The following is a 57,671-nucleotide window of genomic DNA, read 5'->3' as shown; positions in this document are numbered from 1 at the left end:
CGTGAAATATTCAGCCAGCGTTGAGAAATGACACTTTGCTGTTTTAACCAGCGGGTAAGCTCTTTTTGACGGGTTTTATTCATTGCACGCTTAGCAGGTGAGTTATTGGAATTTTTGGGCAGGACAATGTTACAACGGGGCAAAAATAAAGGCGACTTATAGTCGCCTTTTTTACTTTTGTTACTGATTTGTAAAAACTATTTGCAGGCGTCCGCCAGACCGTCGAGATAACGTTCAGCGTCAAGGGCGGCCATACAACCTGTGCCAGCTGAGGTAATCGCCTGACGATAAATATGGTCCATCACGTCACCGGCAGCGAACACACCAGGAATGCTGGTTTGTGTCGCATTGCCGTGAATACCGGACTGAACTTTGATATAGCCGTTTTCCAGTTCAAGTTGACCATCGAAAATAGCCGTGTTCGGGCTGTGGCCGATGGCGACAAACAATCCGGCGACGTCGAGAGATTCAACGTTGTCAGTATTTTGCGTATCGCGCAGACGCAATCCGGTTACACCCATTTGATCGCCAGTCACTTCTTCCAGTGTGCGATGCGTGTGCAGCACGATGTTGCCGTTTTCAACTTTATCCATCAAACGTTTGATGAGGATTTTCTCAGCACGGAAACTGTCGCGGCGGTGAATCAAGTGAACTTCGGAGGCGATATTCGCCAGGTACAACGCTTCTTCCACAGCGGTGTTGCCGCCGCCGATCACCGCAACTTTTTGGTTACGATAGAAGAAACCGTCGCAGGTTGCGCAGGCGGAGACGCCGCGGCCTTTAAAGGCTTCTTCTGAAGGTAAGCCCAGATAGCGTGCTGAAGCACCAGTGGCGATGATCAGTGCGTCACAGGTGTACTCGCCACTGTCTCCGGTGAGACGGAAAGGGCGGTTTTGCAGATCTACCTTGCTGATGTGATCGAAGATGATCTCCGTTTCAAATTTCGTTGCGTGCTCGTGCATGCGCTCCATCAGCAGCGGGCCAGTGAGATCGTTTGGATCGCCAGGCCAGTTCTCCACTTCTGTTGTCGTGGTCAACTGACCACCTTTTTCCATACCGGTAATCAGCACCGGCTGCAGGTTTGCACGCGCAGCGTAGACGGCGGCGGTATAGCCCGCAGGGCCTGAACCCAGAATAAGAAGTTTACTGTGTTTGGTCGTGCCCATGAGATCCCCATAGTTGTTGGTAGGCAATGGGCAGGATTGTAGGGAATTTGCAGTCGTAAAAAAAGAGTATGGCGATTTTGTTAACAATATGTGTAATAGCGGAAACCGATGATGGGCAAAATTGAGGGTAATGCGCCTCTCTAATTTATTCGAGTTGGGGGCCCGCGTGAAGCCAACGCACAGGCGACGTGAACTATGACGGAGATATAATGATTTCTACTTAAAATCGGTCAGTTATAAGGTGATAAAATGACGATTTTCCATCACTCCCAATGAATAACTGGCATGTTGTACTAAAAATCGATGTTTTGCTTTGACAATCACCTGCTGTTTTGCGAAAACATTCAAGGAAGAAAAAACTGTGTCATGTATATGCTGCATAATCATGCATGTAGATACCATGTTTACCGGGTTAGTGAAATCTACGCATGGTGTGGACAGATGCAATTCGTGATGTCGATAGCCGCCGACAGGCAACGGTCTTCTCACCATAAACCCAGGCATTGCGCACCGTAAATCCCTCTGGGTTGCGGTTTATTGTGATGGGTAGCGACTCTGAACAGTGATGTTAATAGAGTCAGGCAGGAGTAGGGAAGGAATACAGAGAGACAATAATAATGGTAGATAGTAAGAAGCGCCCTGGCAAAGATCTCGACCGTATCGATCGTAACATTCTTAATGAGCTGCAAAAGGATGGGCGTATTTCTAACGTCGAGCTTTCAAAACGAGTGGGACTTTCTCCAACGCCCTGCCTTGAGCGTGTGCGTCGGTTGGAAAGACAGGGTTTTATTCAGGGCTATACAGCGCTGTTAAACCCGCATTATCTGGATGCATCACTTCTGGTTTTTGTTGAGATTACTCTGAATCGTGGCGCCCCGGATGTGTTTGAGCAATTTAACTCTGCAGTACAAAAACTTGAAGAAATTCAAGAGTGTCATTTGGTTTCCGGTGATTTCGACTATCTGCTGAAAACACGCGTACCGGATATGTCGGCATACCGTAAGCTGCTGGGGGAAACCCTGCTGCGTCTGCCTGGCGTGAATGACACACGTACTTACGTGGTAATGGAAGAAGTCAAACAGAGCAATCGTCTGGTAATTAAGACGCGCTAACACGGAACAGGTGCAAAATCGACGCAGTTTGATTACACTCCTGTTAATCCATACAGCAACAGTGCCGGGGTAACCCGGTGCTGTTGTCCGTTTTAGCATCGGGCAGGAAAAGCCTGAAACCTGGAGAGCCGTTTTTGAGCCAGGAATACACTGAAGACAAAGACGTCACATTGACGAAGTTAAGCAGCGGGCGCCGACTTCTGGAAGCGTTGCTGATTCTTATTGCCCTTTTTGCCGTCTGGTTGATGGCAGCATTACTCAGCTTTAACCCTTCGGACCCCAGTTGGTCGCAAACCGCATGGCACGAGCCTATCCATAATCTGGGCGGAATACCCGGAGCATGGCTGGCGGATACGCTGTTCTTCATTTTTGGTGTCATGGCTTACACTATCCCCGTGATAATCGTCGGTGGCTGCTGGTTTGCCTGGCGACATCAGGCCAGCGACGAATACGTCGATTACTTCGCCGTATCGCTGCGTATTATTGGCGTTCTGGCGCTGATCCTCACCTCTTGCGGGCTTGCCGCAATCAATGCCGATGACATCTGGTATTTTGCCTCTGGCGGCGTTATTGGCAGCCTGCTCAGTACTACGCTGCAACCCCTGCTGCACAGCAGTGGCGGTACGCTTGCGCTGTTATGTATCTGGGCCGCGGGTTTAACGCTGTTTACGGGCTGGTCATGGGTGAGCATTGCCGAAAAACTGGGTGGCTGGTTACTGAATATTCTGACATTTGCCAGCAATCGTACTCGTCGCGATGATACCTGGGTTGATGACGAAGAATATGAAGATGATGAAGAGTCGGTCGACGCCGTTGATGGCACCCCACATGAATCTCGACGGGCACGTATTCTGCGCGGAGCGTTAGCGCGCCGTAAACGGCTGGCAGAGAAGTTCACCAATCCACTTGGGCGTCACACTGATGCCGCGCTGTTCTCCGGCAAGCGCATGGATGATGAAGACGAAATTGAATACAGCGCGCGTGGCGTTGTAGCCGATCCTGATGATGTGTTGTTCTCTGGCAATCGTGCCGCATTGCCTGAATACGATGAATTCGACCCGCTATTAAACGGCCATTCAGTGACTGAGCCGGTCACCGCGGCGGCGGCCGCCACTGCCACTGCGACAACTCAGGCCTGGAGTGCGCCAGTCGACCCGCTGTTGCAACCTGCGTCAGTACCGGGAACCGTTTTAGAGCAACCCACTCCTGCTGTGGCATGGCAATCCGCACCGGCTCCGCAAACCGGTGAAGCGGTTATCGCGCCAGCGCCGGAAGGTTACCCACAGCCCGTTCAGTACGCGCAGCCGCCGGTTCAGCCTTATGAACCCTGGCAGCAACCTGCCCCGGTTGAACCGCAGATGCCATATTCTGTACCGCCAGTTGCCGAAGCTGGCTATGAACAGCCGACGATGCCGCAACCGGCAATGCCGTGGCAAGCACCTGAGCCAGTGGTGGAGCCCGCCTGGCAACCAGAACCGGTTTACCAGCAGAGTGCGCCGCTTGAACCGCAGCCTGTCTATCATCAAGACACCGTGCAGCAACAACCCGTGGTTCATCAGCAGCCCGTGGTGGAACAGCCGTCGGTCGCCGAGCCTGAGCCTGTCGTTGAAGAGGTGAAGCCAGCACGTCCACCGCTCTACTATTTTGAAGAAGTGGAAGAAAAACGCGCGCGTGAGCGTGAGCAGCTAGCTGCCTGGTATCAGCCGATTCCAGAACCCGTGCAAGAGCCTGAGCGGGTGAAACCCGCTGCACCGTCTATGCCAACAGCATCCATACCTCCCGTTGAGTCTGTTGCTGCCGTTGCGCCTCTGGCCGCAGGTGTAAAAAGTGCCGCTTTGGGAGCGGGAGCCGCTGCCGTAGCGCCTGTCTTTAGCCTTGCGGGTGGCGGTGCGCCGCGTCCGCAGGTGAAAGAGGGAATTGGCCCTCAACTGCCGCGCCCTAATCGTGTGCGTGTCCCGACACGCCGTGAGTTGGCTTCATATGGCATTAAGTTGCCGTCACAACGTATGGCGGAAGAGAAAGCGCGCGAAGAGCAGCTTGATTCGGACGCGCAATACAGTGACGATGAAATTGATGCAATGCAGCAGGATGAGCTGGCGCGTCAGTTTGCCCAGTCGCAGCAGCACCGCTATGGCGAAGAGTATCAGGATGATACCAATCACACTGATGACGAAGATTCAGCCGCAGAAGCGAAACTGGCGCGTCAGTTCGCTTCTTCCCAACAGCAACGTTATTCCGGCGCACAGCCTGCCGGGGCGAATCCATTCTCGCTTGATGATTTTGAATTCTCACCAATGAAAGCGTTAGTGGATGAGGGGCCGCATGAGCCGCTGTTTACCCCCAGCGTGATGCCGGAACCTGCGCCACAGTATCAACAGCCTGTCGCACCGCAGCAGCATTACCAGCAGCCGCCGCAGCCTGTTGCACCGCAGCAGTATTATCAGCAGCCGCCGCAGCCTGTTGCACCGCAGCAGCATTATCAGCAGCCACCGCAGCCTGTCGCACCGCAGCAGCACTATCAGCAGCCGCCGCAGCCTGTCACACCGCCGCCGCAGGAAAGCCTGATCCATCCGTTATTGATGCGTAATGGCGACAGCCGCCCTGTACAGCGTCCGACGACACTGCTGCCATCGCTGGATCTGCTCACCCCACCACCGGCGGAAGTTGAGCCAATAGATACATTCGCGCTGGAGCAAATGGCGCGTCTGGTGGAAGCGCGTCTGGCTGATTTCCGTATTAAAGCCGATGTGGTGAACTACTCGCCCGGACCGGTGATTACCCGTTTTGAGCTAAATCTGGCACCGGGTGTTAAAGCTGCGCGTATTTCTAACCTTTCCCGAGATCTGGCGCGCTCGCTATCAACCGCAGCAGTTCGTGTAGTGGAGGTTATTCCAGGTAAACCGTATGTCGGACTGGAGTTACCGAACAAAAAACGCCAGACCGTCTATCTGCGTGAAGTACTGGATAACGCGAAATTCCGTGATAATCCGTCACCGCTTACTGTCGTTCTCGGCAAGGACATTGCTGGTGAACCTGTGACTGCCGATTTGGCCAAGATGCCGCATCTGTTGGTGGCAGGTACCACGGGGTCGGGTAAATCTGTTGGGGTCAACGCCATGATCCTCAGCATGCTCTACAAGGCGCAGCCGGAAGATGTTCGCTTTATCATGATCGACCCGAAAATGCTCGAGCTGTCGGTTTATGAAGGTATCCCGCATCTGCTGACTGAAGTCGTTACGGATATGAAAGACGCAGCCAATGCCTTGCGCTGGAGCGTTAATGAAATGGAACGCCGCTATAAGCTGATGTCAGCGCTGGGAGTGCGTAACCTTGCGGGCTACAACGAGAAGATTGCGGAAGCAGATCGTATGGGACGTCCAATCCCGGATCCGTACTGGAAACCAGGCGATAGCATGGATGTCACCCATCCGGTGCTGAAAAAAGAGCCGTATATTGTGGTTCTGGTCGATGAATTTGCTGACCTGATGATGACTGTCGGTAAAAAAGTGGAAGAACTGATTGCCCGTCTGGCGCAAAAAGCGCGTGCGGCAGGTATCCACCTGGTGCTGGCAACCCAGCGTCCGTCGGTTGACGTTATCACTGGGCTTATCAAAGCAAATATCCCGACGCGTATAGCGTTTACTGTGTCGAGTAAGATTGACTCTCGTACCATTCTTGATCAGGGGGGGGCTGAATCCCTGCTAGGCATGGGTGATATGCTCTATTCTGCGCCAAACTCAACGATTCCAGTGCGTGTACATGGTGCTTTTGTGCGCGATGAGGAAGTTCACGCGGTCGTGCAGGACTGGAAAGCGCGTGGTCGTCCACAGTACGTGGAAGGCATCACCTCAGACACCGAGAGTGAAGGTGGTGGTGGTGGTTTTGACGGTGGGGAAGAGCTGGATCCGCTGTTCGATCAGGCGGTGAATTTTGTTACCCAGAAGCGCAAAGCCTCCATCTCAGGCGTCCAGCGCCAGTTCCGCATTGGCTATAACCGTGCGGCGCGCATCATTGAACAGATGGAAGCGCAGGGAATTGTCAGTGAGCAGGGACATAATGGCAATCGTGAAGTGCTGGCTCCACCGCCCTTTGATTGATTGCAAAGTTAAGTAATTCAGTATTTTCTACTTTCCTCATGCTGATTTTTGGCCTGAAATGGATAGCAGAAGGAGCTCCCCGTTGGGAGTGACGTATTTTGAGGAATAACGATGAAAAGAATCGCAATCACCTGTGCATTACTGTCGAGCTTTGTGGTGAGCAGCGTTTGGGCTGACGCCGCCAGCGACCTGAAAAGCCGTCTGGATAAAGTCAGCAGCTTCCACGCCAGTTTTACCCAGAAGGTAACGGATGGTAGCGGCGCAGCGGTGCAGGAAGGCCAGGGTGATTTATGGGTTAAACGTCCGAATCTGTTTAACTGGCATATGACACAGCCTGACGAAAGCATCCTGGTTTCCGATGGGAAAACGCTGTGGTTCTTTAACCCGTTTGTTGAACAGGCGACGGCGACCTGGCTGAAAGACGCCACGGGCAATACGCCGTTCATGCTGATCGCGCGTAACCAGGCCAGCGACTGGCAGCAGTACAACATTAAGCAAAACGGCGATGATTTCGTGCTGACACCTAAAACCAGCAGCGGTAACCTGAAGCAGTTTACGATCAATGTTGGGCGTGACGGGACGATCCACCAGTTTAGCGCCATTGAACAAGACGATCAGCGCAGCAGGTATCAGCTGAAATCTCAGCAGAATGGTGCGATCGAACCTTCCAAATTCACCTTTACCCCGCCGCAAGGTGTAACGGTTGACGATCAACGTAAGTAGAGGCGTGTGAGTGAGCAATCTGTCGCTCGACTTTTCTGATAATACTTTTCAGCCACTGGCCGCGCGTATGCGGCCAGAAAATTTAGCGCAGTATATCGGCCAGCAGCATCTGCTGGCTGCGGGCAAACCTTTGCCACGTGCTATTGAGGCCGGGCACCTGCACTCCATGATTTTATGGGGGCCGCCGGGGACGGGCAAAACCACGCTTGCCGAAGTGATTGCCCGTTACGCCAACGCCGATGTTGAACGTATTTCGGCGGTTACGTCTGGTGTAAAAGAAATTCGTGAAGCGATTGAGCGTGCGCGTCAGAACCGTAACGCTGGCCGGCGTACGATCCTGTTTGTGGACGAAGTTCACCGTTTTAATAAAAGCCAACAGGATGCGTTTTTACCGCATATTGAAGACGGTACCATCACGTTTATTGGCGCGACCACTGAAAACCCCTCGTTTGAGCTGAACTCGGCGCTGCTGTCACGCGCACGCGTTTACTTACTGAAATCATTAACCACCGACGATATTGAACAGGTGCTGGACCAGGCGATGTCAGACAAAGCGCGGGGTTACGGCGGCCAGGATATCGTACTGCCGCCGGAGACGCGTCGGGCGATTGCCGAACTGGTTAATGGTGATGCGCGCCGGGCGCTGAATACGCTGGAAATGATGGCCGATATGGCCGAAGTTGATGATTCCGGCAAGCGCGTATTGAAAGCAGAGTTGCTCACTGAAATTGCTGGTGAACGCAGCGCGCGTTTCGATAATAAAGGCGATCGTTTTTACGATCTCATCTCCGCATTACACAAGTCAGTTCGCGGAAGCGCTCCGGATGCGGCGCTTTATTGGTATGCGCGTATCATCACCGCTGGCGGCGATCCGCTGTACGTTGCCCGTCGTTGTCTGGCGATTGCCTCTGAAGATGTAGGCAATGCCGATCCTCGCGCCATGCAGGTGGCGATTTCCGCATGGGATTGCTTTACCCGCGTGGGGCCAGCGGAAGGTGAACGCGCGATTGCTCAGGCGATTGTTTATCTGGCCTGTGCGCCGAAGAGTAATGCGGTTTACACCGCCTTTAAAGCCGCGCTGGCTGATGCCCGGGAACGTCCGGATTACGACGTGCCTGTCCACCTGCGTAATGCGCCGACGAAGCTGATGAAAGAGATGGGCTACGGTCAGGAATATCGTTACGCTCATGATGAGCCAAATGCCTATGCTGCCGGAGAAGAGTACTTCCCGCAGGAAATGGCACAAACGCGCTATTATCACCCGACAAACAGAGGTCTTGAAGGCAAGATTGGCGAAAAGCTCGCCTGGCTCGCCGGACAGGATCAAAATAGCCCTATAAAACGCTACCGTTAGTGTTATTGTTGCGGTAATGTTGTCGATGTATCCCTGTGACCGCAGGCTGTGGTCACTTTCTCCTATTTTAATTCGATAAGCACAGGATAAGCATGCTCGATCCCAATCTGCTGCGTAATGAGCCAGACGCAGTCGCAGAAAAACTGGCAAGCCGGGGCTTTAAGCTGGATGTAGATAAGCTGCGCGCTCTTGAAGAGCGTCGTAAAGTTCTGCAGGTACAAACTGAAAACCTGCAGGCAGAGCGTAACTCTCGATCGAAATCCATCGGCCAGGCAAAAGCGCGCGGGGAAGATATCGAGTCTTTACGTCTGGAAGTGAACAAACTGGGCGAAGAGCTGGATGCCGCGAAAGCTGAACTTGATACCTTACAGGCCGAGATCCGCGATATTGCGCTGACCATTCCTAACCTGCCAGCGGACGAAGTTCCGGTGGGTAAAGATGAAAATGACAACGTTGAAGTCAGCCGCTGGGGTACACCGCGCGAGTTCGATTTCGAAGTGCGCGATCACGTTACCTTGGGTGAAATGCACACGGGTCTTGATTTCGCCGCTGCGGTTAAACTGACCGGCTCTCGTTTTGTTGTCATGAAAGGGCAGATCGCGCGTATGCACCGTGCGCTGTCTCAGTTTATGCTGGATCTGCACACTGAGCAGCATGGTTACAGCGAAAACTACGTCCCGTATCTGGTTAACCATGACACGCTGTACGGCACTGGCCAACTGCCGAAATTTGCTGGTGACTTGTTCCATACGCGTCCGCTGGATGAAGAAGCTGACAGCAGCAACTATGCGCTGATCCCAACGGCGGAAGTGCCGCTGACCAACCTGGTACGCGACGAAATCATCGACGAAGATGCGCTGCCGATCAAAATGACTGCGCATACGCCGTGCTTCCGTTCCGAAGCGGGTTCTTACGGTCGTGACACTCGTGGTCTGATCCGTATGCACCAGTTCGATAAAGTCGAGATGGTGCAGATTGTTCGTCCGGAAGATTCGATGGACGCGCTGGAAGAGATGACCGGCCATGCTGAGAAGGTCCTGCAACTGCTGGGGCTGCCGTATCGCAAGATCATCCTGTGCACAGGCGACATGGGCTTCGGCGCATGCAAAACCTACGATCTGGAAGTGTGGATCCCTGCACAGAATACCTATCGTGAAATTTCCTCCTGCTCCAATGTGTGGGATTTCCAGGCTCGTCGCATGCAGGCGCGTTGTCGTAGCAAATCTGACAAGAAAACACGTTTAGTGCATACACTGAACGGCTCTGGTCTGGCAGTGGGACGTACGCTGGTTGCCGTTATGGAAAACTACCAGCAAGCTGATGGCCGTATTCAGGTACCGGAAGTATTACGTCCGTACATGAATGGCCTGGAATTCATCGGTTAAGTCATTTTTCCTTGCTAAAAAAGCGCCTCAGGGCGCTTTTTTTACGCCCGTTTGATGCCGGACAATAACCCTTACTCCATTAGTGGTAATACTGCCTTCGAATGAAAGTCAGTATTTATCTCTGTCTTTGCATAAATTCGATATATAACGGTCTGTATAACGATAGTATCGATATATAAACGACTATACAACGAACATTCCCTTTTTGTTTATTGTGAGCAGCAGAGTGAGCCACTATGAAAACTAAGATCCCCGATGCCGTACTGGCAGCTGAGGTTAGTCGCCGCGGTCTGGTGAAAACGACGGCGATAGGCGGACTGGCGGTGGCCAGTAGCGCGTTTACCCTGCCATTTACCCGTATCGCAAATGCCGCAGAAGCCCTCAATCCAACACAGATTAATGAGAAAGTGATCTGGAGCGCGTGTACGGTGAACTGTGGTAGCCGCTGTCCGCTGCGTATGCATGTGGTAGACGGTGAAATAAAGTATGTCGAAACCGACAACACCGGTGATGACAACTATGACGGTCTGCACCAGGTACGCGCCTGTCTGCGTGGGCGCTCTATGCGCCGTCGCGTCTATAATCCCGATCGTCTGAAATACCCAATGAAGCGTGTCGGCAAACGCGGCGAAGGTAAATTTGAGCGCATCAGTTGGGATGAAGCCTACGATATCATCGCCAGCAATATGCAGCGTCTGATTAAAGACTACGGTAACGAGTCTATCTATCTGAACTACGGCACCGGCACGCTGGGCGGCACGATGACGCGCTCATGGCCGCCGGGTAAAACGCTGGTGGCACGTTTAATGAACTGTTGCGGCGGTTACCTGAACCACTATGGGGATTATTCTTCTGCGCAAATCGCGGCAGGACTGAACTATACCTATGGCGGATGGGCTGACGGTAACAGCCCGTCTGACATTGAAAACAGTAAGCTCGTTGTCCTGTTTGGTAATAACCCAGGTGAAACTCGTATGAGCGGTGGTGGGGTGACCTACTACCTTGAACAGGCGCGGCAGAAATCCAATGCCCGCATGATCATAATCGATCCCCGCTACACGGATACCGGCGCGGGTCGTGAAGATGAATGGATTCCCATTCGACCGGGTACAGATGCAGCACTGGTTAACGGTATTGCCTATGTACTGATCAGCGAGAATATGGTTGATCAACCGTTCCTCGATAAGTACTGCGTGGGCTATGACGAAAAAACTCTCCCGGCGGGCGCGCCGAAGAACGGTCATTATAAGGCGTATATTCTCGGTCAGGGTAAAGACGGTATCGCGAAGACCCCGGAATGGGCTGCGCAGATAACCGGTATTCCTGCTGATCGAATTGTTAAGTTGGCGCGTGAAATTGGTAGCGCGAAACCCGCCTACATTAGCCAGGGTTGGGGGCCGCAGCGTCACGCCAACGGTGAGATTGCGACCCGTGCCATTTCGATGTTGGCCATTCTGACCGGCAACGTTGGTATTAACGGCGGCAACAGCGGTGCACGTGAGGGATCATACGATTTACCGTTTGAGCGTATGCCAACGTTGGAAAACCCCGTCGAAACCAGTATCTCAATGTTTATGTGGACGGATGCGATTGAGCGTGGTCCGGAAATGACGGCGCTGCGCGACGGTGTTCGTGGTAAGGATAAGCTCGATGTTCCGATTAAGATGATCTGGAACTATGCCGGTAACTGCCTGATTAACCAGCACTCTGATATCAACCGCACGCATGAAATCCTGCAGGATGATAAGAAGTGTGAAATGATCGTCGTTATCGATTGTCATATGACCTCCTCGGCGAAATATGCCGATATTCTGCTGCCGGACTGCACGGCCTCTGAGCAGATGGACTTCGCGCTGGATGCATCTTGCGGGAATATGTCCTACGTGATTTTCACCGATCAGGCGATCAAACCACGCTTTGAATGCAAGACTATCTACCAAATGACCAGCGAGCTGGCGAAACGCCTTGGCGTCGAGCAACAGTTCACGGAAGGCCGTACTCAGGAAGAGTGGATGCGTCATCTGTATGAACAGTCGCGCAAGGCTATACCGGAACTGCCGACATTTGAAGAGTTCCGTAAGCAGGGCATCTTTAAGCAGCGTGATCCTGAAGGACATCACGTGGCGTATAAAGCATTTCGTGAGGACCCCAAAGCCAATCCGCTTACCACGCCGTCAGGTAAGATTGAAATTTATTCTCAAGCGCTGGCAGAAATCGCTGCAACCTGGGAACTGCCGGAAGGCGATGTGATCGATCCATTACCGATTTATACTCCGGGCTTTGAAAGCTTAAACGATCCACTGGTGGAAAAATTCCCTCTGCAATTAACGGGCTTCCATTATAAATCTCGCGTCCACTCGACCTATGGCAACGTTGACGTCCTGTCGCCAGGAAATGTGGATTAACCCGATGGATGCACAACGACGTGGTATTAACAACGGTGACAAGGTACGTATCTTTAACGACCGTGGCGAAGTGCATATTGAGGCTAAAGTTACCCCACGTATGATGCCTGGCGTAGTAGCGCTGGGTGAGGGCGCTTGGTATGACCCGGATGTGAAACGCGTGGATCAGGGCGGTTGTATTAACGTGCTGACGACCCAGCGACCTTCTCCTCTCGCTAAGGGGAACCCATCACATACGAACCTTGTTCAGGTTGAAAAGGTGTAAGGAGTAACCGATGACAACCCAGTATGGATTTTTTATTGATTCCAGCCGTTGCACCGGTTGCAAAACTTGCGAACTGGCCTGCAAAGACTTCAAAAATTTAACGCCGGACGTCAGTTTCCGCCGTATTTACGAATACGCCGGCGGTGACTGGCAGGAAGATAACGGTGTCTGGCACCAGAACGTTTTCGCCTACTACCTCTCCATTGCGTGCAACCACTGTGAAGACCCGGCCTGTACCAAGGTGTGTCCAAGCGGCGCGATGCACAAACGTGAAGATGGTTTTGTGGTCGTGGATGAAGATGTGTGCATTGGCTGTCGCTATTGCCACATGGCCTGCCCGTATGGCGCGCCGCAATACAATGCCGCCAAAGGACACATGACCAAGTGCGATGGCTGTCATGAACGCGTTGCTGAGGGTAAGAAACCCATCTGTGTCGAATCCTGCCCGCTGCGTGCGCTGGACTTCGGCCCGATAGAGGAACTGCGTAAAAAACACGGCACCCTGGCCGCGGTAGCGCCGCTCCCTGGCGCGCACTTTACCAAACCGAGCATCGTCATCAAACCAAATGCCAATAGCCGCCCTACCGGGGATACCACGGGTTATCTGGCTAATCCGAAGGAGGTGTAAGATGGGAAGTGGATGGCATGAATGGCCGCTGATGATCTTCACTGTTTTCGGGCAGTGTGTTGTGGGTGGCTTTATCGTTCTGGCGCTGGCGCTGATGAAAGGGGACTTACGCCCTGATTCACAACAGCGTGTGATTGCCTGCATGTTTGGCCTGTGGGTATTGATGGGCATCGGTTTTATTGCTTCCATGCTTCATCTGGGCTCACCGATGCGGGCGTTTAACTCCCTCAACCGTGTCGGTTCTTCCGCGCTAAGTAACGAAATCGCCAGCGGCTCGATCTTCTTTGCCGTTGGTGGTATTGGCTGGTTACTGGCGGTGTTGAAAAAAATGTCACCAGCATTACGCAATCTGTGGTTAGTTCTCACCATGGTGCTGGGCGTAGTTTTTGTCTGGATGATGGTGCGCGTATATAACACTATTGATACGGTGCCTACCTGGTATAGTGTCTGGACGCCGGTTGGGTTCTTCCTGACGCTGTTCATGGGAGGTCCGCTGCTGGGATATCTGCTATTACGCGTTGCCGGAATTGACGGCTGGGCGATGCGACTGTTGCCTGCTATTTCAGTGCTTGCGCTGGTTGTGAGCGGCATCATGTCCGTGATGCAGGGCGCCGAGCTGGCGACAATCCACAGCTCAATTCAGCAGGCATCTGCGCTGGTGCCCGATTACGGTTCGCTGATGGCATGGCGGATTGTGGCACTGGCTTTAGCGTTGTGCTGCTGGATTGTTCCGCAGGTGAAAGGTTACCAGCCGGCAATACCGCTGCTTTCCGTCGCGTTTATTCTGCTGTTAGTCGGTGAGCTGATTGGCCGCGGCGTGTTCTATGGTCTGCATATGACGGTCGGCATGGCGGTCGCCAGCTAACCTGAAAATGCCGAATGGCATCGCGCTTGTCCGGCCTACACATTACAGTACTGAACGTGTAGGTCGGATAAGGCGTTAATATGGTCATCCCACAAATAAAAGATGCCTATTATCCATGAATTTTTTCGACTGAACGTAGCGGGGCAATTTTGTTTTAGATCAATTAAAACAAATAGATGTAATTTCCCATTTTTTATCAATCCGCATTAAGAATCAGTAATACGAATCGATCCCCCTGAAAGCGCCTCAGGCCCCTGATTGCGCCGATTGACAATGTTTTTTGCAGTGGCATGATGCGCATGAAATTTGAACTTCCTCACGGTTTTTATTCATGTCCACCTATACCCGTCCCGTTATGCTATTGCTGTGCGGGCTGCTTCTGTTGACCCTGGCGATCGCCGTGTTAAACACGCTCGTCCCGCTTTGGCTCGCCCATGAAAATCTGCCAACCTGGCAGGTAGGAGTGGTCAGTTCGTCCTATTTCACCGGAAATCTGGTTGGGACGTTACTGACCGGGTACTTAATTAAACACCTCGGTTTTAACCGCAGCTATTACATCGCCTCGCTTATTTTTGCTGCGGGCTGTGTCGGACTGGGCGTCATGGTAGGTTTTTGGAGCTGGATGACCTGGCGTTTTATTGCGGGTATCGGTTGTGCCATGATCTGGGTGGTGGTGGAAAGTGCGTTGATGTGCAGCGGGACGTCGCGTAACCGTGGACGCTTACTTGCCGCCTATATGATGGTCTATTACGTAGGGACGTTTTTAGGACAATTATTGGTCAGTAAAGTCTCGACAGAATTAATGAATGTTCTGCCGTGGGTGACCGGCACTATCCTTGCCGGAGTATTACCGTTGCTCTTTACCCGCATTGTGAATCAGCAGGGTGATGAACAACAGTCAACCCCCATTGTCTCTATGCTGAAGCTTCGCCAGGCGCGTCTGGGCGTGAATGGCTGCATTATTTCCGGGATTGTGCTGGGGTCGCTGTATGGCCTGATGCCGCTGTACCTCAACCATCAGGGTGTCAGCAATGCCAGCATTGGTTTCTGGATGGCGGTACTGGTCAGTGCAGGTATTCTGGGACAATGGCCAATTGGTCGTCTGGCCGATAAGTTAGGTCGCTTGCTGGTTTTGCGCGTTCAGGTCTTTGTGGTGATCGTCGGGAGTATCGCTATGCTGAATCAGGCGGCAATGGCACCTGCATTGTTTATGCTGGGCGCGGCAGGTTTCACCCTTTATCCGGTTGCGATGGCCTGGGCCTGCGAGAAAGTAGAACATCATCAGTTGGTCGCTATGAACCAGGCATTGTTATTAAGCTATACCGTGGGTAGCCTGCTTGGGCCGTCATTTACCGCCATGCTGATGCAAAATTATTCTGACAGTTTACTGTTTATCATGATTGCCAGCGTATCGTTTATTTATTTACTGATGCTGCTGCGTAAGACAGGGCATACACCGAATTCTGTGGCGCATATCTGATTTGATTTAACAGGATAAAAACAGGTTCCCATACATGTTGTTTATGTATACTTTATGGGAGCCTGTTTTATTTAATCATCGCTATTCTTTCCTGAAAATAAAATGTGCAGAAGATTATAGTTTTACATTCTGCCGTTTCCGCTTGGCCATTTTACCGCGCATAATCCCTCGCTTCATCTATTGATTATCAAAAATAGCGTCTACGAAGGATCGCCAATGGCAAGTGTGCAGGAAAAACAATTGCGGTGGTACAACATCGCATTAATGTCTTTTATTACCGTATGGGGATTCGGCAACGTTGTAAACAACTATGCTAATCAGGGATTGGTGGTTGTTTCTTCATGGATATTTATTTTCGCCCTCTATTTTATCCCTTATGCACTGATTGTCGGACAACTTGGCTCCACGTTTAAAGACGGTAAGGGTGGGGTTAGTACATGGATTAAACACACAATGGGACCGGGACTGGCTTATCTCGCAGCGTGGACCTATTGGGTGGTGCATATCCCTTATCTGGCGCAAAAGCCACAGGCTATTCTGATTGCGCTGGGGTGGGCGCTGAAAGGCGATGGTTCGCTGATTAAAGAGTATACCGTGGTGGCGTTGCAGGGGCTGACGTTAGCGCTGTTTGTCTTTTTCATGTGGGTTGCATCCCGTGGCATGAAATCGCTTAAAATCGTTGGATCGGTTGCGGGGATTGCGATGTTTGTGATGTCCATTCTGTATGTCGTAATGGCCGTCACCGCCCCGGCGATTACTGATGTGCAAATCGCCACAACCAATATCACCTGGGAATCTTTTATCCCGCACATCGATTTTACCTATATTACAACGATCTCGATGCTGGTCTTTGCGGTCGGTGGCGCGGAGAAAATCTCTCCATACGTTAACCAGACGCGTAACCCTGGCAAAGAGTTCCCGAAAGGGATGTTAGTTCTGGCGGTTATGGTGGCGGTGTGCGCGATCCTGGGTTCTCTGGCAATGGGGATGATGTTTGACTCTCAGCATATTCCTGATGACTTAATGACTAATGGCCAGTATTACGCTTTCCAGAAACTCGGGGAGTATTACGGCATGGGTAACACATTGATGGTTATTTATGCAGTTGCCAACACGTTAGGTCAAATTGCGGCTTTGGTGTTTTCTATTGATGCTCCGCTTAAAGTTTTACTGGGCGATGCTGATCGCAAATATATTCCTGAAAGCCTGTGTAAAACCAATGCCTCTGGTACACCGGTGAATGGCTATATTCTGACACTGGTGCTGGTGGCCATTTTGATTATGTTGCCAACGCTGGGTATCGGAGACATGAACAATTTGTATAAATGGCTACTGAATCTGAATTCAGTGGTGATGCCTCTGCGCTATCTGTGGGTGTTTGTGGCATTTATTGCCGTTATTCGTTTGGCGCAGAAATATAAACCGGAATATGTCTTCATTCGTAACCGCTCTCTGGCGATGACGGTGGGAATTTGGTGTTTTGCGTTTACTGCGTTTGCTTGCCTCACGGGGATCTTTCCGAAAATGGAAGCCTTTACTCCAGAGTGGACATTCCAGCTCACGTTGAACATTGTGACGCCGTTTGTGCTGGTTGGGCTGGGATTGATTTTCCCGCTGCTGGCAAGGAGAGGGCGTTAAGGGGAAATGGGGTGGGTAACAGGTTCGTTACCCACCACAAAGCTTAGTACATCACTTTGTGACCATACTGCTCAAGGATACCTTTCACACGCTCCATGGTCTCTTTTTTCGGCGGCTTAACGCCGTCGAGTTTGTACTCTTCACCCATTGCCACCCATTTGTGTTTGCCAAGTTCGTGGTATGGCAGCAGTTCAATTTTTTCGACATTGCCCATATCACGGGTAAATTCACCCAAACGGTGTGCTGAATCATCATCATCGGACCAGCCAGGCACGACAACGTAGCGGATCCACACTTTGATGTCTTTGTTAGACAGATAACGAGCGAACTCCAGCGTACGATGGTTAGATACGCCGACCAGGTTCTGGTGGATTTCATCGTTCATCTGTTTGAGATCGAGCATCACCAGGTCGGTGACTTCCAGCAGTTCATCAATCACTGGATCGTAACGGCGAACAAAACCGTTGGTATCCAGGCAGGTATGAATCCCTTCTTTCTTACAGGCGCGGAACCAGTCACGGACGAATTCAGCCTGGAGAATGGCCTCTCCGCCGGATGCCGTTACGCCACCACCGGATGCGTTCATAAAGTGACGATAGGTCACGACTTCTTTCATTAATTCATCGACGGTGACTTCTTTACCGCCGTGCGTATCCCATGTGTCACGGTTGTGGCAGTACAGGCAGCGCATCAGGCAGCCCTGGAAGAAGGTAATAAAACGGATGCCCGGGCCATCTACAGTGCCACAGGATTCAAAGGAGTGAATGCGACCAATAACTGACATTGCGGTGTTTCTCCAGGTGTGGCCCATCCGGGGCCAGTGTTAGTGCACAGTTATTAACTGTGTCGAGTCTGTTTTGGCTGATATCCATACTTTTCGTCTTTCAAGCTGCATCTTTGTTAGCTTCCTTCGCTCACCCCAGTCACGTACTTCTGTACGTTCCAGGGGATTCACTCCGTTGCTGCCTCAATGCAACTCGAAATCCATCGAGTATATAAGTATAGATAGCTGACAAAGCAGGCTATTAAAAAGGCCCCACTTACGTGGAGCCTTTATTGTACGCTTTTTAAAGTACGATTTCAGTCAAAACCAATTACATGGTCTGAGTGAAGGTACGAGTAATAACGTCCTGCTGCTGTTCTTTAGTCAGGGAGTTAAAACGTACTGCGTAGCCAGAAACACGGATGGTCAGCTGCGGATATTTTTCCGGATGTTCCATCGCGTCCAGCAGCATTTCACGGTTCATGACGTTCACGTTCAGGTGCTGACCACCTTCGATGGACGCTTCGTGATGGAAGTAACCATCCATCAGACCTGCCAGGTTGGTCTTACGAACTTCGTCGTCTTTACCCAGCGCGTTCGGAACGATAGAGAAGGTGTAAGAGATACCATCTTTAGCGTAAGCAAACGGCAGTTTAGCAACGGAGGTCAGAGAGGCAACAGCACCTTTCTGGTCACGACCGTGCATTGGGTTAGCACCCGGTCCGAACGGCGCGCCAGCACGGCGACCATCTGGGGTGTTACCAGTTTTCTTACCATAAACCACGTTAGAGGTGATGGTCAGAACAGACTGAGTCGGGATAGCGTTACGGTAAGTAGTCAGTTTCTGAATTTTCTTCATGAAACGTTCTACCAGGTCAACCGCCATGTCATCAACGCGAGAGTCGTTGTTACCAAACTGCGGGTATTCGCCTTCGATTTCGAAGTCGATAGCCAGACCGTCTTCGTCACGAATCGGTTTAACTTTCGCATATTTGATTGCAGACAGGGAGTCAGCAGCAACGGACAGACCAGCGATACCACACGCCATGGTGCGGATAACGTCACGGTCGTGCAGCGCCATCAGAGAGGCTTCGTAGCTGTACTTGTCGTGCATGTAGTGAATAACGTTCAGTGCAGTGACGTACTGTTTAGCCAGCCAGTCCATGAAGTGATCCATGCGGTCCATAACTTCGTCGAAGTTCAGAACGTCGCCTTTGATCGGTTCAGATTTAGGACCAACCTGCATTTTCAGTTTTTCATCAACGCCACCGTTGATTGCGTACAGCATGGTTTTCGCCAGGTTTGCACGCGCACCGAAGAACTGCATTTGTTTACCAACAACCATCGGGCTTACGCAGCAAGCGATAGCGTAGTCGTCGTTGTTGAAGTCCGGACGCATCAGGTCATCGTTCTCGTACTGCAGAGAAGAGGTGTCGATGGACACTTTAGCGGCGAATTTCTTGAAGTTCAGAGGCAGTTTTTCAGACCACAGAACGGTGATGTTCGGCTCCGGAGAAGGACCCATGGTGTACAGGGTGTTCAGGAAGCGGAAGCTGTTTTTGGTAACCAGAGTACGGCCATCAACGCCCATACCACCGATTGATTCAGTTGCCCAAATCGGGTCACCGGAGAACAGTTCATCATATTCAGGAGTACGCAGGAAGCGAACCATACGCAGTTTCATGACCAGGTGGTCGATCATTTCCTGTGCGTCTTGCTCGGTGATTTTGCCTGCTTTGATATCACGTTCGATGTAAGCATCCAGGAAGGTGGATACGCGACCGAAGGACATTGCTGCGCCGTTCTGAGATTTAACCGCGGCCAGGTAGCCGAAGTAAGTCCACTGGATAGCTTCCTGAGCGTTGGTAGCCGGACCAGAGATATCGCAGCCATATTTAGCAGCCATTTCTTTGATCTGACCCAGAGCGCGGTGCTGTTCAGCAATTTCTTCACGCAGACGGATAGTTGCTTCCAGGTTTACGCCATTTTCCAGATCGGACTGCAGAGAGACGAACTGAGCGTATTTGTCTTTCATCAGGTAGTCGATACCGTACAGCGCAACGCGACGGTAGTCACCGATGATACGGCCACGGCCATACGCATCTGGCAGACCAGTCAGAACACCGGATTTACGGCAGTTCAGAATGTCTTTGGTATAAACATCGAATACACCCTGGTTGTGGGTTTTACGGTATTCGGTGAAGATTTTTTTCAGCATCGGGTCCAGTTCGCGATTGTACGCTTTGCAGGAACCTTCAACCATTTTGATACCGCCAAACGGGATAATCGCACGTTTCAGCGGAGCTTCAGTTTGCAGACCAACAATTTTCTCAAGCGCTTTGTTGATGTAGCCAGCGTCGTGAGAAGTGATGGTAGAAGCAACGGAGGTGTCAAAGTCAACAGGCGCGTGAGTGCGGTTTTCCTGTTTAACGCCTTCCATTACGCTGTCCCACAGTGCAGTGGTCGCTTCAGTTGCGCCAGCCAGGAAGGACTCGTCACCCTCATACGGAGTGTAGTTTTTCTGAATGAAGTCACGGACGTTTACTTCATTCTGCCAATCACCTTTGGTAAAACCTTCCCAGGCTGTGGCTAACTTTTCATTAAGCTCGGACATGTAACACCTACCTTCTTAAGTGGATTTTTTATTTACTGCGTGTAATGAGCATCAACAGATTAATGATGATCGTTACCACGCAGGTAAATGACCCAGTATGTCAACCCGACCAACAAACCGCCGCCGATAATGTTACCGATCGTAACCGGAATCAGGTTATCGGTGATGAAATTCATCACGGTCAGGTGAGAAAAATTCTCCGGAGAAGAACCGACAGCGGTCCAGAATTCCGGGGTGGCGAAATCGCGTATTACGATACCCATAGGGATCATAAACATGTTTGCGATACTGTGCTCAAAACCGCTGGCAACAAACATTGCGACCGGTAATACCATGATAAACGCTTTGTCCATCAGGCTGCGGCCAGAGTAGCTCATCCATACCGCCAGGCACACCATTAGGTTAGCCAGAATACCAAGGCTTACAGCTTCAACAAAAGTATGGTGCACTTTGTGGTCGGCAGTTTGCAGGACGTTGAGTCCCCACGCGCCGTTGGCGGTCATATACTCGCCAGAAAGCCACATGAGTAACACAAAAATCAGCGCACCAATCAGGTTACCGACATAAACGTTAAGCCAGTTCTTCGCTAACTGACCCCAGGTAATACGACCACTGGCTTTAGCGACGACAATCAGTACGGTTGAAGTGAAGAGGTCAGCGCCGCAGACAACGCAAAGGATCAGCCCCAGGGAAAAGCAGATACCACCCACCAGCTTTGCCATGCCGAAAGGCATTGTGCCGGTACCGGTTGTGGCAGTGATATAGAAAACAAAGGCAATTGAAATGAACACACCGGCAGTAATTGCCAGATAGAACGTCTTAAGCGGATGTTTCGTTGCTTTATAGACGCCTGCTTCTTCGGCAACTTTGGCCATAGCAGCAGGAAGTATAAGATCAAAAGGGTTGTCAGCTTTCACACTAACTCTCTCTTTATTAAGTCGGCGACGAGATACTAACAAAGCATTATAGATGAGAATTTGATATAGATCATATCTCGCCTGGCTTATAGGCCCGTAAGACGCATGGTTTTTATGCGATTACGGTGTAACTTGTTGATTATCAATGTAAAAATAAATTTTAAAAATTATAAAGTGAGTTGAAATTTTTCTTTATGCCTCCAGTCGGACGGTTAATTAAAATGGAGTAATTGAGATAAATAGCGATATTAATAAACCAAAAATTTTAATATCAACTACTAATATTTAACCTTGTTTTTACAATTATTTTTGAGTACACAAAAATAAAAAAACAGGGCGCTTAAAGCGCCCCGTAATATAGCCCAGACAATACGTTTAGCCTACTCAACGCGGGCTGTTTGCCACTATTTTGACCAGTGTGCTGCTTTCGCGCGTTGCAGCTTCTCATAGGCTTTCAGCAGAGACTGATGTGCCGGGAAAGCCCGCAGATCGCTATCAACCGTTTGTAATCCGTAGAATGGCGCTTCTCCGCTCATTGCTGCACTTGCTGCTTCAACTGCCTCTGCACCGTACATACGAACAAATGCGTTAAGATACTGCAGCGGCTGACGATCTTCTTCCTGAGAGAGCAGCAGCAGAGTTTGCAGGCAACGGTAATAGTTTGCGCGTTCAGCACTAAAGACGGATGCATTAAATTCCATTGTCCATTCCGTCCAGATCAGTGCCTGCTCAAGGTCACCACCCGCCAGAGCCAGCATTACTTTGAGCTCGCCAATGCGCAGGGTATACCAGCCATTATCCGCACCGGTCGCCAAACCCAGCAGCTCACGTACGCGAGTGAAGTCGTCAAATCCTTCTTCATCCAGCTGTGCGAGCAGGTTGAGGTAGTCTTCTTTTTCCCATTCGCTGCCTGGCAGAGAGAGAATGGTCTCACGCAGGTGCGCTGCCATGCTGTTGTTGGCTAACCACAAATCTTCTGCAGGGTAGATGTCAGACATGCCCGGGACGATAATGCGGCAAGCGTAAACGCTCAGATGCTCGTAGTCGGCGATGTAGACTTCCTTATCTTCCGCTTTGAAGATGGCCATCAGGGTTGCGAACTCTTCTTCCGTTGTGCCGGAGAAATTCCAGTCAACGAACGGGTAATCGGCATCTTGCTTGAACAGATCCCAGGAGATCAGACCGCTGGAATCGATGAAGTGCGTTTCGAGGTTAGTGTGCTCAGCCACTTCTTCATCGTCGAAGGTTGGGGGAGTGAAGACATCAAGATCTTTCAGGCCACGGCCCTGCAACAGTTCAGTGACGGTACGCTCCAGTGCAACACCGAAATCCGGGTGCGCGCCGAAAGAGGCAAAACAGGTACCGTTAGCCGGGTTGAACAGTACAACGCAGATAACCGGGTATTTGCCGCCCAGCGAGCCGTCGTATGCGAAGATTGGGAATCCTTCGGCTTCCAGCTTTGCAATGGATTCAACGACTGCCGGGTAACGCGCCATCACTTCGGCCGGAATTTCCGGCAGGCTGATGCTTTCCGCGATAATGCGGTTTTTCACATAGCGCTCAAAAACTTCAGACAGCCCCTGAACGCGGGCTTCATTCGGTGTGTTACCCGCAGACATACCGTTAGATACGTACAGATTACCGATAATGTTCATCGGAATGTAAACGGTCTGATTATCTGACTGACGGGTAAACGGCAGGCCGCAAACGCCGCGTTCTTCATTGCCGGATTGCAGATCGATAAGCATGCTACCGGTCAGTTCATTGTCTGGATCGTAGAATGCACGCAGACGCGCATCCAGCAAACCTTCAGGTACGTCATCATCTTCTGTCAGTGGGAACCATTTTTCGTTCGGGTAATGTACGAACGGGCCGTTAGCGATGGTGTCGCCCAGCCAGAAATCCGCAAAGAAGTAATTCGTGGACAGACGCTCAAAATATTCGCCCAGTGCGGAGGCCAGCGCCGCTTTTTTCGTCGCACCTTTACCGTTGGTAAAGCACAGCGCGCATTCTTTGTCGCGAATATGCACAGACCAGACGTTAGGAACGGGATTCAACCACGAGGCTTCTTCAATTTGAAAACCGAGGTCGAGTAATTTTTGCTGGAAGCGAGCGATGGAATCTTCCAGTGCGGCATCTTTGCCGGGTATAAATGTTTGCGTCATGAAAATCACTTTTGTCGTACGGAAAGCGCGCAATGATACGGGTTTTCAATGAATGGCGCTATCGCCGCCCGAGCCTGGGCGTAAATAAAGCATTTGATTCACACCGTAGCGTGTTCAGTCGAATGTCTGCGGACTATCTGCTGAAGGGAAGGGGGCTTCTTTCTTTATATATCTCTGCGCTATGCAAAACCAGAATGGTCGAAGGTTGGCTGGGCCAAATGCGCCTCCTGATAGCGAAAATCTCGGTTTTTATCCGTCAATCCGATAGATTCTTTTGTGTGATGCACCGCTCATTTTTGCCCTGGCCAGTTTTACCCATTGCGGCGCGTGTCACTGAATGATAAAACCGATATCCACAGGAATAACTTATACCCAATGTCTGTCACAGGAATTATCGTAAACGACAGGATGTTGATCGGATAACAACACAACGTGGTGAGGGGAAATGGCTCAGGTCTTCAATTTTAGTTCAGGTCCGGCAATGCTACCGGCAGAAGTACTTAAACTGGCTCAACAGGATCTTCGCGACTGGAACGGTCTTGGCACGTCGGTGATGGAAATTAGCCACCGTGGCAAAGAGTTCATCCAGGTCGCAGAGGAAGCGGAGCAGGATTTTCGCGATCTTCTCAGTATCCCCTCCAACTATAAAGTGTTGTTCTGTCATGGCGGTGGCCGTGGGCAGTTTGCGGGTATCCCATTAAATATTCTGGGTGACAAAACCACGGCGGATTACGTCGATGCCGGTTACTGGGCCGCCAGTGCAATTAAAGAAGCGAAAAAGTACTGCACGCCAAATGTTATCGACGCCAAAGTCACCGTTGACGGACTGCGTGCTGTTAAACCGATGAGTGAATGGCAGCTTTCTGACAATGCGGCGTATCTGCACTATTGTCCGAACGAAACCATCGACGGTATCGCGATTGATGAAACGCCGAATTTTGCCAGCAACGTGGTGGTTACGGCGGATCTGTCCTCGACCATTCTTTCCGCACCGCTTGACGTTAGTCGTTATGGCGTAATTTACGCCGGGGCGCAGAAAAACATCGGCCCGGCCGGGCTGACCATTGTCATCGTACGTGAAGATTTGCTGGGTAAGGCCCATGTGTCCTGCCCGTCAATCCTCGACTATACCGTGCTGAATGACAACGACTCCATGTTCAATACGCCACCGACCTTTGCCTGGTATCTGTCTGGCCTGGTTTTTAAATGGCTGAAAGAGCAGGGCGGTGTTAACGCGATGGATAAAATTAACCAGCAAAAAGCGGAACTGTTGTACGGCGTGATTGATAACAGCGACTTCTACCGCAACGATGTGGCGAAATCGAACCGTTCACGCATGAACGTCCCGTTCCAGTTGGCTGACAACGCGCTGGATAAACTTTTCCTGGAAGAGTCGTTTGCTGCCGGTCTGCATGCACTGAAGGGACATCGTGTAGTTGGCGGAATGCGGGCTTCAATCTATAACGCTATGCCGCTGGAAGGCGTAAAAGCACTGACCGATTTCATGGTCGATTTCGAGCGCCGCCGCGGCTAATCTGCTGTACTTTTCATCCCCACAGCCAGCCTGTGGGGTTTTTATGTCTGTTTTTGAGAGTTGAGTTTCATGGAATCCCTGACGTTACAACCCATTGCGCGGGTGGATGGCACCATCAATCTGCCTGGATCCAAAAGTGTTTCTAACCGCGCTTTGCTGCTGGCTGCATTAGCAAATGGCACCACTGTCCTGACCAACCTGCTGGACAGCGATGATGTCCGCCATATGCTTAATGCTCTGAATGCGTTAGGGATTAGCTATACCCTTTCTGCCGATCGCACGCGTTGCGAGATAATCGGTAACGGCGGCGCGCTGCATGCAGAAGGCGCTGTAGAGCTGTTCCTTGGCAATGCCGGAACCGCAATGCGCCCGCTGGCCGCAGCGCTGTGCCTGGGCAGCAATGACATCGTGCTGACGGGCGAACCGCGCATGAAAGAGCGCCCGATTGGTCATCTGGTTGATGCGTTACGCCAGGGCGGAGCCAACATTGAATACCTGGAGCAGGAAAATTATCCGCCTCTACGTCTGCGCGGTGGTTTCACCGGAGGGCAAGTTGAGGTAGACGGCAGCGTATCCAGCCAGTTCCTCACTGCATTGCTGATGACTGCGCCGCTGGCGCCGCAGGACACGACGATCGCCATTAAAGGTGAGCTGGTATCCAAACCTTACATTGATATCACACTGAACCTGATGAAAACGTTTGGTGTTGACATTGAAAACCAGAACTACCAACGTTTTGTCGTGCAGGGCAACCAACAGTACCAGTCTCCGGGCGCCTATCTGGTAGAAGGCGACGCTTCATCGGCCTCGTATTTTCTTGCGGCCGGCGCGATCAAAGGCGGTACGGTGAAGGTTACCGGGATTGGGCGTCATAGCATGCAGGGTGATATTCGCTTTGCTGATGTGCTGGAAAAAATGGGCGCGACCGTGACATGGGGTGATGATTTTATTGCCTGTACTCGCGGTGAGTTGAATGCTGTCGATATGGACATGAACCATATTCCTGATGCGGCAATGACCATTGCGACCGCCGCGTTGTTTGCAAAGGGCACAACGACTTTACGGAACATTTACAACTGGCGCGTCAAAGAGACCGACCGTCTGTTTGCGATGGCAACGGAGTTGCGGAAAGTGGGCGCGGAAGTTGAAGAGGGGCATGATTTTATCCGTATCACTCCGCCGGTTAAGCTGCAGTTTGCGGATATTGCGACCTATAACGATCACCGTATGGCGATGTGTTTCTCGCTGGTGGCGTTGTCTGACACGCCGGTAACCATTCTGGACCCTAAATGCACCGCCAAAACCTTCCCGGATTATTTCGAACAGTTGGCCCGTATTAGTACTCCTGCCTGATCCTCACGAAACGCCGGTCCCTGGGCTGGCGTTTCGGTGTCCGTAACCGCACTGTTTTTACGCTTACAACTAATGCTAATTTGTTGATGATTTAACTTATTTATTTGTTTTTATTATAAATATCATCGGAAGATTAGCATGAAAAATAAATCACTCTTTTTGGCGTTGGCGGTTTCCGCTACGTTGTTGGCAGGTTGTAAAAATGGCGTAAATGGCGACCTTGTTGCCAGTTCCGGTATGGCGGCTTATAAAGCTGCGACGCTTTCCGACGCTGATGTCAAATCTCTCTCTAACAGTTCATGTAAGCAGATGGATAGCGAAAACCAGCTAGCGGGCGCAAAAAGCAAATACACTAAGCGTCTGAATAAAATTGCGAAAGCGTTGGGTAATAACATTGATGGAACGCCGGTCAACTATAAGGTTTATATGACCAGTGATATCAATGCCTGGGCAATGGCGAATGGATGCGTACGTGTTTATTCGGGTTTGATGGACCAGATGACCGACAATGAGATTGAAGGTGTGCTGGGTCATGAGTTGGGCCATGTTTCTTTAGGACACTCACGTAAAGCAATGCAGACTGCGTATGCCACACTCGCTGCGCGCGATGCTATTTCTGCGACCAGCGGCGTCGCTTCTCAGCTTTCCCAGTCTCAGTTGGGCGATCTGGCGGAAGGTGTGATTAACTCAGCGTTCTCCCGTAGCCAGGAATCGGATGCGGATGACTTTTCCTATGATTTGCTGAAAAAACGCGGTATTGACCGTCAAGGGTTAGTGACTGCGTTTGATAAGTTTGCCACGATGGACGCAGGCCATGCAAAATCACTGATGGATTCTCATCCGGCATCTGACGATCGTGCTCAGCATATGCGTGAACGTATCGCTGCAGATAAAAAGTAAAACAGTGTCATCTTCCGGGCTGGTTTCTCGCCAGCCCGCTATAATTGCGCAATTCTTCCTCATATCGTTACAGACTAATCGGGTTTTTACACTCTGTGTTAACGATTATTAGCGTTGGCGCGTATAATGCGCGGCGTTCACGTTAACGTATGCCCGTTTAAGGAGAAAAAGATGACGGCAATTGCCCCGGTTATTACCATTGATGGCCCAAGTGGTGCAGGAAAAGGCACCTTGTGCAAGGCAATGGCGGAAGCATTGCAGTGGCATCTGTTAGATTCAGGCGCGATCTACCGCGTACTGGCGCTCGCAGCGTTACATCACCATGTTGATGTCACTTCTGAAGATGCTCTGGTACCGCTTGCCTCACACCTGGATGTGCGTTTTATCTCAACGGACGGCAACCTGGAAGTCATTCTGGAAGGCGAAGATGTCAGCGGCGAAATCCGCACCCAGGAAGTGGCGAATGCCGCCTCTCAGGTCGCTGCGTTTCCTCGCGTACGCGAAGCGCTGTTACGTCGCCAACGCGCGTTTCGTGAAGCGCCCGGCCTGATTGCCGACGGACGTGATATGGGCACGGTGGTGTTCCCTGATGCGCCAGTAAAAATTTTTCTGGACGCCTCCTCGCAAGAACGTGCGCATCGACGTATGCTACAGTTGCAGGAGAAAGGCTTTAGTGTTAACTTTGAACGCCTTTTGGCCGAGATCGAAGAACGTGATTACCGCGATCGTAACCGTGCTGTAGCGCCGCTGGTTCCCGCTGCTGATGCTTTAGTTTTAGATTCAACCCGATTAAGCATTGAGCAAGTGATTGAAAAAGCGTTACAATACGCGCGCCAAAAACTGGCTCTCGCATAAGTGCGACCGAATTTGCAGTACCCCCGTTGCAATGGATTGACAGCGGGTATGTTAAACAACCCCATCCGGCATGGAGCCAGGTGGACGTTAAATATGAAACCTGAAGATTAAACATGACTGAATCTTTTGCTCAACTGTTTGAAGAATCCTTAAAAGAAATCGAAACCCGCCCGGGTTCCATCGTTCGTGGTGTTGTTGTTGCTATCGACAAAGACGTAGTACTGGTTGACGCCGGTCTGAAATCTGAGTCCGCCATTCCGGCAGAGCAGTTCAAAAACGCCCAGGGCGAGCTGGAAATCCAGGTTGGTGACGAAGTTGACGTTGCTCTGGATGCAGTAGAAGACGGCTTCGGTGAAACCCTGCTGTCCCGTGAAAAAGCTAAACGTCACGAAGCTTGGATCACGCTGGAAAAAGCTTACGAAGAAGCTGCAACCGTTACTGGTGTTATCAATGGCAAAGTCAAGGGTGGCTTCACTGTTGAGCTGAATGGTATTCGCGCGTTCCTGCCGGGTTCCCTGGTAGACGTTCGTCCGGTCCGCGACACGCTGCACCTGGAAGGCAAAGAGCTTGAATTCAAAGTAATCAAGCTGGATCAGAAGCGTAACAACGTTGTTGTTTCCCGTCGTGCCGTTATCGAATCCGAAAACAGCGCAGAACGCGATCAGCTGCTGGAAAACCTGCAGGAAGGCATGGAAGTTAAAGGTATCGTTAAGAACCTCACTGACTACGGTGCATTCGTTGATCTGGGTGGCGTTGACGGCCTGCTGCACATCACCGACATGGCATGGAAACGCGTTAAGCATCCGAGCGAAATCGTAAACGTTGGCGACGAAATCACTGTTAAAGTGTTGAAGTTCGACCGCGAGCGTACTCGTGTATCTCTGGGCCTGAAACAGCTGGGCGAAGATCCATGGGTAGCTATCGCTAAGCGTTATCCGGAAGGTACCAAACTGACTGGTCGCGTGACCAACCTGACCGACTACGGCTGCTTCGTTGAAATCGAAGAAGGCGTTGAAGGCCTGGTTCACGTTTCCGAAATGGATTGGACCAACAAAAACATCCACCCGTCCAAAGTTGTTAACGTTGGCGACGTAGTGGAAGTTATGGTTCTGGATATCGACGAAGAACGTCGTCGTATCTCCCTGGGTCTGAAGCAGTGCAAAAACAACCCATGGCAGCAGTTCGCGGAAACCCACAACAAGGGCGACCGTGTTGAAGGTAAAATCAAGTCTATTACTGACTTCGGTATCTTCATCGGCCTGGACGGCGGCATCGACGGCCTGGTTCACCTGTCTGACATCTCCTGGAACGTTGCAGGCGAAGAAGCAGTTCGTGAATACAAAAAAGGCGACGAAATCGCAGCAGTTGTTCTGCAGGTTGACGCAGAGCGTGAGCGTATCTCTCTGGGCGTTAAACAGCTCGCAGAAGATCCGTTCAACAACTGGGTTGCACTGAACAAGAAAGGCGCAATCGTAAACGGTAAAGTCACTGCAGTTGACGCTAAAGGCGCAACCGTAGAACTGGCTGACGGCGTTGAAGGTTACCTGCGCGCTTCTGAAGCTTCCCGCGACCGCGTTGAAGATGCAACTCTGGTTCTGAGCGTAGGCGACGACGTTGAAGCTAAATTCACCGGCGTTGATCGTAAGAACCGTGCAATCAGCCTGTCTGTTCGTGCTAAAGACGAAGCTGATGAGAAAGATGCAATCGCAACTGTTAACAAACAGGAAGATGCAAACTTCTCTAACAACGCAATGGCTGAAGCTTTCAAAGCAGCTAAAGGCGAGTAATATCGAGTACTCTATACCCGCACATGCAACTTGAAGTATGACGGGTATAAATCCTTTGTGCTGTTAACAGCACAAAGGGTGACGAGTAGCTTGACAGATTACAGGATTCGTCCTGTAATCAATGACAAAGGGCGGCTACGGCCGCCCTTAATCAATGCAGCAGCTAATTTTGCCTTTAAGGAACCGGAGGAATCATGACCAAGTCAGAATTGATTGAAAGACTTGCAACCCAGCAACCTCATATTCCCGCGAAAGCGGTTGAAGATGCAGTAAAAGAGATGCTGGAACATATGGCCTCGACTCTTGCGCAGGGCGAGCGTATTGAAATCCGCGGTTTCGGCAGTTTTTCTTTGCATTACCGCGCACCACGCACCGGACGTAATCCGAAGACTGGCGATAAAGTGGATCTGGAAGGAAAATATGTTCCGCACTTTAAGCCGGGTAAAGAACTGCGCGATCGCGCCAATATTTACGGTTAAGTCCTCAGCAAGACTTAGCCCCGAGAAAAGCACCTGTATGGGTGCTTTTTTCATTTTCACCTCCCTGTGCTGGAATCTCTCTCCCAACATATTTGTATGTTACATCTGCAGTTAAATAACATCGGAACGCACCTCGTTTACCGGTAAATAGTTGCCAGACATCTGCTGAATTGTCCTGCACACTCCCTGTCACAGGGAGGTGTCATATGAAACTAACAACAATCAGTACGTGTGCGTTATGCGGCATTCTCCCGCTGACGGTATTACCCGTATTACCTGACATGCTGTGTGTCAGCTTGGTATTTGGTCTGGCGTGTCTGCTTTGTCTCATTCCTCATCGATATATGCATTACGCTGGATTAGTCCTGCTGTTTTTCCTGTGGGGAATACTGGCTGCGAAAGAGGTTATCTGGGCCGGTAATACGCTGCCTGCGAAAACCCAGCAAGCCATTGTGAGGATAACCGGAACAGACAATATGACAACGCACTACGGCCAAATCACTCACCTTCAGGGGAAACGAATCTTTCCTGCCGTTGGCGTCGTACTGTATGGACAGTACTTACCTGGCGATGTTTGCGCAGGTCAGACATGGGCGATGATGCTGAAAGTTCGCGCTGTGCATGGGCAACTGAATGAAGGTGGATTTGATAGCCAGCGCTATGCATTGGCACAGCATCAGCCGCTAACGGGGCGATTTCTGCAGGCCTCAGTGATTACACCGCAATGCAGTCTGCGTGCACGTTATCTCTCCTCGCTAAAAACCACGCTTGCCGCCTATCCCTGGCAGCAAGTCATACTGGGGCTGGGGATGGGGGAACGTTTGTCTGTATCGCAGGCGGTAAAAAATATAATGCGTGATACCGGAACAGCACATTTGATGGCCATTTCCGGGCTGCATATTGCTTTTGCCGCACTCCTCGCTGGCGGATTGATACGAGGCGGACAATTTTTTATGCCAGCACGCTGGATCTGCTGGCAGGCTCCGCTAGTCGGGGGTGTGCTCTGCGCTGCATTTTATGCCTGGCTGACGGGGCTGCAACCACCGGCATTACGCACGGTCATCGCGCTAATGGTATGGGGGGCACTAAAACTAAGCGGCAGGCAGTGGAGTGGCTGGGCGGTCTGGATTACCTGTCTGGCAGCAATTGTGGTAGTAGATCCGGTCGCGGTGATTTCACAAAGTCTGTGGCTGTCTGCTTTCGCCGTAGCGGCGCTGCTATTCTGGTTTCAGTGGATGCCGATGCCGTGCTGGCCGCTCTCGCGTATCGGACGTGCAGTGCTGGCGCTTGCTCATCTTCAACTGGGAATTACGGTACTGCTTCTGCCTGTCCAAATCGCATTATTTCACGGTGTTAGCCTGAGCTCATTGCTGGCCAATTTATTTGCGGTACCGCTGGTCACATTTGTTTCAGTTCCTCTGATATTAGCGGGTATGGTCGTGCATTTAACCGGTCAGGTGATGATCGAGGCAGGGCTGTGGTATCTCGCTGACCGTTCTCTGGAGCTGTTATTTTGGGGTCTCAATAGCTTACCGGATGGATGGCTCAACATTGATGCGCGTTGGCAATGGCTTGCACTGTCCCCATGGCTGATGCTTATTGCATGGCGATTAAATGCCTGGGAAACGCTACCGGTTGCCTGTTTTACCGGGCTTTTGTTATTGAGTGGACCGTTCTGGAGGACACCCCGCGCTGATTTGTGGCAGGTACATATGCTGGACGTCGGGCAGGGGCTGGCGATGGTGATTGCGCGTAATGGTAAAGCACTGCTTTATGATACTGGTCTGGCATGGCCTGAAGGTGATAGCGCGCAACAGCTGATTATTCCCTGGCTACGTTGGCACAACCTGGAACCGCAAGGGGTAATTCTAAGTCACGAGCATTTGGATCACCGTGGAGGGTTGCAATCGCTACAGCAAGCCTGGCCGTCACTGTGGATCAGAAGTCCGTTGGGCTGGAATGGGCATCTCCCTTGTTTTCGCGGGGAGCATTGGCAATGGCAGGGATTAACATTTAGTGCACATTGGCCAGTCAGTGGAAATAAAGAGCAGGGGAATAACCATTCCTGTGTGGTAAAGGTGGATGACGGACATCAGAGTATTCTCCTGACTGGTGATATTGAATCCCCTGCTGAACAAAAAATGCTAAGTCACTACTGGCAGCATCTGCAGGCTACGTTTGTGCAGGTTCCACACCACGGGAGTAACACGTCATCCTCATTGGCGCTGATTCAACGCGTTGGCGGACAGGCCGCAATAGCCTCAGCATCCCGCTACAATGCCTGGCGTCTACCGTCATGGAAAGTCCGACAGCGTTACCGGCAACAAAATTATCAGTGGCTGGACACACCCCACCAGGGGCAAATCACGCTAGATATTTATCAAAAAAGTTGGCGCATACGCAGCTTACGGGATCAGATTTTACCCCGTTGGTATCATCAGTGGTTTGGCGTGTTGGAGGATAACGGGTAGAATATGCGGCTATTCTAACAAATGCTGGTTTTTTGAATGCATAACGATAAAGATCTCTCTACGTGGCAGACGTTTCGCCGACTATGGCCAACCATAGCGCCTTTTAAATCGGGTCTGATCGTGGCGGGTATAGCGTTAGTCCTTAACGCGGCCAGCGATACCTTCATGTTATCGCTCCTCAAGCCATTACTGGATGATGGTTTTGGTAAAACTGATCGCTCTGTGCTGCTGTGGATGCCTCTGGTGGTCATTGGGCTAATGATAGTTCGCGGTATTACGAGCTACGTCTCCAGCTACTGTATTTCATGGGTGTCAGGCAAAGTGGTCATGACCATGCGCCGCCGCCTGTTTGGTCATATGATGGGCATGCCTGTCGCCTTTTTTGATAAACAGTCTACCGGTACGCTGCTGTCTCGTATTACCTATGATTCAGAGCAGGTAGCGTCATCATCTTCTGGTGCGCTAATCACCGTAGTACGTGAAGGTGCCTCGATTATTGGCCTGTTTATCATGATGTTCTATTACAGTTGGCAGCTGTCATTGATCCTGATTGTGCTGGCGCCAATTGTGTCAGTGGCAATCCGAGTGGTTTCCAAGCGCTTTCGTAGCATCAGTAAAAACATGCAAAACACCATGGGGCAGGTTACGACCAGTGCGGAGCAGATGCTGAAAGGCCACAAAGAAGTTTTGATTTTTGGTGGTCAGGAAGTTGAAACCAAGCGTTTTGACAAAGTCAGCAACAAGATGCGTCTGCAGGGTATGAAGATGGTTTCTGCCTCTTCTATCTCCGATCCTATCATCCAGTTGATCGCTTCTCTGGCTCTGGCCTTCGTGTTATATGCGGCCAGTTTCCCAAGCGTGATGGAAAACCTGACGGCAGGGACAATCACCGTTGTCTTCTCTTCAATGATCGCCCTGATGCGTCCACTGAAGTCACTGACTAACGTCAATGCGCAGTTCCAGCGCGGTATGGCGGCATGCCAGACCTTATTTACGATACTGGATAGCGAACAAGAGAAAGATGAAGGTAAACGCGTCATTGAGCGCGCTTCTGGCGATCTGGAGTTCCGTAATGTGACCTTTACCTACCCGGGCCGTGACATTCCTGCGCTACGTAACATCAACCTGAATATTCCGGCGGGCAAAACCGTTGCCCTGGTTGGTCGTTCGGGTTCTGGTAAATCCACTATCGCCAGCCTGATCACGCGCTTCTACGATATTGATGAAGGGCAGATTCTGATGGATGGGCACGACCTGCGTGAATACACCCTGTCATCGCTGCGCGATCAGGTGGCGCTGGTATCGCAGAACGTTCACCTGTTCAATGATACGGTTGCCAACAACATCGCCTACGCGCGTACCGATATGTACAGCCGCGAGCAGATCGAAAAAGCGGCACAGATGGCCTACGCCATGGATTTCATCAACAAGATGGATGATGGTCTGGATACGGTGATTGGCGAAAACGGCGTGCTGCTTTCAGGTGGTCAGCGCCAGCGTATCGCCATCGCTCGCGCCTTGCTGCGCGACAGTCCGATCCTGATCCTCGATGAAGCTACGTCGGCGCTGGATACCGAATCCGAACGCGCGATTCAGTCTGCGCTGGATGAGCTACAGAAAAACCGTACCTCTCTGGTTATTGCTCACCGCCTTTCTACCATTGAACAGGCAGACGAGATCATCGTGGTGGAGGATGGTCTGATTGTCGAACGCGGAACCCATAGCGAACTGCTTGAGCAGCGTGGGGTTTATGCACAATTACATAAGATGCAATTTGGTCAATGATCGCGCGAATCTGGTCGGGTGAGTCGCCACTATGGCGACTGTTACTTCCACTCTCCTGGCTGTATGGCCTGGTGAGTGGCGGGATCCGCCTATGCTACAAGCTTGGGCTTAAACGTGCATGGCGTGCGCCAGTACCGGTGGTGGTGGTTGGCAATCTTACCGCGGGCGGCAATGGTAAAACGCCGGTAGTGATTTGGCTGGTTGAGCAGCTGCAGCAACGCGGTATTCGTGTGGGCGTAGTGTCTCGTGGTTATGGCGGGAAAGCAGTGACTTATCCGCTATTGCTAACGGCAGACACCACTACCGCAGAAGCGGGTGATGAGCCTGTGCTTATCTTTCAACGTACCGGCGTACCCGTAGCGGTATCTCCGGTAAGATCGGATGCGGTAAAAGCGATCCTTGCTCACCATGACGTGCAGATTATTGTGACAGACGATGGGTTACAGCACTATCGTCTGGCTCGTGATGTGGAAATCGTGGTGATTGACGGTGTGCGTCGGTTTGGTAACGGCTGGTGGCTTCCTGCAGGCCCAATGCGGGAACGCGCTGGTCGCCTTAAATCGGTAGATGCGACTATTGTGAACGGTGGTATTGCGCAGCAAGGAGAAATCCCGATGCGACTCGAACCTGGACTGGCGGTTAATTTACGCTCGGGCGAACGCCGCGATGTGGCGCTCCTGCCCAATATTGTCGCTATGGCGGGCATCGGCCATCCTCCGCGTTTTTTCGCCACACTGGAAGCGTGTGGAGCCAGAGCGCAGAAATGTATCGCCCTGGCAGACCATCAGTCTCTGACCTACAGTGACGTCAGTGCGTTGTTAGCAGAAGGACAAACGCTGGTGATGACGGAAAAAGATGCCGTGAAATGTCGTGCGTTTGCCGATGAAAACTGGTGGTATTTACCCGTTGACGCACATCTGTCAGGCGAACGGCCTGATGCGTTGCTGGATAGCTTAATCTCGCTGACTCGCTGACTCGCTGACTGATTCACGCTGCGGCAGCGAATCATTTATGAGGTCATAAATGTCGTTGCCGCGTCTTACTCTGACGGATGCCCGTCATCTTCACCTTGCTGCCCAAGGGCTACTGAAAAAAACACGCCGCCGGGCAACGCCTGCAGATATTCTTCCCACCATTTCGCGCATGTCGTTACTGCAAATCGATACCATCAATATTGTGGCGCGCAGTCCCTATCTGGTGCTGTTTAGTCGTTTGGGTGACTATTCCCCCCAATGGCTGGATGAGTCCTTACTGCAGGGCGAATTGATGGAGTATTGGGCCCATGAAGCCTGTTTTTTACCGCGCAGCGACTTTACGCTGATACGCCATCGTATGTTGGCTCCGGAAAAAATGGGCTGGAAATACAAAGCGGCGTGGATGAAAGAGCATGCTCATGAAATTGAGCAACTGTTACAGCATATCCAGCATAACGGGCCGGTACGTTCAGCCGATTTCGAGCATCCGCGTAAGGGCGCCAGCGGCTGGTGGGAATGGAAACCACAAAAGCGGCATCTGGAAGGGCTTTTTACATCCGGGAAAGTGATGGTGGTGGAGCGGCGTAATTTTCAGCGAGTGTATGATTTAACGCATCGCGTCATGCCTAATTGGAATGACGAGCGTGACCGGCTGTCGCAGGATGAAGCCGAAATTGTGATGCTGGATAATAGCGCCCGTAGTTTGGGTATTTTCCGTGAGCAGTGGTTGGCGGACTACTATCGCCTGAAGCGTCCGGCGTTAAAAAACTGGTGCGATATGCGAAGGGAACAGCGACATATAATTCCTGTTGATGTAGAAGGGCTGGGCACCTTGTGGTTGCACAGCCACCTTCAGCCGCAACTGGAACTTGCTCTGGCGGGAAAGTTGACTGCCACCCACAACGCTGTTTTATCCCCGTTTGATCCGGTGGTCTGGGATCGTAAACGGGCAGAACAGCTGTTTGATTTTAGCTACCGACTGGAATGCTATACGCCAGCGCCGAAACGTCAGTATGGTTATTTCGTCTTGCCGCTGCTGCATCGCGGGCAGTTAGTTGGGCGCATGGACGCCAAAATGCACCGTAAAACCGGCGTGCTGGAGGTTATTTCGCTGTGGTTGCAGGATGGCATCAAACCAGGGGTTACTCTGCAAAAAGGATTGTTTCAGGCGATTGATGATTTTGCCCGCTGGCAGCAGGCGACGCGAGTGACATTGGGGAATTGCCCGGACGGTTTATTTGCTGAATCTCGGCACGGTTGGGAAATAGACCCAGCCTCTTAATTGATTATGTTAATATTTACGGATTCACAATCCGGTCCATCTGGAGGAACTATGGATCATCGTCTGCTTGAAATCATTGCCTGCCCGGTATGCAATGGCAAACTCTGGTTTAACCAGGAAAAACAGGAACTGATTTGTAAACTGGATAACCTTGCTTTCCCACTGCGCGACGGCATTCCAGTTTTGCTGGAAACCGAAGCCCGTGTTCTGACTGCTGATGAGAGTAAATCATGAGTTTTGTGGTCATTATTCCTGCGCGTTATGCGTCCACACGTTTGCCGGGTAAGCCGCTGCTGGATATCAACGGCAAGCCCATGATTGTGCATGTCCTGGAACGTGCGCGTGAATCTGGCGCTGAGCGTATTATTGTTGCCACCGATCATGAAGATGTCGCTCGTGCGGTAGAAGCGGTGGGTGGCGAAGTGTGCATGACCCGTGCCGATCACCAGTCTGGCACGGAGCGACTGGCGGAAGTTGTCGAGAAATGTGGCTTTAGCGATGATACCGTTATTGTGAACGTCCAGGGTGATGAGCCGATGATCCCGGCGGTCATTATTCGCCAGGTCGCTGAGAATCTGGCGCAGCGCCAGGTTGGTATGGCGACACTTGCAGCCCCGATTCACAGCGCGGAAGAGGCGTTTAATCCGAATGCGGTAAAAGTTGTGCTGGATGCCGAAGGTTATGCTCTCTATTTTTCCCGTGCGACGATCCCATGGGATCGCGACCGTTTTTCCAAAAGCCTCGAAACGGTGGGCGATACCTTCCTGCGTCACCTGGGCATTTACGGTTATCGCGCCGGATTTATTCGCCGTTATGTAAACTGGCAGCCGAGTCCGCTTGAGCATATTGAAATGCTGGAGCAACTGCGTGTGCTGTGGTACGGCGAGAAAATTCACGTTGCCGTCGCAAAAGAAGTCCCAGGAACCGGCGTAGACACTGCCGAAGACCTTGAGCGCGTTCGCGCTGAAATGCGTTAGTTTTTCTCATGACACTCCCCCCGGTGATGCGATTTTTTGGGAGGAGTGTCGTATCGTTACGCTTTCCCTCCACTTTTCTTTTCATCAATTGATCTCATCCGGGTGACATCTGTCTGCACGACGCTCATTATGAAAGCAGTAGCATTAATGAGGGCAATCTGAAATGGAACAGTTGCGTGCCGAACTCAGCCATCTGCTGGGTGAAAAACTCAGTCGTATTGAATGCGTAAATGAAAAAGTGGATACGGCCCTGTGGTCACTGTATGACAGCCAGGGAAATCCGATGCCACTGATGGCGAGAAGTTTCACCACACCGGGGATGGCGCAGCAGTTAGCATGGAAAACCACCATGCTGGCACGTAGCGGGACTGTGCGTATGCCAGTCATTTATGGGGTCTTAACGCACGAAGAGCATCCCGGCCCTGATGTCCTGTTGCTTGAGCGTTTACGCGGTGTGCCGGTAGAAGCGCCAGCCAGAACGCCCGAACGCTGGGAACATTTAAAGGATCAGATTGTAGAAGGTCTGCTTTCATGGCATCGACAGGATAGCCGCGGCTGTGTGGGAATGGTGGATAACACGCAAGAGAATATCTGGCCATCCTGGTATCGTCAGCGAGTTGAGGTGCTGTGGACTACGTTAAGTCAGTTCAACAATACCGGGCTGACGATGCAGGACAAACGGATCCTGTTTCGTACCCGTGAGTGTTTGCCCGCTTTATTTGAAGGATTCAATGATAACTGCGTGCTGATCCACGGTAATTTCAGCTTACGCAGCATGCTTAAAGACGCCCGTAGCGATCAGCTTCTGGCAATGGTGGGGCCGGGGTTGATGCTGTGGGCGCCCAGGGAATATGAACTGTTCCGCTTAATGGATAATGCGCTGGCGGAAAGCCTGCTATGGCAATACCTGCAGCGCGCGCCAGTGGCGGAGTCGTTCATCTGGCGGCGCTGGCTGTATGTGTTATGGGATGAGGTTGCGCAACTGGTCAATACCGGACGTTTTAATCGTTCCAACTTTGACCTGGCAACGAAATCACTGCTGCCGTGGCTCGCCTGAACCTTTTAGCCACTGCCAGATGCGCCCCAACGTTTCGTAACCAACACGATCGCTATGCATCAGCCAGACAGGCGAAGGAATTGCTCGCTCCCACGGATTGAGTGGTGAATCGATGGCCAGTTGATTAGCGGGTGCAGGCAACGGATGCAGTCCGGCCTGCTGGAAGAAAATCATCGCACGCGGTAAGTGCGATGCGGATGTCACCAGCAGGAACGGCGTATCGCCAATGGCCTGTTTTACTGCTATCGCTTCTTCTTCGGTATCTTTAGGTTTGTCCAGCGTAATGATCTCGCTGCGGGGCACGCCCAGCGACTGCGCCACGCGAGCGCCAGCTTCAGCCGTGCTGACATTATTGGTTTTTGCGGCAGCGCCGGTAAAGATAAGCTTCGAGCCCGGGTTTGCGCGCCATAGGCGAATACCTTCATTCAGACGTGGAAGGCTGTTGTTGATCAGGTTTGAACTTGGCGCCCACTGCGGATTCCACGTATATCCGCCACCCAACACCACAATGTACTCCACTTTTTGCGTACCCTGCCAGGTTGGATAACTATCCTCAAGCGGTTTCAGCAGACGATCGGCGACAGGTTGCAGGCTAAGCAGTAAAAGTGCGAGCCAACTCAGGCTGATACACACTTTCCCCGTTTTCTGAAAGCGGCTAAACCAGATTAACCCCAGGCCGATGCCCATCACAAGCAGCATCAACGGAAGCGGCAGCATCATACCGCCAATCACTTTCTTCAGCGTAAAAAGCATCCTTTTTGGTTCCTTTTTTAACCATATAGCAGGGGATCTGCAGCGATATTACACCAGGAAGGTTCATTCTCGGCGTGGGTGTGACAAAATAGCGGTTTTACTTAGTCACCCTAAAGCCAGCCTGTGGAGAGCCCGATGCGGGATCGCAATTTTGATGACATTGCAGAGAAGTTTTCCCGTAACATTTACGGCACCACCAAAGGTCAATTAAGACAGGCTATTCTCTGGCAGGATTTGGATCGCTTACTGCCCACGCTCGGTGAACAGAAATTACATATTCTGGATGCGGGTGGGGGCGAAGGGCAAACGGCCATCAAAATGGCGGAGCGCGGTCACTTCGTGACATTATGTGACCTGTCCGGTGAGATGATCTCCCGTGCGCAACAGGCAGCAGAGGCAAAAGGTGTGAGCGGAAACATGCATTTCATACAATGCGCCGCTCAGGATGTTGCTGCGCATTTGGAAAGCCCGGTTGATCTGATATTGTTTCATGCTGTGCTGGAATGGGTGGCCGAACCGGTTTGCGTGCTGCAAACCCTGTGGTCGGTATTACGTCCCGGCGGCGCGTTATCGTTAATGTTCTACAATGCTAACGGTCTGCTGATGCACAACATGGTCGCAGGGAATTTCGACTATGTGCAGGTTGGGATGCCAAAACGTAAAAAACGTACGCTTTCACCAGACTATCCGCGTGAACCAGGACAGGTTTACCAGTGGCTGGAAGAGATCGGTTGGCAGATAACCGGTAAGACAGGCGTGCGCGTGTTTCATGATTATCTGCGAGATAAGCATCAACAGCGTGACGGTTATGAAATGTTACTTGAGTTAGAAACGCGCTATTGCCGCCAGGAACCGTATATCAGCCTTGGCCGCTATATTCATGTCACCGCGCGCAAACCGCAGATGCAAGGATAACCTATGAGTGAATTTTCCCAGACAGTCCCCGAACTGGTTGCCTGGGCCAGAAAAAATGACTTCTCCATCTCTCTGCCGGTAGACAGACTTTCGTTCCTGCTGGCGGTAGCCACGCTGAACGGTGAGCGACTTGACGGTGAGATGAGCGAAGGCGAGCTGGTGGATGCGTTCCGCCATGTGAGTGATGCGTTTGAGCAAACCAGCGAAACCATCGGTGTTCGCGCCAATAACGCGATTAACGACATGGTACGTCAACGTCTGCTGAACCGCTTTACCAGCGAGCAGGCGGAAGGTAACGCTATTTATCGTTTAACGCCGCTGGGGATTGGCATCACGGATTACTATATTCGTCAGCGCGAATTCTCTACATTGCGTTTGTCGATGCAGTTGTCGATTGTTGCTGGTGAGCTGAAGCGCGCGGCAGATGCCGCCGCAGAAGGTGGTGATGAATTCCACTGGCACCGCAACGTCTATGCACCATTGAAGTATTCGGTAGCGGAAATTTTCGACAGTATCGATCTGACCCAGCGCATCATGGATGAACAGCAGCAGCAGGTAAAAGACGACATCGCACAGTTGCTAAACAAAGACTGGCGGGCGGCAATTTCCAGCTGTGAAATGCTGCTGTCTGAAACGTCTGGTACGCTGCGTGAACTGCAGGATACGCTGGAAGCCGCAGGCGATAAGCTCCAGGCGAACTTGTTACGCATTCAGGACGCGACGATGGCTCATGACGATTTGCATTTCGTCGACCGGCTGGTGTTCGACCTGCAAAGCAAGCTCGACCGTATTATCAGCTGGGGTCAGCAATCCATCGATTTGTGGATCGGCTACGATCGTCACGTGCACAAGTTTATCCGTACCGCTATTGATATGGACAAAAATCGCGTCTTTGCCCAGCGTTTACGTCAGTCTGTCCAGAGCTATTTTGACGATCCGTGGGCGTTGACCTATGCCAATGCCGATCGTCTGCTGGATATGCGTGACGAAGAGATGGTGCTGCGTGATGAAGAGGTCACCGGTGAGCTCCCGGCCGATCTGGAATATGAAGAATTTAACGAGATCCGCGAACAGCTGGCGGCAATTATCGAAGAGCAGTTGGCTATCTATAAATCCAGACAAACGCCACTGGATCTCGGATTGGTCGTGCGCGAGTATCTGGCGCAATATCCACGTGCGCGTCACTTCGACGTTGCGCGTATTGTTATCGATCAGGCGGTACGTCTTGGCGTAGCGCAAGCAGACTTCACCGGACTGCCAGCCAAATGGCAGCCGATTAATGATTACGGAGCCAAGGTACAGGCGCATGTCATTGACAAATATTGAACAAGTGATGCCGGTCAAGCTGGCGCAGGCGCTGGCGAATCCGTTATTTCCGGCGCTGGATAGCGCGTTACGTTCGGGTCGTCATATCGGCCTGGATGAACTGGATAATCATGCCTTCCTGATGGATTTTCAGGAATATTTTGAAGAGTTTTACAGCCGCTATAACGTGGAATTGATCCGTGCGCCGGAAGGGTTCTTCTACCTTCGTCCGCGTTCAACGACGCTCATTCCCCGTTCGGTCCTGTCTGAACTGGACATGATGGTCGGTAAAATTCTTTGCTATCTCTATCTCAGCCCGGAACGTCTGGCGAACGAAGGGATTTTTACTCAGCAAGAGCTGTACGACGAGCTGCTAACGCTGGCGGATGAAGCCAAACTGCTGAAGCTGGTGAACAACCGTTCGACCGGTTCGGACGTTGATCGCCAGAAACTCCAGGAAAAAGTGCGTTCTTCACTTAACCGCCTGCGTCGTTTAGGCATGGTGTGGTTTATGGGTCACGACAGCAGCAAATTCCGTATTACGGAATCAGTCTTCCGCTTTGGCGCGGACGTGCGCAGCGGTGACGATCCGCGCGAAGCGCAGCGTCGCTTAATTCGTGATGGCGAAGCGATGCCGGTCGAGAACCGCCTGCAGCTCAACGATGAGCCCGAAGAGAATCAGCCGGACAGTGGAGAAGAAGAATAATGATTGAACGCGGTAAATTTCGCTCACTTACGCTGATTAACTGGAATGGTTTTTTTGCCCGTACGTTTGACCTTGATGAGCTGGTTACCACGCTGTCGGGCGGGAACGGGGCGGGTAAATCCACCACCATGGCGGCATTCGTTACAGCGCTTATCCCGGACTTAACCTTGCTGCATTTTCGTAATACCACCGAAGCCGGTGCAACCAGCGGCTCACGCGATAAAGGTCTGCACGGAAAGCTGAAAGCAGGTGTCTGTTACTCGATGCTTGACGTGCTCAACTCGCGCCATCAGCGTGTGGTCGTTGGCGTGCGTCTGCAGCAGGTTGCCGGGCGCGATCGTAAAGTGGACATCAAGCCATTTGCGATTCAGGGGTTACCGATGTCGGTGCAGCCAACCCAACTGGTCACGGAAACGTTGGACGAACGGCAGGCTCGCGTGCTGTCTCTTGCTGAGCTAAAAGAGAAGCTTGATGAGATGGAAGGCGTGCAGTTTAAGCAGTTCAACTCGATAACCGATTATCACTCGTTGATGTTCGATTTGGGCATCATTGCCCGTCGTCTGCGCTCTGCCTCCGACCGTAGTAAATTCTATCGCCTGATTGAAGCCTCACTGTACGGCGGTATCTCCAGCGCCATTACTCGCTCACTGCGCGATTACCTGCTGCCAGAAAACAGCGGCGTGCGTAAAGCGTTCCAGGATATGGAAGCGGCGCTGCGTGAAAACCGCATGACGCTGGAAGCGATTCGCGTCACCCAGTCAGATCGTGACCTGTTTAAGCATTTGATCAGCGAAGCGACTAACTATGTGGCGGCAGATTATATGCGCCACGCTAATGAACGTCGTATTCACCTCGACAAAGCGCTGGAATATCGTCGTGAACTGTATACCTCGCGCCAGCAGCTGGCTGCAGAGCAGTATAAGCATGTGGATATGGCGCGTGAACTGGGCGAGCATAACGGCGCGGAAGGCGATCTGGAAGCGGATTATCAGGCTGCGAGCGATCATCTGAATCTGGTGCAAACCGCACTGCGTCAGCAGGAAAAAATTGAACGCTACGAAGCGGATCTCGAAGAGTTGCAGATCCGTCTCGAAGAACAAAATGAAGTCGTGGCAGAAGCTGTCGATCGTCAGGATGAGAATGAAGCCCGTGCGGAAGCCGCCGAGCTGGAAGTGGATGAGCTGAAAAGCCAGCTTGCCGATTACCAGCAGGCGCTGGACGTCCAGCAAACGCGCGCCATCCAGTACACTCAGGCGATTCAGGCACTGAGCCGAGCCAAAGAGCTTTGCCACTTACCGGATCTGACCGCCGATAGCGCCGCTGAATGGCTGGAAACCTTCCAGGCCAAAGAGCAGGAAGCGACCGAGAAGTTGCTGACGCTGGAACAAAAAATGAGCGTGGCGCAAACTGCGCACAGCCAGTTCGAACAGGCTTACCAACTGGTGGCGGCTATCAACGGCCCGCTGGCGCGTGGTGAAGCCTGGAGCGTGGCGCGTGAGCTGCTGCGCGAAGGCGTTGAACAGCGCCACCTGGCGGAACAGGTTCAGCCATTGCGCATGCGTTTGAGCGAGCTGGAACAGCGTCTGCGCGAACAGCAGGAAGCCGAGCGTCTGCTGGCTGAATTCTGCAAGCGTCAGGGTAAACAGTTCGATATCGATGAGCTGGAAGCGCTGCACCAGGAACTGGAAGCGCGTATCGCCGCCTTGTCGGACAGCGTCTCGTCTGCCAGCGAACAGCGTATGACGCTGCGTCAGGAGCAGGAGCAGCTGCAATCGCGTATCCAGCATCTGATGAAACGCGCGCCTGTCTGGCTGGCCGCGCAAAATAGCCTGAACCAGCTTAGCGAACAGTGTGGTGAAGAATTTACCTCCAGCCAGGATGTGACTGAGTATCTGCAACAATTGCTGGAGCGCGAGCGTGAAGCCATTGTTGAGCGTGATGAAGTCGGCGCGCGCAAAAATGCGGTTGATGAAGAGATTGAACGTTTAAGTCAGCCGGGCGGGGCGGAAGATCAGCGCCTCAATGCGCTGGCGGAACGCTTCGGCGGCGTGCTGCTGTCTGAAATCTATGACGATGTTAGCCTTGAAGATGCGCCGTACTTCTCTGCGCTGTACGGTCCTTCGCGCCATGCCATCGTGGTGCCGGATCTGTCACTGATTACTGAGCAACTTGATGGGCTGACGGATTGCCCGGAAGACCTCTATTTCATCGAAGGGGATCCGCAGTCGTTTGATGACAGCGTTTTCAGCGTCGATGAACTTGAAAAAGCGGTGGTGGTGAAAACCGCCGAGCGTCAGTGGCGTTATTCCCGCTTCCCGACGGTGCCGATTTTTGGTCGTGCTGCGCGCGAAAGCCGTATCGAAACCCTGCATGCCGAGCGTGAAGGGCTGTCTGAACGTTTTGCAACGCTCTCCTTTGACGTCCAGAAAACCCAACGTCTGCACCAGGCGTTTAGCCGCTTTATTGGCAGCCATCTGTCGGTGGCATTTGAAGCCGATCCGGAAGCGGAAATTCGCCAACTGAACAGCCGTCGCGTTGAACTCGAACGTGCGCTGACCAATCATGAAAATGATAATCAGCAAAGCCGTATGCAGTTTGAGCAGGCGAAAGAGGGCGTCTCCGCGCTGAACCGCCTGCTGCCGCGCTTGAATCTGCTGGCAGATGACACGCTGGCCGATCGCGTGGACGAAATTCGCGAACGTCTGGATGAAGCTCAGGAAGCCGCGCGTTTTGTACAGCAACATGGCAATCAGTTGGCGAAACTGGAACCTATCGTTTCAGTTCTGCAAAATGACCCTGAGCAGTTTGAACAGCTGAAGGAAGACTATACGTATTCCCAGCAGATGCAGCGCGACGCACGTCAGCAGGCTTTTGCGCTGACTGAAGTCGTACAGCGTCGGGCGCACTTTAGTTATTCCGACTCAGCCGAAATGCTGAGCGGTAATAGCGATCTGAACGAAAAATTACGTGAACGCCTGGAACAGGCGGAAGCCGAACGTACCCGCGCTCGTGAAGCGCTGCGCAGTCATGCTGCACAGTTAAGCCAGTACAACCAGGTCATGGCATCGCTAAAAAGCTCTTATGACACCAAAAAAGAGCTGCTTAACGATTTACAACGTGAACTGCAGGATATTGGCGTTCGTGCGGACAGCGGTGCCGAAGAGCGTGCGCGTATTCGTCGTGATGAACTGCATGCGCAGCTCAGTAATAACCGCGCTCGTCGCAACCAACTGGAAAAAGCGCTAACCTTCTGCGAAGCGGAGATGGAAAACCTGACCCGCAAGCTGCGCAAGCTTGAGCGCGATTACCATGAAATGCGTGAGCAGGTAGTCACCGCCAAAGCCGGCTGGTGTGCGGTGATGCGGATGGTGAAAGATAACGGTGTGGAACGTCGTCTGCACCGTCGCGAGTTGGCCTATCTTTCCGGTGACGAACTGCGTTCGATGTCGGATAAGGCGCTCGGTGCGCTACGTCTGGCGGTTGCGGATAACGAACATCTGCGCGATGTGCTGCGCATGTCTGAAGATCCAAAACGTCCAGAACGTAAAATTCAGTTCTTTGTTGCGGTTTACCAGCATCTGCGTGAACGTATTCGCCAGGATATTATCCGTACCGACGATCCGGTTGAAGCCATCGAGCAGATGGAGATTGAATTGAGCCGTCTGACGGAAGAGTTAACCTCCCGTGAACAGAAGCTGGCGATCAGCTCTCGCAGCGTGGCGAATATTATCCGTAAGACGATTCAGCGCGAACAGAACCGTATTCGTATGTTGAACCAGGGTCTGCAAAGCGTGTCGTTTGGCCAGGTAAACAGCGTTCGTCTGAACGTCAACGTACGCGAGACGCATGCCACCTTGCTGGACGTACTCTCCGAGCAGCATGAGCAGCACCAGGATCTGTTTAACAGCAATCGTCTGACCTTCTCTGAAGCGCTGGCGAAGCTGTATCAGCGTCTGAATCCGCAGATTGACATGGGACAGCGTACGCCGCAAACCATTGGTGAAGAACTGCTCGACTACCGCAACTACCTGGAAATGGAAGTTGAGGTTAACCGTGGTTCTGACGGTTGGCTGCGTGCCGAATCGGGCGCCCTGTCCACAGGGGAAGCGATCGGTACCGGGATGTCAATCCTCGTGATGGTTGTTCAAAGCTGGGAAGATGAAGGGCGTAGACTGCGTGGGAAAGATATCTCGCCATGCCGCCTGTTGTTCCTTGATGAAGCCGCACGACTTGATGCCCGCTCCATCGCAACCCTGTTTGAACTGTGCGAGCGTTTGCAGATGCAACTGATTATTGCTGCGCCGGAAAATATCAGCCCGGAGAAAGGCACAACCTACAAACTGGTGCGTAAAGTCTTCCAGAACACCGAACACGTTCATGTGGTGGGTCTGCGTGGTTTTGCCCCTCAGTTACCTGAGCCCTTACCTGGGATAGAAGATGCCTCTTCGCAGGCAAGCTAAGTAAAAAGGCGGCGCTAAAGCCGCCTTTTTCTTTTCCGATATGCACATGATACCTGGTGTAATTTCTTTAGACTTCTTTACATTAGGTTAGGCAAAAATGATTTGATGTTTATATACTGAAGGTAAGCCTAACGCGTCACCGGGCTTGCTCGTCATACTTCAGAATGTATTGGCGTTTTACAGGCCCGCTCCCTTGAGAGTAATGGGGAATACAGGCGGTCTGGCTACTCAAAGTATGATAAAGAAAACAGGGGGCAAGGGATGTTGCTTAATAAAATGTGTGGTCGTCGGCTGTCGGCAATCAGTTTGTGCCTGGCCGTAACATTCGCTCCACTGTTCAACGCGCAGGCTGATGAGCCTGAAATGATTCCTGGCGACAGCTCTGCGGCCGTCAGCGAACAGCCTACAGCGTTATCGCAACCGCAGGTACAATCTTACGCGACAGGTGTGATGGCGGGAATTCAGTCTCTGCCCAATGGCACATCTGTGGACAAAGCCCGCGCTGAATTGCAATCTCAGCTACCAGCAGGCTATACGCCGGTTTATATGAGCCAGCTGGAATTACTGTATGCCGCACGCGAAATGAAACCGATGTGGGAAAATCGTGATGCGGTAAAAGCCTTTCAACAACAGTTAGCCGAGGTGGCGATTGCCGGGTTTCAGCCGCAGTTTAACGCCTGGGTTGCGTTACTGACTGACCCGGCAGTCACAGGCCTGGCACGTGATACTGTGCTTTCTGATGCGATGATGGGCTATCTGCACTTTATTGCCAATATCCCCGTCAAAGGTAGCCGCTGGCTCTACAGCGATAAGCCTTATGCACTGGCAACGCCACCGCTCTCCGTTGTTAACCAATGGCAGGTAGCGCTGGACAACGGTCAGCTAACTTCATTTATCACCAGCCTTACACCTCAGCATCCACAGTATGCTGCGATGCATGAGTCGTTGCTGAAGCTGGTGGGGGATTCGCGACCCTGGCCACGGTTAACCAGCACCACGACGTTACGTCCCGGTGAATGGAGTAATGATATCCCGGCGCTGCGCGAAATTCTGCGTCGTACCGGAATGCTGAACGCCGGTGTCAGCACTTCTGCCAAAGAAGGGCGTAGCGCCTACGATCGCGAACTTGTTGACGCGGTGAAACGTTTTCAGACATGGCAGGGGCTGGGGGCCGATGGCACGATTGGCCCTGCGACGCGTGACTGGCTGAACGTGACGCCTGCTCAACGCGCGGGCGTACTGGCGTTAAATATTCAGCGTTTGCGCCTGCTGCCGAGCGATCTGTCTACCGGCATCATGGTAAACATCCCAGCCTACTCGCTGGTTTATTATCAGAACGGAAATCAGGTGCTGGCTTCCCGTGTTATTGTCGGACGTCCCGATCGTAAAACGCCGATGATGAGCAGCGCGTTGAATAATGTGGTTGTAAATCCACCGTGGAACGTGCCGCCGACGCTGGCCCGAAAAGATATTCTGCCTAAATTGTGGAACGATCCGGGGTACCTTGAGCGTCACGGGTATACTGTAATGCGCGGCTGGAACAGCAAAGAGACGATAGATCCGTGGCAGGTTGACTGGGCTACAATCACCGCCTCAAATCTGCCGTTCCGCTTCCAGCAGGCACCGGGCGCGCGTAATTCGCTGGGTCGCTATAAATTCAATATGCCGAGTTCGGACGCTATTTATCTGCACGATACGCCAAACCATAATTTGTTCCAGAAGGATACTCGGGCGCTAAGTTCTGGCTGTGTGCGCGTGAATAAGGCCTCGGAACTGGCGAATATGCTGCTGCAGGATGCTGGCTGGAATGATACGCGCATCTCGGATGCCCTGAAGCAAGGGGATACGCGGTATGTAAATATCCGCCAGAATATTCCGGTCAACCTGTACTATCTGACTGCCTTTGTGGGAAACGATGGACGTACGCAGTATCGAACAGATATTTACAATTACGATCAGACAGCGCGATCCAGCGCACAAATCATGTCGAAAGCTGAGCAATTAATCAGATAAATGAAGCAGTTCGAGGAAAATGATTGTCGTAAGTTATGACGAAAACGGGGCAGGATGGCTGCAAGCCCCGTATTTCCTGGGTTTGGGAGCCTTGACGTGGACTACTTAGCCAGATAAGGTTTCCCGCGTGCGCTAGAGCATACATACGATAACATTGACCTGTAGACCTTAATACCATGGACAAATTTGACGCTAATCGCCGCAAACTGCTGGCGCTTGGTGGCATTGCCCTCGGCGCTGCCATCCTGCCTACGCCTGCGTTTGCTACACTCTCCACCCCACGTCCGCGTATATTGACTCTGAATAACCTGCATACCGGTGAGTCAATAAAAGCAGAGTTTTTTGATGGCAGGGGCTATATTCAGGACGAATTAGCAAAACTTAATCACTTTTTCCGTGACTTTCGGGCGAATAAAGTGAAATCCATCGACCCGGGATTGTTTGATCAACTCTTCCGTCTGCAGGGATTGCTGGGTACGCGTAAACCCGTACAACTGATCTCCGGCTATCGTTCCATCGATACTAATAACGAACTCCGTGCACGTAGTCGTGGTGTGGCAAAGAAAAGCTACCACACGAAAGGCCAGGCCATGGATTTCCACATTGAAGGTATCGCATTAAGCAATATTCGCAAAGCTGCGTTATCTATGCGCGCAGGTGGTGTAGGATACTACCCCAGCAGTAACTTTGTGCATATCGACACCGGGCCTGCACGGCACTGGTGATCCGTAAGCTTAATGAAACAGGAGCTGTATGAACTATCGTATTATTCCGGTCACTGCATTCGCCCAGAACTGCTCGCTAATCTGGTGTGAGCAGACGCGTCTGGCCGCACTGGTCGATCCCGGCGGTGATGCCGAGAAAATCAAACAGGAAGTCGATGCCAGCGGTTTGACGCTCATGCAGATCCTGCTTACCCATGGACATCTTGACCATGTAGGGGCAGCGGCTGAACTGGCACAGCATTACGGTGTACCGGTTATTGGGCCGGAAAAAGAAGATGAGTTCTGGCTGCAGGGGCTGCCTGCGCAAAGCCGCATTTTTGGCCTGGGTGACTGTGAGCCGTTGACGCCCGATCGCTGGCTAAACGAAGGCGATCGGATTAGCGTCGGCAACGTAACCTTACAGGTGCTGCATTGCCCGGGTCACACGCCAGGGCATGTTGTCTTCTTTGATGAACAATCAAAGTTACTGATTTCAGGCGACGTGATTTTCAAAGGTGGCGTAGGGCGCAGTGATTTCCCGCGTGGGGATCACAACCAATTGATTGATTCGATTAAACGTAAACTCTTACCATTGGGTGATGACGTGACGTTTATCCCGGGTCACGGCCCACTTTCTACGCTGGGTAACGAACGGCTACATAACCCGTTCCTGCAGGATGAAATGCCAGTCTGGTAACACCGCAGATAAATAAAAAGGCCGCGATTGCGGCCTTTTTATGCGCAATAAATTACAGCACTGCGACAATCGCTTCGCACAGCGGTGCCATGTTATCTGGCGTCATTCCTGCGACGTTTACACGTCCGGAAGCGACGGCATAGACACCAAACTCTTCACGCAGACGCAGAACCTGTTCTTTTGTCAGGCCGCTGAAAGAGAACATACCGTTCTGTTTGATGATAAAGCTGAAGTCGCGGTTTGCACCTTTCTCCTGCAGCGTATTGACAAACAGTAAACGCATGCGCTGAATACGTTGGCGCATGTCAGTCAGTTCCTGTTCCCAGATGGCACGCAGCGCATCGTTGCTCAGAATTGTGGCGACTACGGATGCACCGTGGGCTGGCGGGTTGGAGTAGTTCGCACGAATTACCGATTTCATCTGGCTAAAGGCACGGTCAACGGTTTCAGCATCAGCTGCAACCAGTGTACAGGCACCTACGCGCTCATTGTACAGACCAAAGTTTTTGGAATAGGAGCTGGCGACAATCAGCTCTTTATGCAGCGCGGCGAATGCACGCAGACCCTCTGCATCTTCTTCCAGACCACGCGCAAAGCCCTGGTAGGCGAAGTCGAACAGTGGTAACCAACCTTTTTCGACTGACAGCTGAGCCAGCGTTTGCCACTGCTCCAGCGTCGGATCGATACCGGTCGGATTGTGGCAGCATCCGTGGAATAATACGACGTCGCCAGCTTGTGCTTCAGCCAGGCTTGCCAGCAACGCATCAAAGTCCAGTGAATGGTTTGCAGCATCGTAATAGTTATATTCACGCACTTCCAGACCAGCAGAATTAAATACGCTCTTATGGTTCGGCCAGCTTGGGTTGCTGACCCACACGCGTTTTGCGCTGGTGTTTTTTGCCAGGAAATCAGCGGCCACACGCAGGGCACCCGTACCACCAGGGGTCTGTGCGGTACGCGCGTGTTTTTCATTAATCAGAGCACTTTCTTTACCAAACAGTAATTCCTGAGTGCAGCGACCAAACTCTGGAATACCGTCAATGCCAAGATAGTTTTTGGTGGTTTCATTTTCCAGGATATATTGCTCGGCTTTTTTAACGCTGGTCAGTACCGGCGTTTTGCCTGTCTCATCTTTATATACACCGATTCCGAGGTTGATTTTCCCCGGGCGGTCATCGGCACGAAACAAATCAGCCAGGCCCAAAATGGGGTCGGCAGGAGCGGCGGTAATGTTCTCAAACATGACGAGGTTCCATTGTGGTTACAGAAGGGAAGTCCGCTATCAGGTTAACGGTAGATTTACAAAATGCCAACCGTTAGTGACGAAAAGCAGGGGTGTTTTTTGAAGACGCAAGAATCCGCTGGCGGATATAAAAAAACAGGACCGAAGTCCTGTTTTTTAGGCATTTAGCAAAGAGGTCTGCTATTAGAACTGGTAAACGATACCCACTGCAACGGTGTCGTCAGAGCCTACGCCCAGTTTGTTGTCAGAATCGATCTGGTTGATGATGTAATCAACATAGGTGGACATGTTTTTGTTGAAGTAGTAAGTCGCGCCCACTTCGAAGTAGTTCACCAGATCTACGTCACCGATACCTTCGATATCCTTACCTTTAGATTTGGTATAGGCGAGGGACGGACGCAGGCCGAAGTCGAACTGGTACTGAGCAACTAACAGTACGTCTTCAGTTTTGTTCGCATAACCGTTAGAAATGCGGGTTGCGTTGCGGGTTTCGCTGTAGTTCGCTGCCAGGTAGATGTTGTTAGCATCGTATTTCACGCCGGTAGCCCACTGCTCAGCTTTGTCGCCATGGCCGCGCAGAAGCGGGTTTTGCTGGGCATCGGTACGGTCAGCCGCGCCGTATGCACCGACGATACCGAAGCCTTCGAATTCGTAGCTTACAGAACCGCCAACGCCGTCACCATTAGAGCGACGAACGTCATCACGCTCGTTTTTACCCAGGTACTGAACAGCGAAGTTCAGGCCTTCAACCAGACCGAAGAAGTTGGAGTTACGGTAAGTCGCGAGGCCACCGTTACGCTGAGAGAAGAACTGGTCGGAAGCCGCAGTATCGCCACCGAATTCTGGCAGCATATCGGTGTAACCCAGTGCATCGTATACGACGCCGTAGTTACGACCGTAATCGAAGGAACCTGCGTCACCGAATTTCAGACCAGCAAACGCCAGACGGGTTTTGTTCCCATTCTGAGAGTCGTCACCGCCTTCGGAGTTATTGCCGCTGAACTGGTATTCCCACTGGCCGTAACCGGTCAGCTGGTCGTTAATCTGAGTTTCCCCTTTGAAACCAAGACGGGCGTAAGTTTGATCGCCATTAGGTGCGTAGGCGTTGTCACCGTTGTGCTTGGAAAAATAGTGCAGACCTACAGCTTTACCGTAGATGTCTACTTTATTGCCATCTTTGTTATAAACTTCTGCAGCGTTAGCTGCCCCGGCTACCAGCAGAGCAGGGATAACCACTGCAAGAATATTGCGCTTCATCATTATTTATTACCCTCATCGGTTTTTATATGACACCTGCCACTGCCGCCAATAAATTCCGTCAATAAAAATTTACGGAACTATTGATGAGAGTTTGGTGTCTTTATGTGTCTGCAGGCATCTTTCCATTCAAACTACCGTTTCGCTACTCTCAAAGTGCTACAAATATAAAGATTTAGTTTCAAAAAGAAAAAATGTGTAACAAAATGTTATTTTTATGCAACTTTGTGAACGACTTCAAATTTCAGGTGTCCCTGCGATTGAATTTTGCTCAGTTTTATCTATTTATATGATTTTCTTATACTTAATTTTGCTAACGACATTTTTATCTAGCCCCGCAAAAAAGAACCATTTTTACAAATGCATATTTTGGCCGTCCAGAATGCCGTGCGAATGGGTAATAAATGCTCTATTTGATCATGAAGTGCTAATCCACAATAAAAATAGTGATTATTTTTTGTTCTCAAATGTTGCAGTGAAACATTGCGTAACAGGAAGGGGGAATTTACGGGTTGAGTTTAGTGCGGGATGAGAGTCCATCTAAGGCGACAAATACAGCAATGCGCTGAGCGAAAAAAGGCCAGCAGTGCTGGCCTTTATGATTAAAGCGACAACGTTAGAAGCTGGCGTTACGCGGTGTACGCGGGAACGGAATAACATCGCGGACGTTCTGTACGCCGGTGACATAAGCGATCAGACGCTCAAAGCCCAAACCAAAACCGGAATGCGGAACGGTACCGTAGCGACGCAGATCGCGATACCACCAGTAATCTTCTTTGTTCAGACCCATCTCCAGCATACGGGCATCCAGCACGTCCAGACGCTCTTCACGCTGAGAACCACCGATGATTTCACCGATTCCCGGTGCCAGCACGTCCATTGCCGCCACGGTTTTACCGTCGTCGTTAAGGCGCATATAAAACGCCTTAATATCTTTCGGATAGTTTTTAACAACCACCGGCGCTTTAAAGTGTTCTTCGGCAAGATAGCGTTCATGCTCAGAAGACAGATCAACACCCCAGTAAACCGGGTTTTCAAACTGTTTGCCGCATTTTTCCAGGATGCTTACCGCATCGGTGTAATCCACCTGCGCGAAGTCAGCATCAATAAAACGTTCCAGGCGTGATACCGCGTCTTTGTCGACACGTTCGGCGAAGAACTTCATATCATCCGCACGTTCTTCCAGTACGGCTTTGAACGCGTATTTCAGCATTGCTTCAGCCAGACCTGCAACATCGTTCAGATCGGCAAAAGCGACTTCCGGCTCAAGCATCCAAAACTCTGCGAGGTGACGGCTGGTGTTGGAGTTTTCCGCACGGAAAGTCGGTCCAAAGGTATAAATTTTGGACAGGGCGCAGGCATAGGTTTCGCCGTTCAACTGACCGGAAACGGTCAGGAATGCTTCCTTACCAAAGAAGTCTTTATCGAAATCGACTTTACCCTGATCGTTACGCGGCAGGTTTTCCAGATCCAGCGTAGAAACACGGAACATTTCACCCGCACCTTCCGTATCGGAAGCGGTGATCAGCGGAGTAGATACCCAAAAGAAACCCTGCTCGTGGAAGAAGCGATGCAGCGCTTGCGCCAGCGTATGACGTACGCGCGCTACCGCACCAATCATATTGGTGCGCGGACGCATATGCGCCACTTCACGCAGATACTCAATGCTGTGACGCTTAGCCGCCATTGGGTAGGTATCAGGATCTTCAACCCAGCCCGCGACTTCAACTTCAGTGGCCTGAATTTCAAAGCTCTGTCCTTGTCCAGGTGATGCAACGACTTTACCCGTTACGATAACTGAACAACCCGTCGTCAGGCGCAGTACGTCCTGATTGTAATTGGGCAGAGAATTATTGATGACGGCCTGTACAGGATCAAAGCAGGAACCGTCATAAACGGCGAGGAAGGAGATGCCAGCTTTTGAATCTCGGCGGGTACGCACCCATCCGCGCACGGTGACTTCGCTGTCAACGGCTACGCGGCCCTGGAGTACGTCGGCTACAGGCACAACGCTCATAATATTCTCTCTGTTAATAGTCGGATATATAAACACATGTCCACCCATAATGGGGGGGATACCTATGTTACCTGGCATCTGCAATCAGACAAGCAGAATTCGTAGCTGGAGTGAAAGATTTCGGAAATAAACGTGAAAAGGGAGCCAAAGTGGCTCCCTGGAAGGACTAGCTGGCTTTTTTAATATGCGGGAGATCGAAGGCTTTGCGCAGCGCGCGCACAAACGCTTTATCATGGCAGATGGTTTTACCCGGGCTGTCAGATAACTTCGCCACCGGTTTGCCGTTACATTCGACCAGCTTGATAACGATATTCAGCGGCTTAACCTGGGGGATGTTACACGTCAGGCGTGTCCCGATACCAAAGCTCAACTTCACGCGAGAAGAGAAGTGGCGGTAGAGTTCAATCGCTTTATTCAGATCGAGGTTATCGGAGAACACCAGCGTTTTGCTTTGCGGGTCAATGCCCAGTTTTTCATAATGGGCGATGGCTTTCTCACCCCATTCCACCGGATCGCCAGAGTCGTGGCGCAAACCCTGGTAGCGGGTCGCAAACTCAACGCCAAAGTCGCGCAAAAACGCGTCCATGGTGATGCAATCGGTCAGGGCGATGCCGAGCTGGTCGGGATATTCGTTCAGCCAGGCGGCCAGGGCAACGCGCTGGCTGGTGGCAAGCTCAGGGCTGATTTGCTGGTGTGCCTGGAACCATTCATGCGCCTGGGTTCCCATCGGCGTTAATGACAAACGACGGGCAAGATCGTAGTTGCTGGTGCCAACAAACCACGGCTCTTGCTGCAGGCGTTTAACGATAGCCTGCTGGACTTCACGTGAAAAACGACGACGCGTACCGAAATCCATCAGATGGAAGCGGGACATATCGACATCTTTCGTTAAAGCAGAGAATTCTGCTAATTTGTTTTCCAGCTCAGCCAGTGCCTGCGGGACGCCTGATTCGGGCGAGCGATAACGGTGTACCAGCTCGCTTATCACCGCTAACAGCGGAACTTCCCACATGATCACTTCGCGCCATGGCCCGGTTAAGCGAATGTTCAACTTACCGTTGTCATTGGTGACGCAAACCTGTTCCGGGTTATAGCGGAAATCACGTAACCAGGTGAGGTAATCAGCTTTGAAGAAAGGCAGGCCGGAGAGCCACTGGTACTCGTCCTCCTGCAGTCGCAGGTGCTGCATAGCATTCACCTGTTCGCGAATAGAATCGGCATAAATACCGAGCAGGTCATCGCCACGGCAACGAAATTCAGCCGCTACTTGTACATCATAGTAGTGGTGAAAAACGGCTTGCTGCATATGCAACTTATAAGCGTCTGTATCCAGCAGCGAGTGCAGAACAGGAGAAGCGAATTGTGTCATAGGTGCGCAGTAGCATCCTCTCACGGGAGCGTTTAGTACAATAAACAACTAAGAAAACCGCTGGAGTATACCCTGTTTAGCGATTTATTGAACCCCGATCACACCATAAGCTGTCTTTCTGGTCGAGGGCAATTCGTGCCGCGTGTTATAAAAATGTAGCAAAAAGGGCGTTTGTGCCTGAAAAGATGAACATTCTGCGTAGCGTGATTTACGCAACAGGAATAGACTGAAGCCGAGACTCTACCAAAGATGCTAAAGGTTTTTTTATGACACAACAGCCACAAGCCAAATACCGCCACGACTACCGTGCGCCGGATTACCAGATTACTGATATTGACTTGACCTTTGACCTGGATGCTGAAAAAACCGTGGTCACCGCAGTGAGCCAGGCTGTCCGTCATGGCACGTCCGATGCGCCCCTGCGCCTGAATGGCGAAGATCTGACCCTGATGTCAATCCACGTGAATGACGAACCGTGGACAGCATATAAAGAAGAAGAGGGCGCTCTGGTCATCAATCAACTGCCGGAACGTTTTACGCTGCGTATCGTGAATGAAATTAGCCCAGCGGCGAATACCGCGCTGGAAGGGCTTTACAAGTCAGGTGACGCGCTGTGTACCCAGTGCGAAGCGGAAGGCTTTCGCCATATTACCTGGTATCTCGACAGGCCGGACGTGCTGGCGCGTTTTACGACCAAAATTATTGCCGATAAAACCAGATATCCATTCCTGCTTTCCAACGGTAACCGTGTTGCGCAGGGCGAACTGGAAAACGGTCGCCACTGGGTGCAGTGGCAGGATCCATTCCCGAAACCGTGCTATTTGTTTGCGCTGGTAGCAGGTGATTTCGACGTGCTGCGCGACACCTTTACCACCCGCTCCGGGCGTGAAGTGGCGCTGGAACTGTATGTCGATCGTGGGAACCTGGACCGCGCGCCGTGGGCGATGACCTCGCTGAAAAACTCCATGAAATGGGATGAAGAGCGCTTTGGCCTCGAATATGATCTCGACATCTATATGATTGTCGCCGTGGATTTCTTCAACATGGGCGCGATGGAGAATAAAGGTCTGAACATCTTTAACTCCAAATACGTGCTGGCGCGTACCGATACCGCCACCGACAAAGATTACCTCGATATTGAGCGCGTCATCGGTCACGAATATTTCCATAACTGGACCGGCAACCGCGTAACCTGTCGCGA

41 protein-coding genes and 1 pseudogene (2 of these 42 cut by a window edge) are annotated in these 57,671 nt (G+C 51.6%); 31 read left to right on the top strand and 11 right to left on the bottom strand.

What is annotated here, in order from left to right; all coding sequences use genetic code 11:
- Together cydD and trxB are read right to left on the bottom strand one after the other, a co-directional pair.
- Positions 1–83, bottom strand: partial view of a heme ABC transporter permease/ATP-binding protein CydD gene (gene cydD / locus SK32_RS08630; RefSeq protein WP_048212148.1) — the start only. It extends 1,684 nt beyond the left edge of the window; 83 of the gene's 1,767 nt are visible here — the first part of the coding sequence; it begins with the start codon at positions 81–83; the stop codon falls past the left edge of the window.
- A gap of 114 nt (positions 84–197) precedes the next feature.
- Entirely contained in the window at positions 198–1,166 is a 969-nt protein-coding gene (trxB, locus tag SK32_RS08625) for a thioredoxin-disulfide reductase (protein WP_005123580.1), read from the bottom strand.
- A 617-nt stretch (positions 1,167–1,783) separates the two neighbouring features.
- Here trxB and lrp point away from each other — a divergent pair.
- From lrp to SK32_RS08575, 10 genes and pseudogenes are all read left to right on the top strand, one after another.
- Positions 1,784–2,278 (top strand): leucine-responsive transcriptional regulator Lrp, encoded by a 495-nt coding sequence (gene lrp, locus SK32_RS08620; RefSeq protein ID WP_002439523.1) that lies wholly within the window; start codon positions 1,784–1,786, stop codon positions 2,276–2,278.
- Positions 2,279–2,412: 134 nt separating this feature from the next.
- Positions 2,413–6,375, top strand: coding sequence for a DNA translocase FtsK (gene ftsK, locus SK32_RS08615; RefSeq protein ID WP_048212147.1), 3,963 nt, complete (start codon positions 2,413–2,415; stop codon positions 6,373–6,375).
- Between the two features lie 111 nt (positions 6,376–6,486).
- Positions 6,487–7,098, top strand: coding sequence for an outer membrane lipoprotein periplasmic chaperone LolA (gene lolA, locus SK32_RS08610; protein WP_048212146.1), 612 nt, complete (start codon positions 6,487–6,489; stop codon positions 7,096–7,098).
- 10 nt (positions 7,099–7,108) lie between these two features.
- Positions 7,109–8,452, top strand: coding sequence for a replication-associated recombination protein RarA (gene rarA, locus SK32_RS08605; protein ID WP_048212145.1), 1,344 nt, complete (start codon positions 7,109–7,111; stop codon positions 8,450–8,452).
- A 92-nt stretch (positions 8,453–8,544) separates the two neighbouring features.
- Positions 8,545–9,837: a serine--tRNA ligase gene (gene serS / locus SK32_RS08600; RefSeq protein ID WP_003836908.1), complete on the top strand. Its 1,293-nt coding sequence runs from the start codon at positions 8,545–8,547 to the stop codon at positions 9,835–9,837.
- Between the two features lie 236 nt (positions 9,838–10,073).
- Positions 10,074–12,507: pseudogene (gene dmsA, locus SK32_RS08595) on the top strand (dimethylsulfoxide reductase subunit A).
- A 10-nt stretch (positions 12,508–12,517) separates the two neighbouring features.
- Positions 12,518–13,135 carry a DMSO/selenate family reductase complex B subunit gene (locus SK32_RS08590; RefSeq protein ID WP_005123570.1) on the top strand — a complete coding sequence of 206 codons (618 nt, stop codon included), beginning with the start codon at positions 12,518–12,520 and terminating at the stop codon, positions 13,133–13,135.
- A gap of 1 nt (position 13,136) precedes the next feature.
- Positions 13,137–14,000, top strand: coding sequence for a dimethyl sulfoxide reductase anchor subunit family protein (locus SK32_RS08585; protein ID WP_048212144.1), 864 nt, complete (start codon positions 13,137–13,139; stop codon positions 13,998–14,000).
- A 331-nt stretch (positions 14,001–14,331) separates the two neighbouring features.
- Positions 14,332–15,480, top strand: coding sequence for an MFS transporter (locus SK32_RS08580; RefSeq protein WP_005123568.1), 1,149 nt, complete (start codon positions 14,332–14,334; stop codon positions 15,478–15,480).
- Positions 15,481–15,696: 216 nt separating this feature from the next.
- Entirely contained in the window at positions 15,697–17,118 is a 1,422-nt protein-coding gene (locus tag SK32_RS08575) for an amino acid permease (protein WP_005123567.1), read from the top strand.
- 43 nt (positions 17,119–17,161) lie between these two features.
- Here the strand turns inward: SK32_RS08575 and pflA are convergent, their stop codons facing one another.
- The 4 genes from pflA to ycaO all read right to left on the bottom strand — a co-directional run bounded on the left by pflA (position 17,162) and on the right by ycaO (position 23,577).
- Entirely contained in the window at positions 17,162–17,902 is a 741-nt protein-coding gene (gene pflA, locus SK32_RS08570; protein ID WP_003035751.1) for a pyruvate formate lyase 1-activating protein, read from the bottom strand.
- Positions 17,903–18,212: 310 nt separating this feature from the next.
- Positions 18,213–20,495, bottom strand: coding sequence for a formate C-acetyltransferase (pflB, locus tag SK32_RS08565; protein ID WP_048212143.1), 2,283 nt, complete (start codon positions 20,493–20,495; stop codon positions 18,213–18,215).
- A gap of 59 nt (positions 20,496–20,554) precedes the next feature.
- Positions 20,555–21,412 (bottom strand): formate transporter FocA, encoded by an 858-nt coding sequence (gene focA, locus SK32_RS08560; RefSeq protein WP_003831909.1) that lies wholly within the window; start codon positions 21,410–21,412, stop codon positions 20,555–20,557.
- A 404-nt stretch (positions 21,413–21,816) separates the two neighbouring features.
- Entirely contained in the window at positions 21,817–23,577 is a 1,761-nt protein-coding gene (gene ycaO, locus SK32_RS08555; protein WP_048212607.1) for a 30S ribosomal protein S12 methylthiotransferase accessory factor YcaO, read from the bottom strand.
- A 445-nt stretch (positions 23,578–24,022) separates the two neighbouring features.
- Here ycaO and serC point away from each other — a divergent pair, with 445 nt between their 5' ends.
- From serC to SK32_RS08485, 13 genes are all read left to right on the top strand, one after another.
- Positions 24,023–25,111: a 3-phosphoserine/phosphohydroxythreonine transaminase gene (gene serC / locus SK32_RS08545; RefSeq protein ID WP_048212142.1), complete on the top strand. Its 1,089-nt coding sequence runs from the start codon at positions 24,023–24,025 to the stop codon at positions 25,109–25,111.
- Positions 25,112–25,180: 69 nt separating this feature from the next.
- Positions 25,181–26,464, top strand: a complete 1,284-nt coding sequence (gene aroA / locus SK32_RS08540) for a 3-phosphoshikimate 1-carboxyvinyltransferase (protein ID WP_040231805.1) — start codon at positions 25,181–25,183, stop codon at positions 26,462–26,464.
- A 138-nt stretch (positions 26,465–26,602) separates the two neighbouring features.
- Entirely contained in the window at positions 26,603–27,364 is a 762-nt protein-coding gene (locus SK32_RS08535) for a metalloprotease LoiP (protein WP_048212141.1), read from the top strand.
- Positions 27,365–27,535: 171 nt separating this feature from the next.
- Entirely contained in the window at positions 27,536–28,219 is a 684-nt protein-coding gene (cmk, locus tag SK32_RS08530) for a (d)CMP kinase (RefSeq protein ID WP_005123561.1), read from the top strand.
- 113 nt (positions 28,220–28,332) lie between these two features.
- Entirely contained in the window at positions 28,333–30,006 is a 1,674-nt protein-coding gene (gene rpsA / locus SK32_RS08525) for a 30S ribosomal protein S1 (RefSeq protein WP_003035776.1), read from the top strand.
- Positions 30,007–30,200: 194 nt separating this feature from the next.
- Complete coding sequence (ihfB, locus tag SK32_RS08520) at positions 30,201–30,485, top strand: integration host factor subunit beta (protein ID WP_003035780.1); 285 nt, start codon at positions 30,201–30,203, stop codon at positions 30,483–30,485.
- Between the two features lie 206 nt (positions 30,486–30,691).
- Positions 30,692–32,956: a ComEC family protein gene (locus tag SK32_RS08515; RefSeq protein WP_048212140.1), complete on the top strand. Its 2,265-nt coding sequence runs from the start codon at positions 30,692–30,694 to the stop codon at positions 32,954–32,956.
- Positions 32,957–32,992: 36 nt separating this feature from the next.
- Positions 32,993–34,741, top strand: a complete 1,749-nt coding sequence (msbA, locus tag SK32_RS08510; protein WP_048212139.1) for a lipid A ABC transporter ATP-binding protein/permease MsbA — start codon at positions 32,993–32,995, stop codon at positions 34,739–34,741.
- Positions 34,738–35,715, top strand: coding sequence for a tetraacyldisaccharide 4'-kinase (lpxK, locus tag SK32_RS08505; protein WP_048212138.1), 978 nt, complete (start codon positions 34,738–34,740; stop codon positions 35,713–35,715). Before msbA ends, lpxK begins: the two co-directional genes overlap by 4 nt.
- 49 nt (positions 35,716–35,764) lie before the next feature.
- On the top strand, positions 35,765–36,997 hold the full coding sequence (locus tag SK32_RS08500) for a winged helix-turn-helix domain-containing protein (protein ID WP_048212137.1): 1,233 nt from the start codon (positions 35,765–35,767) through the stop codon (positions 36,995–36,997).
- A 51-nt stretch (positions 36,998–37,048) separates the two neighbouring features.
- Entirely contained in the window at positions 37,049–37,231 is a 183-nt protein-coding gene (ycaR, locus tag SK32_RS08495) for a protein YcaR (RefSeq protein ID WP_003035793.1), read from the top strand.
- Positions 37,228–37,974, top strand: a complete 747-nt coding sequence (kdsB, locus tag SK32_RS08490) for a 3-deoxy-manno-octulosonate cytidylyltransferase (protein ID WP_048212136.1) — start codon at positions 37,228–37,230, stop codon at positions 37,972–37,974. The genes ycaR and kdsB overlap by 4 nt, the downstream gene beginning before the upstream one ends.
- A 163-nt stretch (positions 37,975–38,137) precedes the next feature.
- Positions 38,138–39,031, top strand: a complete 894-nt coding sequence (locus SK32_RS08485) for a YcbJ family phosphotransferase (RefSeq protein WP_005123553.1) — start codon at positions 38,138–38,140, stop codon at positions 39,029–39,031.
- Here SK32_RS08485 and elyC read toward each other — a convergent pair.
- Positions 39,008–39,784: an envelope biogenesis factor ElyC gene (gene elyC, locus SK32_RS08480; RefSeq protein ID WP_048212135.1), complete on the bottom strand. Its 777-nt coding sequence runs from the start codon at positions 39,782–39,784 to the stop codon at positions 39,008–39,010. The genes SK32_RS08485 and elyC overlap by 24 nt on opposite strands.
- A gap of 135 nt (positions 39,785–39,919) precedes the next feature.
- On the opposite strand from elyC, the gene cmoM reads away from it, so the two are divergent.
- The 7 genes from cmoM to SK32_RS08445 all read left to right on the top strand — a co-directional run bounded on the left by cmoM (position 39,920) and on the right by SK32_RS08445 (position 50,584).
- Positions 39,920–40,699, top strand: a complete 780-nt coding sequence (cmoM, locus tag SK32_RS08475) for a tRNA uridine 5-oxyacetic acid(34) methyltransferase CmoM (RefSeq protein WP_137378647.1) — start codon at positions 39,920–39,922, stop codon at positions 40,697–40,699.
- A 3-nt stretch (positions 40,700–40,702) separates the two neighbouring features.
- Complete coding sequence (mukF, locus tag SK32_RS08470) at positions 40,703–42,025, top strand: chromosome partition protein MukF (protein ID WP_048212134.1); 1,323 nt, start codon at positions 40,703–40,705, stop codon at positions 42,023–42,025.
- Positions 42,006–42,710, top strand: a complete 705-nt coding sequence (gene mukE / locus SK32_RS08465) for a chromosome partition protein MukE (protein WP_016152457.1) — start codon at positions 42,006–42,008, stop codon at positions 42,708–42,710. The genes mukF and mukE overlap by 20 nt, the downstream gene beginning before the upstream one ends.
- A complete protein-coding gene (mukB, locus tag SK32_RS08460) occupies positions 42,710–47,170 on the top strand; it encodes a chromosome partition protein MukB (protein WP_048212133.1) in 4,461 nt (1,486 codons plus the stop codon). The genes mukE and mukB overlap by 1 nt, the downstream gene beginning before the upstream one ends.
- A 261-nt stretch (positions 47,171–47,431) precedes the next feature.
- Entirely contained in the window at positions 47,432–49,183 is a 1,752-nt protein-coding gene (ldtD, locus tag SK32_RS08455; protein ID WP_048212132.1) for a L,D-transpeptidase, read from the top strand.
- Between the two features lie 176 nt (positions 49,184–49,359).
- The gene (locus tag SK32_RS08450) at positions 49,360–49,908 is read left to right on the top strand and encodes a peptidoglycan L,D-endopeptidase MepK (RefSeq protein WP_003831948.1); all 549 of its coding nucleotides are present in this window, start codon (positions 49,360–49,362) and stop codon (positions 49,906–49,908) included.
- A gap of 28 nt (positions 49,909–49,936) precedes the next feature.
- Positions 49,937–50,584: an MBL fold metallo-hydrolase gene (locus SK32_RS08445; RefSeq protein ID WP_048212131.1), complete on the top strand. Its 648-nt coding sequence runs from the start codon at positions 49,937–49,939 to the stop codon at positions 50,582–50,584.
- 52 nt (positions 50,585–50,636) lie between these two features.
- Here SK32_RS08445 and aspC read toward each other — a convergent pair whose 3' ends face one another.
- From aspC to pncB, 4 genes are all read right to left on the bottom strand, one after another.
- Positions 50,637–51,827: an aspartate transaminase gene (aspC, locus tag SK32_RS08440; RefSeq protein ID WP_048212130.1), complete on the bottom strand. Its 1,191-nt coding sequence runs from the start codon at positions 51,825–51,827 to the stop codon at positions 50,637–50,639.
- A 183-nt stretch (positions 51,828–52,010) separates the two neighbouring features.
- Positions 52,011–53,087 (bottom strand): porin OmpF, encoded by a 1,077-nt coding sequence (gene ompF, locus SK32_RS08435; RefSeq protein ID WP_048212129.1) that lies wholly within the window; start codon positions 53,085–53,087, stop codon positions 52,011–52,013.
- 613 nt (positions 53,088–53,700) lie between these two features.
- Entirely contained in the window at positions 53,701–55,101 is a 1,401-nt protein-coding gene (gene asnS, locus SK32_RS08430) for an asparagine--tRNA ligase (protein WP_048212128.1), read from the bottom strand.
- 166 nt (positions 55,102–55,267) lie between these two features.
- Entirely contained in the window at positions 55,268–56,470 is a 1,203-nt protein-coding gene (pncB, locus tag SK32_RS08425) for a nicotinate phosphoribosyltransferase (RefSeq protein WP_048212127.1), read from the bottom strand.
- Between the two features lie 266 nt (positions 56,471–56,736).
- On the opposite strand from pncB, the gene pepN reads away from it, so the two are divergent.
- Positions 56,737–57,671, top strand: partial view of an aminopeptidase N gene (pepN, locus tag SK32_RS08420; protein WP_048212126.1) — the beginning only. The gene runs 1,678 nt beyond the window's last position; 935 of the gene's 2,613 nt are visible here — the first part of the coding sequence; it begins with the start codon at positions 56,737–56,739; its stop codon lies beyond the right edge, outside the window.

This window comes from Citrobacter sp. MGH100 (assembly GCF_001034465.1).
In the GTDB taxonomy this organism is placed as follows: Bacteria; Pseudomonadota; Gammaproteobacteria; order Enterobacterales; family Enterobacteriaceae; genus Citrobacter; species Citrobacter youngae.
This window is presented reverse-complemented; position numbering and strand designations above follow the sequence as displayed.

Bases quoted from the DNA above. Each gene is read 5' to 3' on its own strand.
- lrp (WP_002439523.1), top strand. From the start codon at position 1,784: ATGGTAGATAGTAAGAAGCGCCCTGGCAAAGATCTCGACCGTATCGAT.
- elyC (WP_048212135.1), bottom strand. From the start codon at position 39,784: ATGCTTTTTACGCTGAAGAAAGTGATTGGCGGTATGATGCTGCCGCTT.
- lpxK (WP_048212138.1), top strand. From the start codon at position 34,738: ATGATCGCGCGAATCTGGTCGGGTGAGTCGCCACTATGGCGACTGTTA.
- SK32_RS08585 (WP_048212144.1), top strand. From the start codon at position 13,137: ATGGGAAGTGGATGGCATGAATGGCCGCTGATGATCTTCACTGTTTTC.
- kdsB (WP_048212136.1), top strand. From the start codon at position 37,228: ATGAGTTTTGTGGTCATTATTCCTGCGCGTTATGCGTCCACACGTTTG.
- aspC (WP_048212130.1), bottom strand. From the start codon at position 51,827: ATGTTTGAGAACATTACCGCCGCTCCTGCCGACCCCATTTTGGGCCTG.
- serS (WP_003836908.1), top strand. From the start codon at position 8,545: ATGCTCGATCCCAATCTGCTGCGTAATGAGCCAGACGCAGTCGCAGAA.
- rpsA (WP_003035776.1), top strand. From the start codon at position 28,333: ATGACTGAATCTTTTGCTCAACTGTTTGAAGAATCCTTAAAAGAAATC.
- msbA (WP_048212139.1), top strand. From the start codon at position 32,993: ATGCATAACGATAAAGATCTCTCTACGTGGCAGACGTTTCGCCGACTA.
- ycaO (WP_048212607.1), bottom strand. From the start codon at position 23,577: ATGACGCAAACATTTATACCCGGCAAAGATGCCGCACTGGAAGATTCC.
- SK32_RS08515 (WP_048212140.1), top strand. From the start codon at position 30,692: ATGAAACTAACAACAATCAGTACGTGTGCGTTATGCGGCATTCTCCCG.
- SK32_RS08580 (WP_005123568.1), top strand. From the start codon at position 14,332: ATGTCCACCTATACCCGTCCCGTTATGCTATTGCTGTGCGGGCTGCTT.
- SK32_RS08445 (WP_048212131.1), top strand. From the start codon at position 49,937: ATGAACTATCGTATTATTCCGGTCACTGCATTCGCCCAGAACTGCTCG.
- SK32_RS08485 (WP_005123553.1), top strand. From the start codon at position 38,138: ATGGAACAGTTGCGTGCCGAACTCAGCCATCTGCTGGGTGAAAAACTC.
- SK32_RS08535 (WP_048212141.1), top strand. From the start codon at position 26,603: ATGAAAAATAAATCACTCTTTTTGGCGTTGGCGGTTTCCGCTACGTTG.
- mukE (WP_016152457.1), top strand. From the start codon at position 42,006: ATGTCATTGACAAATATTGAACAAGTGATGCCGGTCAAGCTGGCGCAG.
- SK32_RS08575 (WP_005123567.1), top strand. From the start codon at position 15,697: ATGGCAAGTGTGCAGGAAAAACAATTGCGGTGGTACAACATCGCATTA.
- lolA (WP_048212146.1), top strand. From the start codon at position 6,487: ATGAAAAGAATCGCAATCACCTGTGCATTACTGTCGAGCTTTGTGGTG.
- SK32_RS08500 (WP_048212137.1), top strand. From the start codon at position 35,765: ATGTCGTTGCCGCGTCTTACTCTGACGGATGCCCGTCATCTTCACCTT.
- cmk (WP_005123561.1), top strand. From the start codon at position 27,536: ATGACGGCAATTGCCCCGGTTATTACCATTGATGGCCCAAGTGGTGCA.
- SK32_RS08450 (WP_003831948.1), top strand. From the start codon at position 49,360: ATGGACAAATTTGACGCTAATCGCCGCAAACTGCTGGCGCTTGGTGGC.
- asnS (WP_048212128.1), bottom strand. From the start codon at position 55,101: ATGAGCGTTGTGCCTGTAGCCGACGTACTCCAGGGCCGCGTAGCCGTT.
- serC (WP_048212142.1), top strand. From the start codon at position 24,023: ATGGCTCAGGTCTTCAATTTTAGTTCAGGTCCGGCAATGCTACCGGCA.
- mukF (WP_048212134.1), top strand. From the start codon at position 40,703: ATGAGTGAATTTTCCCAGACAGTCCCCGAACTGGTTGCCTGGGCCAGA.
- trxB (WP_005123580.1), bottom strand. From the start codon at position 1,166: ATGGGCACGACCAAACACAGTAAACTTCTTATTCTGGGTTCAGGCCCT.
- pncB (WP_048212127.1), bottom strand. From the start codon at position 56,470: ATGACACAATTCGCTTCTCCTGTTCTGCACTCGCTGCTGGATACAGAC.
- ompF (WP_048212129.1), bottom strand. From the start codon at position 53,087: ATGATGAAGCGCAATATTCTTGCAGTGGTTATCCCTGCTCTGCTGGTA.
- ldtD (WP_048212132.1), top strand. From the start codon at position 47,432: ATGTTGCTTAATAAAATGTGTGGTCGTCGGCTGTCGGCAATCAGTTTG.
- mukB (WP_048212133.1), top strand. From the start codon at position 42,710: ATGATTGAACGCGGTAAATTTCGCTCACTTACGCTGATTAACTGGAAT.
- pflB (WP_048212143.1), bottom strand. From the start codon at position 20,495: ATGTCCGAGCTTAATGAAAAGTTAGCCACAGCCTGGGAAGGTTTTACC.
- cmoM (WP_137378647.1), top strand. From the start codon at position 39,920: ATGCGGGATCGCAATTTTGATGACATTGCAGAGAAGTTTTCCCGTAAC.
- SK32_RS08590 (WP_005123570.1), top strand. From the start codon at position 12,518: ATGACAACCCAGTATGGATTTTTTATTGATTCCAGCCGTTGCACCGGT.
- ihfB (WP_003035780.1), top strand. From the start codon at position 30,201: ATGACCAAGTCAGAATTGATTGAAAGACTTGCAACCCAGCAACCTCAT.
- ycaR (WP_003035793.1), top strand. From the start codon at position 37,049: ATGGATCATCGTCTGCTTGAAATCATTGCCTGCCCGGTATGCAATGGC.
- pflA (WP_003035751.1), bottom strand. From the start codon at position 17,902: ATGTCAGTTATTGGTCGCATTCACTCCTTTGAATCCTGTGGCACTGTA.
- aroA (WP_040231805.1), top strand. From the start codon at position 25,181: ATGGAATCCCTGACGTTACAACCCATTGCGCGGGTGGATGGCACCATC.